Source organism: Solirubrobacter phytolaccae (genome assembly GCF_027587195.1).
In the GTDB taxonomy this organism is placed as follows: Bacteria; Actinomycetota; Thermoleophilia; order Solirubrobacterales; family Solirubrobacteraceae; genus Solirubrobacter; species Solirubrobacter phytolaccae.
This window is the reverse complement of record NZ_JAPDDP010000020.1, coordinates 57,672-110,021: the sequence shown is the minus strand read 5'-3', so window position 1 is coordinate 110,021 and position 52,350 is coordinate 57,672. Positions and strand designations below refer to the sequence as shown.

General features: G+C 70.2%; 52 protein-coding genes and 1 tRNA gene (1 of these 53 cut by a window edge). 25 read left to right on the top strand and 28 right to left on the bottom strand.

Annotated features, from left to right (window positions below; genetic code table 11):
• Positions 1 to 468 (top strand): DNA glycosylase AlkZ-like family protein (locus OJ997_RS13545; protein ID WP_270025644.1); only part of this gene is annotated, 468 nt, incomplete at its 5' end.
• 13 nt (positions 469 to 481) lie between these two features.
• Here OJ997_RS13545 and OJ997_RS13540 read toward each other — a convergent pair.
• A complete protein-coding gene (locus tag OJ997_RS13540) occupies positions 482 to 1,309 on the bottom strand; it encodes a lysophospholipid acyltransferase family protein (RefSeq protein ID WP_270025643.1) in 828 nt (275 codons plus the stop codon).
• A 20-nt stretch (positions 1,310 to 1,329) separates the two neighbouring features.
• On the opposite strand from OJ997_RS13540, the gene OJ997_RS13535 reads away from it, so the two are divergent.
• Together OJ997_RS13535 and OJ997_RS37540 are read left to right on the top strand one after the other, a co-directional pair.
• On the top strand, positions 1,330 to 2,394 hold the full coding sequence (locus OJ997_RS13535; RefSeq protein WP_270025642.1) for an enoyl-CoA hydratase/isomerase family protein: 1,065 nt from the start codon (positions 1,330 to 1,332) through the stop codon (positions 2,392 to 2,394).
• A complete protein-coding gene (locus OJ997_RS37540) occupies positions 2,372 to 3,580 on the top strand; it encodes a phenylacetate--CoA ligase family protein (protein WP_270025641.1) in 1,209 nt (402 codons plus the stop codon). The genes OJ997_RS13535 and OJ997_RS37540 overlap by 23 nt, the downstream gene beginning before the upstream one ends.
• Here OJ997_RS37540 and OJ997_RS13525 read toward each other — a convergent pair.
• Positions 3,567 to 4,328: an SGNH/GDSL hydrolase family protein gene (locus tag OJ997_RS13525; RefSeq protein ID WP_270025640.1), complete on the bottom strand. Its 762-nt coding sequence runs from the start codon at positions 4,326 to 4,328 to the stop codon at positions 3,567 to 3,569. The two genes, OJ997_RS37540 and OJ997_RS13525, sit on opposite strands and share 14 nt — an antisense overlap.
• Before the next feature lie 41 nt (positions 4,329 to 4,369).
• Here OJ997_RS13525 and OJ997_RS13520 point away from each other — a divergent pair, with 41 nt between their 5' ends.
• Positions 4,370 to 5,740 carry an FAD-binding oxidoreductase gene (locus OJ997_RS13520; protein ID WP_270025639.1) on the top strand — a complete coding sequence of 457 codons (1,371 nt, stop codon included), beginning with the start codon at positions 4,370 to 4,372 and terminating at the stop codon, positions 5,738 to 5,740.
• On the opposite strand, the gene OJ997_RS13515 is transcribed toward OJ997_RS13520, so the two are convergent.
• A complete protein-coding gene (locus OJ997_RS13515; protein WP_270025638.1) occupies positions 5,737 to 6,450 on the bottom strand; it encodes a L,D-transpeptidase family protein in 714 nt (237 codons plus the stop codon). The genes OJ997_RS13520 and OJ997_RS13515 overlap by 4 nt on opposite strands.
• 10 nt (positions 6,451 to 6,460) lie before the next feature.
• The gene (locus OJ997_RS13510) at positions 6,461 to 7,537 is read right to left on the bottom strand and encodes a hypothetical protein (RefSeq protein ID WP_270025637.1); all 1,077 of its coding nucleotides are present in this window, start codon (positions 7,535 to 7,537) and stop codon (positions 6,461 to 6,463) included.
• Positions 7,538 to 7,891: 354 nt separating this feature from the next.
• Here OJ997_RS13510 and OJ997_RS13505 point away from each other — a divergent pair, with 354 nt between their 5' ends.
• Genes OJ997_RS13505 through OJ997_RS13490 form a run of 4 tightly spaced genes read left to right on the top strand, consistent with a single transcriptional unit; the run spans position 7,892 to position 11,370 of the window.
• Positions 7,892 to 9,178: an O-acetylhomoserine aminocarboxypropyltransferase/cysteine synthase family protein gene (locus OJ997_RS13505; RefSeq protein ID WP_270025636.1), complete on the top strand. Its 1,287-nt coding sequence runs from the start codon at positions 7,892 to 7,894 to the stop codon at positions 9,176 to 9,178.
• Positions 9,175 to 9,660, top strand: coding sequence for a CoA-binding protein (locus tag OJ997_RS13500; protein ID WP_270025635.1), 486 nt, complete (start codon positions 9,175 to 9,177; stop codon positions 9,658 to 9,660). The genes OJ997_RS13505 and OJ997_RS13500 overlap by 4 nt, the downstream gene beginning before the upstream one ends.
• The gene (gene metX, locus OJ997_RS13495) at positions 9,653 to 10,651 is read left to right on the top strand and encodes a homoserine O-acetyltransferase MetX (protein ID WP_270025634.1); all 999 of its coding nucleotides are present in this window, start codon (positions 9,653 to 9,655) and stop codon (positions 10,649 to 10,651) included. The genes OJ997_RS13500 and metX overlap by 8 nt, the downstream gene beginning before the upstream one ends.
• Positions 10,652 to 10,656: 5 nt before the next feature.
• Positions 10,657 to 11,370, top strand: coding sequence for an alpha/beta fold hydrolase (locus OJ997_RS13490; protein ID WP_270025633.1), 714 nt, complete (start codon positions 10,657 to 10,659; stop codon positions 11,368 to 11,370).
• Here the strand turns inward: OJ997_RS13490 and OJ997_RS13485 are convergent.
• The gene (locus OJ997_RS13485; protein ID WP_270025632.1) at positions 11,355 to 13,850 is read right to left on the bottom strand and encodes an ATP-binding protein; all 2,496 of its coding nucleotides are present in this window, start codon (positions 13,848 to 13,850) and stop codon (positions 11,355 to 11,357) included. The genes OJ997_RS13490 and OJ997_RS13485 overlap by 16 nt on opposite strands.
• On the bottom strand, positions 13,847 to 14,581 hold the full coding sequence (locus OJ997_RS13480) for a response regulator transcription factor (RefSeq protein WP_270025631.1): 735 nt from the start codon (positions 14,579 to 14,581) through the stop codon (positions 13,847 to 13,849). Before OJ997_RS13480 ends, OJ997_RS13485 begins: the two co-directional genes overlap by 4 nt.
• Positions 14,582 to 14,638: 57 nt before the next feature.
• On the opposite strand from OJ997_RS13480, the gene OJ997_RS13475 reads away from it, so the two are divergent.
• Together OJ997_RS13475 and OJ997_RS13470 are read left to right on the top strand one after the other, a co-directional pair.
• On the top strand, positions 14,639 to 16,021 hold the full coding sequence (locus tag OJ997_RS13475; RefSeq protein ID WP_270025630.1) for an acyl-CoA synthetase: 1,383 nt from the start codon (positions 14,639 to 14,641) through the stop codon (positions 16,019 to 16,021).
• Between the two features lie 63 nt (positions 16,022 to 16,084).
• The gene (locus OJ997_RS13470; RefSeq protein WP_270025629.1) at positions 16,085 to 17,881 is read left to right on the top strand and encodes a putative bifunctional diguanylate cyclase/phosphodiesterase; all 1,797 of its coding nucleotides are present in this window, start codon (positions 16,085 to 16,087) and stop codon (positions 17,879 to 17,881) included.
• On the opposite strand, the gene OJ997_RS13465 is transcribed toward OJ997_RS13470, so the two are convergent.
• The 4 genes from OJ997_RS13465 to OJ997_RS13450 all read right to left on the bottom strand — a co-directional run bounded on the left by OJ997_RS13465 (position 17,878) and on the right by OJ997_RS13450 (position 23,734).
• A complete protein-coding gene (locus OJ997_RS13465; RefSeq protein ID WP_270025628.1) occupies positions 17,878 to 19,464 on the bottom strand; it encodes a hypothetical protein in 1,587 nt (528 codons plus the stop codon). The genes OJ997_RS13470 and OJ997_RS13465 overlap by 4 nt on opposite strands.
• Positions 19,461 to 20,645, bottom strand: a complete 1,185-nt coding sequence (locus tag OJ997_RS13460; RefSeq protein WP_270025627.1) for a S8/S53 family peptidase — start codon at positions 20,643 to 20,645, stop codon at positions 19,461 to 19,463. The genes OJ997_RS13465 and OJ997_RS13460 overlap by 4 nt, the downstream gene beginning before the upstream one ends.
• Positions 20,646 to 20,710: 65 nt before the next feature.
• Positions 20,711 to 22,444, bottom strand: a complete 1,734-nt coding sequence (locus tag OJ997_RS13455; RefSeq protein ID WP_270025626.1) for a hypothetical protein — start codon at positions 22,442 to 22,444, stop codon at positions 20,711 to 20,713.
• A gap of 36 nt (positions 22,445 to 22,480) precedes the next feature.
• Positions 22,481 to 23,734 carry a sensor domain-containing phosphodiesterase gene (locus OJ997_RS13450; protein WP_270025625.1) on the bottom strand — a complete coding sequence of 418 codons (1,254 nt, stop codon included), beginning with the start codon at positions 23,732 to 23,734 and terminating at the stop codon, positions 22,481 to 22,483.
• A 31-nt stretch (positions 23,735 to 23,765) separates the two neighbouring features.
• Between OJ997_RS13450 and OJ997_RS13445 the strand changes: the two genes are divergently transcribed.
• Together OJ997_RS13445 and OJ997_RS13440 are read left to right on the top strand one after the other, a co-directional pair.
• Positions 23,766 to 24,557 (top strand): polysaccharide deacetylase family protein, encoded by a 792-nt coding sequence (locus OJ997_RS13445; RefSeq protein ID WP_270025624.1) that lies wholly within the window; start codon positions 23,766 to 23,768, stop codon positions 24,555 to 24,557.
• A complete protein-coding gene (locus OJ997_RS13440) occupies positions 24,554 to 25,543 on the top strand; it encodes a C45 family autoproteolytic acyltransferase/hydrolase (protein WP_270025623.1) in 990 nt (329 codons plus the stop codon). Before OJ997_RS13445 ends, OJ997_RS13440 begins: the two co-directional genes overlap by 4 nt.
• Here the strand turns inward: OJ997_RS13440 and OJ997_RS13435 are convergent.
• From OJ997_RS13435 to OJ997_RS13395, 9 genes are all read right to left on the bottom strand, one after another.
• Positions 25,488 to 26,450 (bottom strand): TerC family protein, encoded by a 963-nt coding sequence (locus OJ997_RS13435; RefSeq protein WP_270025622.1) that lies wholly within the window; start codon positions 26,448 to 26,450, stop codon positions 25,488 to 25,490. The genes OJ997_RS13440 and OJ997_RS13435 overlap by 56 nt on opposite strands.
• A 69-nt stretch (positions 26,451 to 26,519) precedes the next feature.
• Positions 26,520 to 27,644, bottom strand: a complete 1,125-nt coding sequence (locus OJ997_RS13430; RefSeq protein WP_270025621.1) for an aminotransferase class I/II-fold pyridoxal phosphate-dependent enzyme — start codon at positions 27,642 to 27,644, stop codon at positions 26,520 to 26,522.
• Positions 27,623 to 27,787 (bottom strand): biotin synthase auxiliary protein BsaP, encoded by a 165-nt coding sequence (bsaP, locus tag OJ997_RS13425; RefSeq protein ID WP_270025620.1) that lies wholly within the window; start codon positions 27,785 to 27,787, stop codon positions 27,623 to 27,625. Before bsaP ends, OJ997_RS13430 begins: the two co-directional genes overlap by 22 nt.
• Positions 27,784 to 28,773 (bottom strand): biotin synthase BioB, encoded by a 990-nt coding sequence (bioB, locus tag OJ997_RS13420; protein WP_270025618.1) that lies wholly within the window; start codon positions 28,771 to 28,773, stop codon positions 27,784 to 27,786. Before bioB ends, bsaP begins: the two co-directional genes overlap by 4 nt.
• Positions 28,770 to 29,357, bottom strand: a complete 588-nt coding sequence (gene bioD / locus OJ997_RS13415) for a dethiobiotin synthase (protein ID WP_270025617.1) — start codon at positions 29,355 to 29,357, stop codon at positions 28,770 to 28,772. Before bioD ends, bioB begins: the two co-directional genes overlap by 4 nt.
• On the bottom strand, positions 29,354 to 30,565 hold the full coding sequence (locus tag OJ997_RS13410) for an adenosylmethionine--8-amino-7-oxononanoate transaminase (RefSeq protein ID WP_270025616.1): 1,212 nt from the start codon (positions 30,563 to 30,565) through the stop codon (positions 29,354 to 29,356). The genes bioD and OJ997_RS13410 overlap by 4 nt, the downstream gene beginning before the upstream one ends.
• Positions 30,566 to 30,577: 12 nt before the next feature.
• Complete coding sequence (locus OJ997_RS13405) at positions 30,578 to 32,080, bottom strand: metallophosphoesterase family protein (RefSeq protein WP_270025615.1); 1,503 nt, start codon at positions 32,078 to 32,080, stop codon at positions 30,578 to 30,580.
• A 22-nt stretch (positions 32,081 to 32,102) separates the two neighbouring features.
• Positions 32,103 to 32,858 carry a GNAT family N-acetyltransferase gene (locus tag OJ997_RS13400; RefSeq protein WP_270025614.1) on the bottom strand — a complete coding sequence of 252 codons (756 nt, stop codon included), beginning with the start codon at positions 32,856 to 32,858 and terminating at the stop codon, positions 32,103 to 32,105.
• A 13-nt stretch (positions 32,859 to 32,871) separates the two neighbouring features.
• Positions 32,872 to 33,567, bottom strand: a complete 696-nt coding sequence (locus OJ997_RS13395; protein WP_270025613.1) for a ribonuclease activity regulator RraA — start codon at positions 33,565 to 33,567, stop codon at positions 32,872 to 32,874.
• 14 nt (positions 33,568 to 33,581) lie between these two features.
• Between OJ997_RS13395 and araD the strand changes: the two genes are divergently transcribed.
• From araD to OJ997_RS13355, 8 genes are all read left to right on the top strand, one after another.
• Positions 33,582 to 35,255 carry an L-arabinonate dehydratase gene (araD, locus tag OJ997_RS13390; protein WP_270025612.1) on the top strand — a complete coding sequence of 558 codons (1,674 nt, stop codon included), beginning with the start codon at positions 33,582 to 33,584 and terminating at the stop codon, positions 35,253 to 35,255.
• Positions 35,252 to 36,451: an L-2-hydroxyglutarate dehydrogenase gene (gene lhgD, locus OJ997_RS13385; protein ID WP_270025611.1), complete on the top strand. Its 1,200-nt coding sequence runs from the start codon at positions 35,252 to 35,254 to the stop codon at positions 36,449 to 36,451. Before araD ends, lhgD begins: the two co-directional genes overlap by 4 nt.
• A 22-nt stretch (positions 36,452 to 36,473) precedes the next feature.
• Positions 36,474 to 36,546, top strand: a tRNA-Thr gene (locus tag OJ997_RS13380).
• A gap of 135 nt (positions 36,547 to 36,681) precedes the next feature.
• Positions 36,682 to 37,965, top strand: coding sequence for an ATP-binding protein (locus tag OJ997_RS13375; protein ID WP_270025610.1), 1,284 nt, complete (start codon positions 36,682 to 36,684; stop codon positions 37,963 to 37,965).
• Between the two features lie 66 nt (positions 37,966 to 38,031).
• A complete protein-coding gene (locus OJ997_RS13370) occupies positions 38,032 to 38,976 on the top strand; it encodes an HNH endonuclease (RefSeq protein ID WP_270025609.1) in 945 nt (314 codons plus the stop codon).
• A gap of 76 nt (positions 38,977 to 39,052) precedes the next feature.
• Positions 39,053 to 39,718, top strand: a complete 666-nt coding sequence (locus OJ997_RS13365; RefSeq protein ID WP_270025608.1) for a FadR/GntR family transcriptional regulator — start codon at positions 39,053 to 39,055, stop codon at positions 39,716 to 39,718.
• Entirely contained in the window at positions 39,711 to 40,607 is an 897-nt protein-coding gene (locus OJ997_RS13360; RefSeq protein WP_270025607.1) for a sterol desaturase family protein, read from the top strand. The genes OJ997_RS13365 and OJ997_RS13360 overlap by 8 nt, the downstream gene beginning before the upstream one ends.
• Positions 40,552 to 40,815 (top strand): hypothetical protein, encoded by a 264-nt coding sequence (locus tag OJ997_RS13355; RefSeq protein WP_270025606.1) that lies wholly within the window; start codon positions 40,552 to 40,554, stop codon positions 40,813 to 40,815. Before OJ997_RS13360 ends, OJ997_RS13355 begins: the two co-directional genes overlap by 56 nt.
• 12 nt (positions 40,816 to 40,827) lie before the next feature.
• On the opposite strand, the gene OJ997_RS13350 is transcribed toward OJ997_RS13355, so the two are convergent.
• A complete protein-coding gene (locus tag OJ997_RS13350) occupies positions 40,828 to 42,105 on the bottom strand; it encodes a Fic family protein (protein WP_270025605.1) in 1,278 nt (425 codons plus the stop codon).
• A gap of 51 nt (positions 42,106 to 42,156) precedes the next feature.
• Positions 42,157 to 42,846, bottom strand: coding sequence for a DUF2461 domain-containing protein (locus OJ997_RS13345; protein ID WP_270025604.1), 690 nt, complete (start codon positions 42,844 to 42,846; stop codon positions 42,157 to 42,159).
• A gap of 200 nt (positions 42,847 to 43,046) precedes the next feature.
• Here OJ997_RS13345 and OJ997_RS13340 point away from each other — a divergent pair, with 200 nt between their 5' ends.
• Positions 43,047 to 44,414 (top strand): alpha/beta hydrolase-fold protein, encoded by a 1,368-nt coding sequence (locus tag OJ997_RS13340; RefSeq protein WP_270025603.1) that lies wholly within the window; start codon positions 43,047 to 43,049, stop codon positions 44,412 to 44,414.
• A 161-nt stretch (positions 44,415 to 44,575) separates the two neighbouring features.
• The gene (locus OJ997_RS13335) at positions 44,576 to 45,523 is read left to right on the top strand and encodes a hypothetical protein (RefSeq protein ID WP_270025602.1); all 948 of its coding nucleotides are present in this window, start codon (positions 44,576 to 44,578) and stop codon (positions 45,521 to 45,523) included.
• Between the two features lie 41 nt (positions 45,524 to 45,564).
• Here the strand turns inward: OJ997_RS13335 and OJ997_RS13330 are convergent, their stop codons facing one another.
• The 3 genes from OJ997_RS13330 to OJ997_RS13320 all read right to left on the bottom strand — a co-directional run bounded on the left by OJ997_RS13330 (position 45,565) and on the right by OJ997_RS13320 (position 48,497).
• On the bottom strand, positions 45,565 to 45,777 hold the full coding sequence (locus OJ997_RS13330; RefSeq protein WP_270025601.1) for a hypervirulence associated TUDOR domain-containing protein: 213 nt from the start codon (positions 45,775 to 45,777) through the stop codon (positions 45,565 to 45,567).
• Positions 45,778 to 45,823: 46 nt separating this feature from the next.
• The gene (locus OJ997_RS13325; protein WP_270025600.1) at positions 45,824 to 47,980 is read right to left on the bottom strand and encodes an MMPL family transporter; all 2,157 of its coding nucleotides are present in this window, start codon (positions 47,978 to 47,980) and stop codon (positions 45,824 to 45,826) included.
• A gap of 112 nt (positions 47,981 to 48,092) precedes the next feature.
• A complete protein-coding gene (locus OJ997_RS13320; protein WP_270025599.1) occupies positions 48,093 to 48,497 on the bottom strand; it encodes a hypothetical protein in 405 nt (134 codons plus the stop codon).
• A gap of 25 nt (positions 48,498 to 48,522) precedes the next feature.
• On the opposite strand from OJ997_RS13320, the gene OJ997_RS13315 reads away from it, so the two are divergent.
• Complete coding sequence (locus OJ997_RS13315; RefSeq protein ID WP_270025598.1) at positions 48,523 to 48,783, top strand: hypothetical protein; 261 nt, start codon at positions 48,523 to 48,525, stop codon at positions 48,781 to 48,783.
• Here the strand turns inward: OJ997_RS13315 and OJ997_RS13310 are convergent.
• Complete coding sequence (locus OJ997_RS13310) at positions 48,780 to 49,106, bottom strand: hypothetical protein (protein WP_270025597.1); 327 nt, start codon at positions 49,104 to 49,106, stop codon at positions 48,780 to 48,782. The genes OJ997_RS13315 and OJ997_RS13310 overlap by 4 nt on opposite strands.
• 112 nt (positions 49,107 to 49,218) lie before the next feature.
• Between OJ997_RS13310 and OJ997_RS13305 the strand changes: the two genes are divergently transcribed.
• Positions 49,219 to 49,719 carry a hypothetical protein gene (locus OJ997_RS13305; protein WP_270025595.1) on the top strand — a complete coding sequence of 167 codons (501 nt, stop codon included), beginning with the start codon at positions 49,219 to 49,221 and terminating at the stop codon, positions 49,717 to 49,719.
• On the opposite strand, the gene OJ997_RS13300 is transcribed toward OJ997_RS13305, so the two are convergent.
• The gene (locus OJ997_RS13300) at positions 49,716 to 50,174 is read right to left on the bottom strand and encodes an Lrp/AsnC family transcriptional regulator (protein ID WP_270025594.1); all 459 of its coding nucleotides are present in this window, start codon (positions 50,172 to 50,174) and stop codon (positions 49,716 to 49,718) included. The genes OJ997_RS13305 and OJ997_RS13300 overlap by 4 nt on opposite strands.
• 106 nt (positions 50,175 to 50,280) lie before the next feature.
• Here OJ997_RS13300 and OJ997_RS13295 point away from each other — a divergent pair, with 106 nt between their 5' ends.
• A complete protein-coding gene (locus OJ997_RS13295) occupies positions 50,281 to 51,471 on the top strand; it encodes an amino acid permease (protein ID WP_270025593.1) in 1,191 nt (396 codons plus the stop codon).
• Here OJ997_RS13295 and OJ997_RS13290 read toward each other — a convergent pair.
• Positions 51,451 to 52,071, bottom strand: a complete 621-nt coding sequence (locus OJ997_RS13290; RefSeq protein ID WP_270025592.1) for an HD domain-containing protein — start codon at positions 52,069 to 52,071, stop codon at positions 51,451 to 51,453. The genes OJ997_RS13295 and OJ997_RS13290 overlap by 21 nt on opposite strands.
• A gap of 8 nt (positions 52,072 to 52,079) precedes the next feature.
• Positions 52,080 to 52,350 carry the 3' portion of a hypothetical protein gene (locus OJ997_RS13285; protein ID WP_270025591.1) on the bottom strand. It continues 95 nt past the right edge of the window, so 271 of the gene's 366 nt are visible here — the last part of the coding sequence; its start codon lies off the right edge, out of view; the stop codon is at positions 52,080 to 52,082.

The window sequence follows — 52,350 nt, the reverse complement described above, 5'->3', positions numbered from 1 at the left end:
CCCGCTGGCTCGCCGCGCGCCGCTGCGCCCGACTCGCCGTCCGCGCCCGCTGGCTCGCCGCGCGCCGCTGCGCCCGGCTCGCGGTCCGCCCCCACCGCCGCGCGCGTCGTCGTCCCCCTCGACCTTCCGCGTGCGCCCGATCGCGACGCGTCCCTCGACGAGCTCGCGCGGCGCTACTACGCGTGCCACGCCGGCGCCGACCGGCGCGACCTCGCGTACTGGTCCGGCCTCCCACTGCGCGACTGCCGCCCGCCCGCGTCCATCGAGGTCGAGGACGGCCCGGTCCCCGACGTGCTCATCCCCGCGTTCGACGAGCTGCTGCTCGGCTGGCGCGACCGCACCCCCACGGTCCCGGCCGAGCACACCAAGACCGTCCATCCGGGCGGCGGCATCATCCGCGCCGTGGCGCTCGAGGACGGCGTCGCGGTCGGCACCTGGACCCGCCGCGGCGGGGTAAAGCGTTTCTAAAGGCCCAGGGCCTTTATCTTCCGAACGGGCCCTTCTTCTTCTTGCGCCGCGGCACCGCGCGCTTGGCCTTGGTCGCGAGCTGCTTGCGCTTGGGCTGCTTCTTGTGCGACTGCTGGTAGGCGACGCCACCACCCGCGGCGGAGAGCGCGGCGACGACGGCGGCGATCAGGCCCGGGTTCGCACGCAGGCGCTTGAACTCGCGCTCGACCTCGGGCCAGACCTGGTTCTCGATCAGCTCCTGCGCGGCCTCGGGCGTCGCCTCGAGCTCGGCGGGCGTGATCGCCGGCGCGAAGGAGACCTGGACCTTGACCGGCTTGGGGAACCAGCCCCAGGCGAACAGCTTGTCGGTGCCGGTGATCGCGCACGGGACGATCGGCGCCTGCGCCTCGATCGCCAGCCGGCCGACGCCGCGGCGGGGCTCGCGCAGCGTCGCGGGGTCGCGGTGGCGGGTGCCCTCGGGGAACATCGCCAGCACGCGGCCCTTCTCCAGGTGCACCTGGGCGGTCATCAGCGCGTCGGGGTCGGCGGTGCCGCGGCGGACGGGGAACGCGCCGAGGCCACTCAGCAGGCGCGCGGTCTTCTTGCCCTCGAACAGCTCGGTCTTGGCCATGAAGTGCAGGTGGCGCTTCGTGGCGAGCCCGATGAAGAACGAGTCGTAGAACGACTTGTGGTTCGGGGCGATGATCGCCGGCCCTTCGGCCGGCACGAACCCGGCACCGGTGACCCTGAGGCGGTACCACACGGCGGCGATCGGGGTGAGGACGATGCGGGCGAGCTCGTACACCCATGAAGTGCCGCGCTTGCGCGACAGGGCGTTCGCCTCTTCGTTGGTCAGGGCCATAAGCGCGTAGATTCTTGCTCATGGAGGCTCGGCGGATCTACCACGAGCTCACGGAAGGGCTGACGCGACCCCTCCGGGCCGAGGAGCTCGTGTACGCCGCACCCGGTTTGCCGACCCGCGAAGACGTCGGCGCGGAGGCCGAGAAGGCGCAGAAAGACAAGGCCGGGCTCGAGATCGCGCAGGGCGCGTTCCTCGCTGACGTGCTCGCGGATCCCGCCTGCGGGCGGCACCTGATCGAGTCGATGTTGGCGCCCACGCCGCCGGCGCTCGCCCACGCCGCGGCGTTCGCGCGCGACGGCGAGGTCGACCTCGGCCGCGCGCACGTCCAGCGCCACGGCAACGTCGGCGTCGTCGAGCTGCGCAACCCGCGCCACCTCAACGCCGAGGACGACACCACGCTCGCGCCGCTCGAAGCCGGCATCGACCTCCTGCTGGGGGACAAGGCCACCGAGATCTGCGTCCTGCGCGGCGGCGTCGTCGACCACCCGCGCTACGCCGGCCGGCGCATCTTCGGCGCGGGCCTGAACCTCACGCACCTCTACCGCGGGCAGATCTCGTACCTGTTCTTCCCCGTCCGAGACCTCGGGCTCGTGCACAAGGTCTTCCGCGCCGACAAGCTGTGGATCGCCGCCGCGGAGACGTTCGCGATCGGCGGCGGCTGCCAGCTGCTGCTCACCGTCGACCACATCCTCTGCGAGCGCGGCACGCGGCTCACGCTCCCCGCCCGCAACGAGGGCATCATCCCCGGCGCCGCGAACCTGCGGCTCCCGCGCTTCGTCGGCGACCGCCGCGCGCGCCAGGCGATCCTCTCCGGCAGCGAGCTGCAGCCGGAGGAGCTCGCGGACGAGCTCGTGGAGCCGGGGGAGATGGACGCCGCGATCCTCGCCCGCGCGCAGGCGCTGTCGACCGCGGGCGCGGTCTCCGGCGGCGCCAACAAACGAGCGTTCCGCGTCGGCCAGGAGCCGCTCGACGTCTTTCGCGAATACATGTCCGTCTACTGCCGCGATCAGGCGGTCTGCTACTTCAGCCCCGCGCTGATCCGCAACCTGGAGGAGAACTGGCGTGCGCACGACCGAACACCTTGAGGCGGTGGTCGAGCGGGTACGCCGGACGCCGCTGGGCGAGCGCATCCCGGCCGACTGGGCGGCGCTGACCGACCTCCCGTTCACGGCGAAGGAAGACCTGCGCGAGCACTACCCGCTCGGGCTGCTGGCGGTGCCGCGCGAGGCGCTGCGCCGCATCCACGCCTCGTCCGGGAGCCGCGGCAAGCCGACCATCGCCGCCTACACGCAGCACGACCTCGACGTGTGGTCGGAGGTCATGGCCGAGTGCATGACGATGGCGGGCGTGAAGCCGGGCATGGTCGTCCACAACGCCTACGGCTACGGGCTCTTCACCGGCGGGCTCGGGTTCCACCAGGGCGCGGAGCGGATCGGCGCGCTGACGATCCCGGTCAGCGGCGGCGTCACGGCGCGCCAGGCGCTGCTCCTGCGCGACCTGCAGGGCCAGGTGCTGTGCTCGACGCCCTCGTATGCGCTGCACATCGCCGAAGGCCTGCGCGAGGCCGGCATCGGGCCCGACGATCTTGCGCTCGAGATCGGCATGTTCGGCGCCGAGCCCTGGACGGACGCGATGCGGACCGAGGTCGAAGCGGCGCTCGGGCTCATGGCGCTGAACGTCTACGGGCTCTCGGAGATCATCGGGCCGGGCGTCGCCGCCGAGTGCGCGGAGGCTCGCGACGGCCTGCACGTGATGGAAGACCACTTCCTCGTCGAGATCATCGACGTCGACTCACGCGCGCCGGTGCGCGACGGCGAGGACGGCGAGCTGGTGATCACGACGCTGACCAAGGAAGCGATGCCGCTGCTCCGCTACCGCACCGGCGACATCACGTCGCTCACGCGCGAGCCCTGCGCGTGCGGGCGCACCTCGCCGCGCATCAGCGCCATCCGCGGCCGCGTCGACGACATGCTGATCATCCGCGGCGTGAACCTGTACCCGTCGCAGATCGAGGAGGCGCTGCTGCACGTGGAGGGCGTCGCGCCGCACTACCAGCTGATCGTCGATCGCCCGAAGCAGCTGGACGAGCTCACGATCCTCTGTGAAGGCCGGGGCGCGAACCTCGCCTCCCGCGTGAAAGAGGCGATCCGCGAGCAGGTCGGCGTGACCGCGAAGGTGCTCGTCCGTCCGATGGGCGAGATCCCCCGCAGCGAGGGCAAGGCCGTCCGCGTGATCGACCGCCGGAACCTAAAGCAACCTAAAGGGGTCTGACCCCTTTAAGTTCCGGGCGCTTCGCGGTGATGCCGTCGCCGGAGGAGACGCCGCGCAGTCGGCGCATCACCCAGGGCGCGAGGTACTTGCCGGCCCACACCGCATGGGAGACGGTCGAGCGCGGCCCCAGCGGGTCGGTGAACGGCTGCGTCCACGACGAGTCCGCGCCTTCGAGGCCCATCGCCTCGGCCGCCGCGGCAGCGATCCGCGCGTGGCCGTACGGGTTCGCGTGCAGACGGTCGACGTGCCACAGCCGCCGGTCGGACGCGACCGGCTGCGCCTCCAGATCGACGAGGTACGCGCCGTGCTTGGCCGTGAGGTCGCGGATCGCGAGGTTGAGGTTCCGGAGGCGCAGCGCGGCACCCTTGGCGATCGGGTTGATCGGCACCGGGTCGGGCAGCGTGAACGCGATCACGTCCGCGCCGGCGCCGCGCAGGGAGCCGATCAGCTGGTCGATCCGCTCGATCACCGAGAGCACGCTGCAGTCGCGCCGCAACATGTCGTTGAGCCCGGAGAGCACGCTCGCGAGGTCCGGCTCGAGCGCGAGGGCGGGCTCGAGCTGCTCGTCCACCACCTGCCGCGCGAGCTTCCCGCGCACGGCGAGGTTCGCGTACTGCAGGTCCGGCTCGTCCTGCGCGAGCCGCTCGGCCAGCCGGTCCGCCCAACCGCGGAACGATCCGTCGGGGTTGATGTCCCAGAGTCCCTCGGTCGTGCTGTCGCCGAGCGCCACGAAACGCCGATACGCCATGGCGAAAACATAAAGGGGTCTGACCCCTTTAGGTTGTGGTCGTGATCACTCGGCGTGATCTGATCGCTCGGGGCGCGGTGGGGGCGCTCGCGCTCACGTGGCCCGAGGTGGCCGACGCCAAGCGGCTCACACGCACGCAGGAGCGGGCGTTGCGCAGCGCCGTGCGCGGGCGGGTGCTGACGCCCGGCGACAACGGCTACAGCGGCGCGCGGGTCGTGTTCAACACGCGCTGGGACGGGGTGAAGCCGCCGGCCGTGGTGCAGGCGCGCGACACCGCCGACGTGCGCGCGGTGGTCAGCTGGGCCGACCGGTTCGACGTGCCGCTCGTCGCGCGTTCCGGCGGGCACGGGTACAGCGGCAACAGCACGAGCAGCACCGCGGTGGTGGTCGACCTCGACCGGCTCGACACGATCCGCTTCGGCGACGGGATCGCGACGCTCGGCCCGGGCGCGCGCCTCGGCGACGTCTACACGCGGCTCGCCGCGAAGGGCGTGACCATCCCCGCGGGCAGCTGTCCCACCGTCGCCGTCGGCGGGCTCGTGCTCGGCGGCGGGATGGGGCTCGCGGGCCGCGCGTTCGGCCTCACGTGCGATCGCGTGACCAGCTTCGACGTCGTCGACGCCGACGGCAAGCGCAGACGCGTGGACGACGGAGAGCTGTTCTGGGCGCTCCGTGGAGGCGGCGGAAGCTTCGCCATCGTCACCGCCGTGCGGCTCAGGACCCGCCGCGTGACCAGCGCCGCCTACTTCTCCATCACCTACTCCCGCGCACAACGGGCGGAGGCGCTCGCCCGCTGGGACGCGTTCGCGCCGCGCGCCCCCTCGGACCTGACCGCGATCCTCACGCTCACGAGCGACGGCGCGACCGCCTTCGGCCAGTACCTGGGCAGCGCGAGCGCGCTCCGCCGACTGGTCCGCCCGCTCGGCGGCACGCCGACCGTCGGCAGCGCCGACTACCTGACCGTGCAGCGCCGCTGGGCCGGCAACCAGAACCCGCCGCGCTCCGCCTTCGCCGCGAGCTCGATCTACGTCACCAAGCGCCTGACCGCCAAGGGGCGCGGCGCGTTCGTCGCCGCCACGGACACCGGCGCCACGCTCATCCTCGACGCCTACGGCGGCGCGATCAACCGCCCCGACCGCGACGCCACCGCGTTCCCGCACCGCGACGCGCGCTTCAGCGTCCAGGTCATCAGCTACGCACCGATCGCGACCGCGCGCGCCCAGGTCAGGCAAGCCCGGAAGGCGATCGCTCCCTACGGCAGCGGCGCGTACTTCAACTACGCCGATCCCGACCTCACCAACGCCACCCGCAACTACTGGGGCGCGAACCTCGAGCGGCTCCGCCGGGTCAAGCGCGAGGTCGACCCGGGGAACCGCTTCCGCCCGACCCAAGGGGTCAGGCCGGCCGGCTAGGTGATGGTGATCGGGGTCCCCACCGGCATCAGCTTCTCGAGCTTGAGGATGTCGGCGTTCTTGAGGCGCACGCAGCCGTGCGAGACCCGGCCGGGGAGGATGCCCGGCTGGTTGGTGCCGTGCACGCCGACGAGGCCGCCGCCCGGCCAGTCGGTCAGCGTGTCCGACGTGGCGCTCGTGATGTAGGCGAGCGGCCCGTAGACCGAGCCCGCGCCGCCGTAGCCCTTGAGCTTGGCGCGGATGTAGAACTGGCCCTTGGGCGTCGGCCACTGCGACTGCCCGACGCCGATCGGCGCGCTGAAGACCTTCTTGCCGTTCTTGATCAGCGTGATCTTGAACGTCTTGGTCGAGATCTTCAGCCACGTGTCGACCGGCTGCAGCTCGCTGAGCGCGGTCGCGGGCACCCAGCCCGTGGTGTTGTTCGGCCGCACGGGCAGCCGCACCTTCAGCCACTCCTCGCCGTCGACCTCCGTGCGCTCGAGCACGAACACCAGGTCGTCGGTCTTCTCAGGCGTCTTGAGCGTGAGCTTGGCGACCTTCTTGGCCTTCGGGCTCGGCTCGGCGCGCGCGACTTCCGCGCGGTTCACGTAGGCGAAGAAGGACTCCTTGCCGAGCGTGCTGACGCGCTCCGCGGAGGCCACGGCGGGGAACACGGCCGCGGCCGCGACAAGTGTCGCGGCCGCAAGCCCTACAAACTTCTTGAGGATCATTGACCTCTATCTAACCGGTCACACGCGGCACGCGCTTCGCCTGCGTCTTGCGCGCGGCGCGAACCGTGAGTCGCTGCACCTCAGAGCACTCAGCGACGGTGATCCGCGCGGTGCCCGTCTTCGTCGGCTTGACCTTCAGCAGCGCGACGCCCTTGGAGTTCGTCTTCGCGCTCACGGTCTTGCCGCCTGGGAGCGTGATCTTGACCGAGGTGCCCGCGTCGACCTGACGCACGGTCGCCTTGATCGTGGTGACCTCGCCCGCGCGGACCGTCAGGCCCTTCGGCGTCGACAGCGTGCACGGCGCCTGCGTGGCGTTGGCCGGCTTGACGGCCGTCTCGGCGGGCGGGCCGGCCGGCGGCGGCGAGGCCGGCGGGTTGCCGGGCGGCGGCGTCAGGACGACCGTCCACGTGTCGGGCGGCGAGCAGACCTCACGGTCGTCGAAGACGCTCAAGGCACACGCGTATGCGGTGTTGGTGTAGGTGCCGGGCGCCTGGTGGAGCGTCGTGCAGGTGAAGCGGAAGACCTCGCCCTGCTCGAGCTGGCCGTCGCCGTCGTCCCCGCTCGCGTAGGTCGGGCTGGAGCACAGGTCGTCCTTGACGCCGACGTTCTTGAGCGGGATCGGAATCGACGCCGTGGTGGTCACGTCGTAGGTGTACGTGACGTTCTGCGGCGCCACGCCGCTCTCGATCGAGCCCTTCTTGTCGATCGTGATCGTGGGCGCCGCGACGTTGGTGCTCACGAACCGCTGGTCGGTGATCGGGTCGAAGGCGCCGGCGAGGTCCTGCAGCCAGCCATGGGTGATGTTCACCCGGGCCTGCGTGCGCGTGACCCCCGGGTTGAGCGCCAGCTTGTGCCGCAGGGTCGCGACGAGGGTCCGGGGGGTTCCGGACACGTACGTGGCGCCGGTGACGATCGGAATCGTCGTCGAGGGGTCGGGGGTGCCGTCCGGGCCGGGGAAGGTGAACGTGAGGTTCACGTCACGAACCTCGCACGCGAACGGGCCGACGTTGGTGATGTTGACCGTGTAGGTCACGATCTCGCCATTGGCGTAGATGCCATCCCCGCGGTCGCGACCAGGTGAAGGCAACAGATCGTTGTCCCTGCACCCCGCCGGGGTGTGGGTCTGAGCGGAGGCAGGCACTGATGCCATCAAGCTCGCTACCAACACCGCACCGAATAGAACTGCTCGCCGCATCTTGCTCCCCGCCGTTATTCCAAAGACGGCGTGACGCTATACGGACGAGGGGGCCTGCGTAGGCGCATGTTTCCGGCTCTTTATGCGCCAGAAAATGGTTCAAAGCCTTCGACGCCAATGCACCGGAAAGCTCTGTATGCAGAATTGCAAGAGTTCTGCCCACCGTGTTTGTTGTCACGCTGACGTCGACACTGCTGACACGCCGTCGATGAGAGCCCGCGAGGCCACGTCGGTACCGTCATGAGCATGAGCGACGCCGCTGACCGGGACTGGGGGATGCGCACCCGCGCCATCCACGCCGGCGCCCGCCCGGACCCGACGACGGGGGCGCGTGCCGTCCCGATCTACCAGACCACGTCCTTCGTCTTCGAGGACACGCAGGACGCGGCCGACCTGTTCGCGCTGCAGAAGTACGGGAACATCTACTCGCGGCTCGGCAACCCGACCGTCGCGGCGTTCGAGGAGCGCGTCGCGAGCCTCGAGGGCGGCATCGGCGCGGTCGCGACGGGCAGCGGCCAGGCGGCGGAGACGCTCCTGCTCACGCAACTGTGCGAATCCGGCGACCACGTGGTCGCGAGCAGCGCCCTGTACGGCGGCACGTTCACGCTGCTGAACGTGACGCTGCGCCGGCTCGGGATCGAGACGACGTTCGTCGCGCCCGACGATCCGCAGGCCTTCGCCGACGCAATCATCCCGGGCCGCACGAAGCTCCTCTACACGGAGATCATCGCCAACCCGGCGGGCACGGTCGCGGACCTGGAGGCGCTCGGCGAGGTCGCGCACGCGGCGGGGCTCCCGCTCGTCGTCGACTCCACGCTCGCCAGCCCGTACCTGTGCCGCCCGCTCGACCACGGCGCGGACATCGTCATCCACTCGGCGACGAAGTATCTCGGCGGGCACGGCACGTCGATCGCCGGCGTGATCGTGGACTCCGGCCGCTTCCCCTGGGACAACGGCAACTTCCCGGTCATGACCGAGCCGGTCGCCACCTACGGCAACCTGCGCTTCTGGGACAACTTCGGCGAGTACGGCTTCGCCACCAAGCTGCGCGTCGAGGGCCTGCGCAACCTCGGCGGCGTGCTGTCGCCGTTCAACGCGTTCCTGATCCTGCAGGGCATGGAGACGCTGCCGCTGCGGATGGACGCGCACGTGGCCAACGCGCAGAAGGTCGCGGAGTGGCTCGACCAGGACCCGCGCGTGAGCTGGGTCCGCTACGGCGGGCTGCCGGACGACCCGAACCACACGCTCTCCAAGCAGTACCTGCCGAAGGGACCCGGTGCGGTGTTCGCCTTCGGCTGCGAAGGCGGGCGCGAGGCGGGCGAGGCGTTCATCGGCCGCGTCGAGCTGTGCTCGCACCTGGCGAACGTCGGCGATACGCGCACGCTCGTCATCCACCCCGGTTCCACGACCCACCGCCAGCTGTCGACGGAGGCGCTGGACGCCGCGGGTGTCAAGCCCGAGCTCGTCCGCATCAGCGTCGGCATCGAGGACCCGGACGACATCATCTTCGACCTCGATCGGGCACTCGGATGAGCACCACCTGGACCCCGCCCACCGCCGGCCAGCGCCTGGCGATCCTGCGCCGCGCGAAGACGATCGCGGTCGTCGGCGCGTCCGCGAAGCCCGCGCGCGCGAGCAACTTCGTGCTCACCTACCTGCTGTCCTCGAGCACCGACTTCGAGGTCTGGCCGGTCACGCCGAACGAGACCGAGATCCTCGGCGCCAAGTGCTACCCGTCGCTGCAGGATCTGCCCGGCGCGCCCGACGTCGTCGACGTCTTCCGCCGCGCCGACCAGCTCCCGGGCGTCGCGCGCGAGGCGGTCGAGGTGGGCGCGAAGGCGTTCTGGATGCAGCTCGGCCTGCACTCGGACGAGGCGGCCGAGATCGCGCATGAGGCCGGCCTCGACGTCGTCTCCAACCGCTGCATCAAGATCGAGCACGCCCGCTTCAACGGCGGCCTGCACCTCGCGGGCTTCGACACCGGCGTCATCTCCTCCAAGCGCACCCGTGGTTGAGACCCTCGTCCTGCCGGAAGGCCTGAAGCTCGAGTCCGGCGCGCACCTCGCGCCGCTCGAGATCGCCTACGCCCGCTACGGCGACCCGGCCAACCCCGTCGTCTACATCTGCCACGCCCTCACCGGCGACGCGGAGGTCGTGACGTGGTGGGACACGCTGATCGGGCCGGGCAAGACGATCGACACCGACCGCTTCCACGTCATCTGCTCGAACATCCTCGGCGGCTGCAAGGGCACGACCGGCCCGGCCTCCACCAACCCGGCGACGGGTGAGCGCTACGGGCTGGACTTCCCGCTGTTCACCGTCCGCGACATGGCCGAGACGCACCGCGCGCTGCTGCGCGGCCTCGGTATCGAGAAGGTCTACGCGGCCGTCGGCGGATCGCTCGGCGGGATGCAGATCCTGCAGTGGTCGCTCGACCATCCCGACGAGATCGAGCGCGCGGTCCTCGTCTGCGCGACCGCACGCCTCAGCGCCCAGAACATCGCGTTCAGCAAGGTCGCCCGCCACGCGATCCACAACCACGACGCGATGGACGTCGCCCGGATGATGGCCCACATCACCTACCTCTCCGAGGAAGGGATGGAGCTGAAGTTCTCGCGCGCCCGCCGCGTGCCCGGCGCGGAGATGACGATCCAGTCCGACTTCGAGGTCGAGCACTACCTGGACCACCAGGCGAAGATCTTCCTCGCCCGCTTCGACCCGCACACGTACCTGTACCTGTCGCGCGTGATGGACTACTACGAGCCGTTCGCGGACGGGCCCGCCGCACCGCCGACGAAGTACCTGCTCGTGAGCTTCTCCAGCGACTGGCGGTTCGGCACCGAGCACTCGGTCTACATGGAGGAGCAGCTGCGCGCGCTGGGCGCGGACGTGCGCCACCACGAGGTGGAGTCGCCGTGGGGGCACGACTCGTTCCTGATGGACGTGCCCGAATATCACCGGCACGTGCGCGACTTCGTGTATCAGGAGGCCGCGGCCACGCTCTAATGGGTGTGACCGAGCTCTGCGTCATCCACCCCGGCGAACTCTCTCCGCTCTGCTGGCCCCGCCTCGGCCGGCACCTCCCCGCGGGCACCCGGCTGCGCGTCCTCGAGCTTGAAGCGCTCAACGGCTACTGGGAGCACGACCCCAACACGACGGTCGACTCGATGGCCGACCGGCTGCGGCTCACGCTCGACCCGCGCCAGCCGCGCGTGCTGGTCGGCTGGGGCGTCGGCGGCGTCGTCGCCGAGGCCCTCGCGGCCCGCCTGACGCGGCCGCCGCGGCACACGATCCTGCTCGACTCGATCGCGCCGGGCATGAGCGGCAAGCCGACCGACGCGGAGCTGGTGCGCTCGTACGCGCAGCTCGTCAGCGCGCGCCGGGGCCGCGACCTCGAGCTCGAGGAGACGGAGCTGGACCCGCTCGTCGAGCGCCTCTCACAGCACGGGTTCGGCGCCCCCGAGGCGCTGCGCAAGGGCTTCTTCCAGCATCAGCGCGCGCGGGCCTACGGCTACCGCCTGATCAGCCGGCACGAACCGGCGGGCGTGCCCGTCACGGTCGTCCAGCCGGTCGACAGCCTGTACGAGGACCTCGGCTGGGACGCGCGGATCGAGCTGCTCGCGGCGGGCGGCGACCACTACACGATGCTGACCGACCCGGCCAACATGGTGAACCTGGCGCTGCTGCTGACGCGCTGGCTGAGCCCGGCCTACGCGGCGGCGTGAAGCCGTGAGTTGAGCGCGCGGTCGGCCTGGCCGGCCGCGTCGAGGATGCAGTCCAGCGGCGCGACGATGCCCTTGCGCGCCGCCGCCTCCACCCGGCGCAGACGGGACGCGAGGCGGGCGATGCCGAAGCCGGCGCTCGGCGAGCGCAGCGCGTGCGCGGCCTCCCGCAGCTCCTCGGCCGTGGTCGCGGCGCGCAGGCGCTCGAGCCGGCCCGGCAGCTCACCGTGGTAGACGGCCAGCATCTGGTCCACGAGCGCGCGCCCGCCGAGGTTGTCGGCGAGCTCGTCGAGCAGCGTGTCGTCCAGGACCGGCGTGATCCGGCGGTCGAGCTCGGAGCGCAGCGCGGGCAGCGAGATCGGCTTGGCCAGGTGGCCGTCCATGCCGGCGGCGCGGCAGTGCGCGACGTCCTCGGCGGCGGTGTCCGCGGTGAGGGCGAGCATCGGCACCTCGTCGTCGAGCGCGCGGATCGCGCGCGCGGCGTCGAGCCCACCCATCACCGGCATGCGCAGGTCGAGCAGGACGGCGTCGAAGGTCTCGCGGCCCACGGCGTCGACCGCGGCCTGGCCGTGCTCGACCAGCACGGTGGTCACGCCCAGGCGCCCGAGCTGCATGCCGATCAGGCGGCGCAGCGCGGCGTCGTCCTCGGCGACGAGCACCTTGCTCGCGACGAGCGCGGGCGCGGCGGCGAAGCCCATCTCCGCCGTGGCCTCGCCCGCTTGAAGCGGCAGCGCGAGCGTGAACGCCGAGCCCTCGCCGGGGGTGCTGACGACGGTCACGTCGCCGTCCATGGCGCGCGCCAGGCGGCGCGCGATGCTGAGGCCCAGGCCGGTGCCCGCCCACGCGCGGGTGTGCGTGCGCGTCCACGGCTCGAACAGCCGCGGCAGGTCGTCCTCGGCGATGCCGCGGCCGGTGTCGGAGACGACGATCTTGAGCTTGTCGCCGTCCACGAGCGCGTCGATGCGCGCGATGCCCTCCTCGGTGTACTTGACGGCGTTGGAGGCGAGGTTGAGCACGATCTGGCGCACGCGTGCGGGGTCGCCGCGCAGGGCGTCCGGCACGTGCGGATCGACGCTCACGTCCAGCTCGACGTTGCGGCCGCGCAGGCTCGGGCGCAGCACGCCGGCGACCGAGGTCAGCAGGCGGCGCGGGTCGTAGTCGGACGCCTCGTGCTCCTCGCGCCCGGCCTCGGCGCGGGACACGTCGAGCACGTCGCGCAGCAGCCCGGTGAGCGACTGCGCGGCGTCGGAGATCACCTCGGCGAGCTCCTGCTCGTACTTGGGCAGGCCGGCGTCGATCAGCAGCTCGGCCGCGCCCGCGATGCCCGACAGCGGGGTCTTGAGCTCGTGGCTCATCGTCGCGAGGAAGCCGCGCTGCTCCTCCTCGACGAGCTTGAAGTGGGTGGCGTCGCGGAACGTCCACAGGCGGCCGCCGTCGTCGAGCGGGACGAAGTCGAAGCCGACGCGCCGGCCGTCCGCGCACTCGAAGTGGATGAACCGCACGGGCTCTTTCGCCTCCGCGACTTCACGCAGGCGTGAGATCGCGGACTCGGGGTCGGCGATCAGCTTGCGGATCGCGCTGCCGATGAGGCGCGCGTCCTGCCCGATCAGCTCGCTCGGGGTGACGGCGAGCTCCATCAGCGAGCAAGCCTGCTCGTTGATGACGACGATCTTGCCCTCGGCGTCGGCCATGATGATCCCGTCCGGCGCGCTGGCGACGAGCGCCTCCAGCTGCGTGGAGAGCTTGTCGCCGCGGACCTCGGCGGCCCGCGTGCGGGTGATGTCGCGGCCGGTGATCTCGACCGCGATCGCCCTGCCGGCGTGGAAGCGCAGGGTCGCCTGGCCCTGGATCGTGCGGTAGGCGTTCTCGCGCGTGCGCAGGCGCAGCTCGAGCATCTTCGTGCGCGGCTCGTCCGGGCCCGCGTCGGCGAGCGCGGCGCGCAGCACGGGGACGTCCTCGGGGTGGGTGAGCGCGCGCCACAGGCGGCCGAGCACCTCGTCCTGGCGCAGGCCGAGCGCGTCCGCGACGGACGGGCTCGCGTACTCGATGATCCCGGAGGCGTCGAACATCCACACGAGGTCGGGTGACTCGTCGACGAGCGTGGTGATGCGCGCGGCGGCGCGGGCCTTGGCCTCGGCCTCGGTGATCGGGGTGAAGACGGAGGCGATCAGGCCGTCGGGCGCGGGGGCGGAGCGGACCGCGACCCAGAGGACGTCGCCGTCGCCGAGGTCGATGCCGTACTCCTGGTCGACGCGGCCGTTGGTCCGTTCCACGCGCCGGGCGGGCAGCTGCTCGGCGGGCAGCGAGCCGCCGCCCGGGGCGACGAGGTTCGACGGGTCCGACGGGGCGCCGATGATCAGGTCACGCGGGGCGCCCAGCATCCGCTCCATGGCGGGGTTGATGTCAACGACGGAGCCGTTCGGCTCCCAGACCAGGACGCCGTCCTCCAGCGCCGCCGGGAGTTCGACGCCGAGTGCTGTCACCGGCCCGCGCCCATCCGGTAACCAACGCCGCGGACCGTGCAGACGAAGTCCGGAGAGCGGGGGTCATCGGCGAGCTTACGGCGAAGATTGGAGACGTGGACGTCGACGAGGTGGTCGTCGCCGAACCAGTTGGGGCCCCACACGCGCTCGAGCAGCTGGGCGCGGCTGAACGCGACGCGCGGCTCGGCGGTGAACGTGTCGAGCAGGTCGAACTCGATGCGGGTGAGGTCGAGGGTCTTGCCCTCGAGCGTGACCTCGCGGGCGAGCGGGTCGATCGTGAGCGTGCCGAACGCGCGGGTCGTGTCGGGCGTGGTCGTCGCGGCGAAGGTCGCGGCGGGGGCCGTGGCGGTGCGGCTCGCGCGGCGGAGCACGGCCTTCACGCGGCCGACGAGCTCGGCGACGCTGAACGGCTTGGTCACGTAGTCGTCGGCGCCGGCCTCGAAGCCCACGACCTTGTCGAGCTCCGTGTCCTGGGCCGTCAGCATCAGGACGTGCGCGTCGCTGAACGAGCGCACGCGACGGCAGACCTCGACGCCGTCGATGTCGGGCAGGCCGATGTCGAGGACGATCAGGTCGGGGCTGAGCTTCTCGGCGGCGACGACGGCCGCTTCGCCGTCAGCGGCCTGGTCCACCTGGAACCCCTGCTGGATGAGCAGGGCGCTCACCAGCATCCGGTTCTCGGCTGCGTCGTCGACGACGAGGGCTCGGGGTGTGGCGGTGGTGCCGGGCATGGTCTAGTCCTGTCATCGGCACGACTCGGTGACTCTGCAAGGGGTAGAACTTCGAATGTGCTTTTGACAGGTTTGCGTGACCCGGGTGAAACCGAGGCGATCCGGGTGGGAGATGACACCCTGACCTACGCGCAGCTGGCGTCCGCCGCGGGTGCGGTGTGCGCGCGCGTGAGCGGGGCGGCGCGCGTGGCGGTGGTGGCGGAAACCCGCCTGGAGACGGTGGTTGCGGTGGTCGGCGCGCTGGCCGCCGGGGTGCCGATCGTGCCGATCAACCCGAAGTCGGGCGAACGGGAGCTCGAGCACATCCTCTCGGACTCCTCGCCGGACCTCATCCTCGACGATGTGGACCTCACCCATGCGGGGGAGTGGCCGGCCGAGGAGCCCGACGACGAAGCCCCGGCGATCGTCGTCTACACGTCGGGGACGACCGGGCCGCCGAAGGGGGTCGTGCTGCCGCGGCGGGCGCTGGCCCGCAACCTCGATGCGCTGGCGGACGCATGGGGCTGGACGGGTTCCGATGTGGTCGCTCACGGGTTGCCGCTGTTCCACGTGCACGGGCTGATCCTCGGGACGCTGGGGCCGCTGCGGCTCGGCGGCGGATCGTGGCACCTGGGCAAGTTCTCCTCAGGCGCCGCCGCGGACGCCTTACGGGGGCGCGCCACGATGCTGTTCGGGGTGCCGACGATGTACCACCGGCTTGCGGCGGACCTGGAAGCGGATTCGTCGTTGGCTTCCGCGTTCGCGGGCGCGCGCTTGCTGGTGAGCGGGAGCGCCGCGTTGCCGGCGGCGGACCACGCGCGGATCAAGGCGGCGTGTGGGCAGGAGGTGGTCGAGCGCTACGGGATGAGCGAGACGCTGATGAACACGGCGATCCGGGCGGACGGCGACCGGCGGCCGGGCACGGTCGGGGTGCCGCTGGACGGTGTCGACGTGCGGCTCGTCGACGACGCCGGCGACGAGCTCGACGTCTGGGACGACGAGACGGTCGGCGAGATCCAGGTGCGCGGGAACAACCTGTTCCTCGAGTACCTGAACCGGCCGGACGCGACGACGGAGGCGTTCCGTGACGGGTGGTTCGCGACGGGGGACGTCGCGACGCGTGCGGAGGACGGCTACATCCGCATCGTCGGCCGGCGCGCGACGGACCTGATCAAGAGCGGCGGCTACAAGATCGGCGCCGGCGAGATCGAGAACGCGCTGAACGAGCACGAGGCGGTCGCGGAGTCGGCGGTGACGGGTGAGCCGGACGACGACCTCGGCGAGCGCATCATCGCGTGGGTCGTGGTCGAGGAGGGCTTCGAGAAGCCGTCGGCGGAGGAGCTCGCCAATCACGTGGCCCGGCTCCTCACACCGCACAAGCGTCCCCGCGACGTCCGGTACCTGGAAACGTTGCCTCGCAACGCGATGGGGAAGGTCACCAAGAAGGCGTTGGGGTCGTGAACCGGTAAAGCTCGGTCCGTTCGCGCCGACCACCCAGGGGAGATGCTGGGCAGGCGCACCTTCATGATCGCGGCCGTGGTCGCGCTCGTCGCTCTCGCGGCGGGCGCCGGCATCGCCCTGCTCCATCTGCGGTCCGGCGAGCAGCGGGATCGTTACGAGGTGCTGATCGAGCTCGAGTCCAGCGCGAACCGGATCGACGCGCTCGAGTCCGAGACCAACGAGCAAGGCCGCGTGCCGCTCACCGTCCAGTCCGAGCTGACGGTCCTGCTCGACGGGATGACGCGTGAGCTCGACGTGCTGGTGGGCGAGGGCGTCCCGGGCGTCGCGCCGATCGCCGAGCGCTTCAAGCCCTACAAGCCGCTGATCGAGGAGGAGTTCGCGATGATGCGGGCTCGCGACTTCGAGGCGGCCGAGCGGCTCGACGCCGCCGTGGACTTCGACACGATCCGGACTGCGTTGCGCGTCGCCGCCGTGCGCGCCGATGCGGTCTCCGAGCGCAGCGAACGCCTGGCCTGGGCCGGCACGCTCGGGATGATGGTCGTCGGCGTGATCGCTCTGACGGCGCTGCTCGCCCTGCTCGACCGCGCCGGCCGCCGCCGCGTGCGCGACGAGGAGCTGCAGCGCCTCGCGTTCGCCGACCCGCTGACCGGACTCCCCAACCGCGCCCTGTTCGAGGAGCGCATCGCGCAGGTGCTCGAGCGCCGCGAGCCCGCCGTCGTCGCCTTCCTCGACCTCGACGACTTCAAGCGCGTCAACGACTCGTTGGGCCACGCCGCCGGCGACCGGCTGCTGGAGATCTGCGGCGAGCGCCTCCGGCACGCCCTGCGCGCCACGGACACCGTCGCGCGGCTGGGCGGCGACGAGTTCGCCGTGCTCGCGCTGGACGTCGTCGACCCGCAGTCATTGGTCGACCGGCTCTTCGCCGCGCTGGCCGCTCCCGTGATGCTGGAGGGCAAGCGCCTGCACCTGCGCGCCTCGATCGGCATCGCGGCGACGGACTCCGGCGACGAGCTGCTGCGCAACGCCGACCTCGCGATGTACGCGGCGAAGGGCGCCGGCACGAACCGCTTCGCCGTGTACACGGCCGACATGCACGTCCACGCCCTTGCCCGGCTCGACGGCCGCGAGCAGCTCGAGCGCGCGATCGAGAAGGAAGAACTCGTGTTGCATTACCAGCCGATCGTCGACCTGGACCTGGGGCGCGTCGCCGGCTTCGAGGCCCTGGTCCGCTGGCAGCACCCGACGCGCGGGCTGCTCGGCCCGGGCGAGTTCATCCCGCTGGCCGAGGAGACCGGCCTGATCGTGCCGTTGGGCCGCTGGGTCCTGCGCGAGGCGTGTCGCACCGCCACGGCCTGGGCGGGCGCGCCCTACCTGAGCGTGAACGTCGCGAGCGCCCAGCTCGAGCAGGAGGGCTTCGTCGAGGAGGTCGCCTGCGCGCTGCGCGACGCGTCGCTGGTGTCGTCGCGGCTCGTCTTGGAGGTCACCGAGTCGTCCCTGGTCGGCGAGGACTCCGCCGAGCGGTTGCAGGCGCTGCGCAAGCTCGGCATCCGCCTGGCGATCGACGACTTCGGCACGGGCTACTCCTCTTTGAGCTACCTCCGCCGCTTCCCGATGGACGTCCTGAAGATCGACCGCTCCTTCACCCAGGAGGCCTGCGAGGACGGCGCGCTGCTGCAGGCCATCGTGGCCATGGGCGAATCCCTCGGTCTGGTGCTCGTGCCCGAGGGCATCGAGTCCGAGGAGCAGGCGGACGAGCTGCGCGCCCTCGGCTGTCGCCTCGGCCAGGGCTTCCTGTTCGGGCGCCCCGTCCCGGCGTCGGAGCTGACGGGAGTGGCGACCCGCTCAGCCGTCTCGCTCTAGCGACCCGTCTCGACGCTGAACTCGTTGGCGGTGCTGCTTCCGCCCGACGTGCTGCGCCGCGACAGCTTCCGCTTGATCGTCGTCTTGCGGAAGTTGTCCTGCCCGGCGAACGTGAGCGTCAGGTAGATCGCGCCCGCGCGGCGGAGCGTCGACGACAGCTTGACCTTGATCGTCCACTTCCCGGTTCGCGGACTCGTGCGCCCGGACGCGATTGCCTTGCCGCTCTTGCTGCGTGCGAGCTGCGCGCTGATCCGAGCCGACGCGCCCCGCGCGATCGTCCCGGAGAGCGTGAGCGTCGAACCCGACCGCCGCGCCTTCCCGATCTTCAACTTCGACGCCGGCGTCGGCCCGCTCGGCAGCAGGATCGGCGGGTTCGTATCCAGCACCCGTGGGTTCGTCCGCAGCCCCGGGTCCACGGGCGCGACACTCGAGTTCCCCGGATCGACGTTCCCGGCCTCATCCTCGAGCCACAGCCGGAACGTTCCTTTCCCGGTAACCGTCACTCCGCTGAGCTTCGCGATCCCGGGCCCCGCCACACGCTGCGCGGGTTGGCACGTCAACCCCGGCGCGGGGTCGCAGATCGCGTACCGCGCGGCCACGATCGGCGAGGCCGTCCCTTGATCCGGATTGACCCACTTAACGTCGTACGACCCGTCGTCAGCCGCGGTGACGCTGAGGTCCTTCGGTGCGAGCGGCGCGTTCCGATCGACTCGCAACGTCCCGGTTACGACGGCCGTCTGGTCGCTCGCATCCGCGGCGATCGCCTGCAGCTCATGCGTGCCGTCCACGACCCGCGATGTGTCGAAGCTGAACGTCCCGTCGAGCGCTGACGGACATGGCTGCATCCGCGTGTAGTCGCACGCCCCGTCCTTGCGCCCGAGCTCAATCCCGCGCACAACGATGCGCAACTGCTTGACGCCGCTGGCGTCCGTGGCAGACACGCCGACGGTGTCCGAGCCCTTGTGCCACCCAGCGTCCCCAAACGTCCCGCTGAACGCCCCGATCACAGGCAGCGCAGGGTCCTCGACACGCGCAGTACCGCCGTACACGGCGACCCACCCACGAGGGTCGTCGGAACCATTGATGCACGAGCTGCCGGCGACGCACTTCAGGCGAAATGTGATGCCCGACGTCGCCAGACTGCCGAATGTCACCGAGTTCGCTCCGCCCGCCGCGGCTCCGCGACTGCACACGAATCCACTGACGATCGGGCACGTCTCCAGGGCGGTCCCTTCGGCCGTGACGATGGCCGCTTCCCACCCAGAGCGGTTCCCCAAGAACCGCTGGAGCGACAGCGCACGGATGGTCGCGCCTGCAGGCGGACGCAGGGACCACGTCGCCTCGCCACCGGCAGCGGTCGTTGGCACACCAGATCGGTCACGTACCGCGAAGCCGCTGATTTGAGCGTTCGCTTGAGCCTGACACTGTCTCGTCGCCGAGAGCGACGAGGCGGTGGACTGGGAGACCCAGGCCGGATCTGCTGCTCCCGAGGCGCACAGACGCACGTCATAGACACCGGCGTGCGCGACAGTCGCACACGCCGCGAGGGCAGCGACCATGAGGCCGATCGCGAATGACTTCATCGCCTGACCACGGTCGTCGTGGAACTCGCCAGTCGCGCGCCCGTCGGGTCTGAGAACTGGACCTCCACACGCGACCACCGCTGGACCCGGACTCGAACCGACGACGCTTGCACGGTCTTGCGGGCGATGCGGCGAGTTCGCTTCTTGCTGTCTCGCGCGTACACGGTCACGCGCATCCGTGCTTTCGCTGGGCGGTTGATGCTGCGGACCGTGAGCACGCGTCCGCGGAGCCGAGCGGTTGCACGCGGTTTCACCAGCTTTGGCTTCTTCGGGCCAGGGGTTGCCGTCGGAACCGGCGAAGGCGCGACGGTTGGTGTGGGGACCGGCGGTTGGGCGACTCCCCCAAGTCCTGCCGCGGTGAACGTGGCAGCGGCGTCGAGACGTCGCCCCGACGCGACGGGCACCGCCGCGTTGACGATCAACTCCTCGGCAGCGGCAACCGTCAGGTCAGGGCGCCAGGTCCGGAGGGCGGCAAGGCCGACGGCGACGAACACGGCTGCCGCGCTCGTGCCTTGTTGGCTCGTGGTCGGCGCTCCTGAGTTCGGAAGGGCCCCGTCGATCGAGCATCCCGGGGCGAGCAGCGTCGTCCCGGTCGCGCTCGTCGCGCACAGGCTTCCGGTCGTCGCGTCGAGCGCACCGACCGAGATGGCGCCAGGCGCATCCGCCGGGGCGCCGATGGGCCGCCCGTTGAGGTTGCCTCCAGCGATGACGACGTTGACGCCGAGCTCCCGTGCGCGCTTGACCGCGTCGTTGAGGAACGCGCGCTCGGGGCTGGTGAGCGGCACCTCGGTCGCGAATGTGACGACGATCACGCGCACCTGATCCGTCATCGACCGGGTTGCGCACTCGTCGATCCCGGTCGAGTAGGCATCCGGGATCGCCGCGTCTTGTCCCGGATCGTTCGCCTGGACGCTGACGATCCGAGCGGCCGGCCAGAGACCCACCATGCCGAAGCCGTTCGACGGAGCGCCCATCAGCATCGCCATCTGCGTGCCGTGGAGGGAGGGACTCGCGTCCGTGCCATCAAGGCCGTAGAGCGACAGCCGCGAGAAGACGTTCGCCGTGTCCGGGTTCGCGTTCACGCCCGTGTCGACGAGGCAGATGGCCGCCGGTGTCGTGGGCGGCGTTGCGCGTAGGAGGAACTCGGCGTTCGCGGCCTTCGTCTGCGCGGTGATCTCCACCGGCTCAGCTGAGGCGCGAGCAGCGAGGGCGAGAGCGAGGACGACGGTGAGGACGAAGATGCGGTTCATGGCCTCACGCGCACGGTGATCGTTCGGCTGACGCCGCGAGTGTAGGGGAAGGCCGAGTCTTCGGCCGCGACGACGCGGAAGCGGTACGTCGCGGGCTCGAACGTGCGGCGGAACCGGTAGGCGAGCTTGAACCGTCCAGCCGCGGTGGTCCTCACCCACCGACGGGTCGTGGCAACGGGAATCCAGCGGCCTGGCTCTCGAACCTCGAGCGCGACCAGGACTCCGCCGGACGGAATCGGGCCTGCGACAAGACCGGTAAGCACTGCGGAGCGACCGTTGCGAATGCGGGTAGAGGCCGCCTTGGCGGTGAGTTGTGCAGGGACCGTAACATCGACCTGCGCCGCGACGCCGATGAGACCGTCTGCCTCGTCGCGCGTGATCTGAACCGTTCGGGACTCGCCCCTGGGAATGCGGGCATCGAACTTCCCATCCGGTCCAGTGATGACGTTTCCGACGGTGGCCCAGGACCCAGTGGAGACCCCCGGCTTCGGGAGGAACGGGCGTGTGCGAAGCGTCAGCGACACGCCGGCCAGTGGTCGATGGTCGGGTTCGGTGAGCGTGCCTCGTACCCGGAAGGCCTCGGCCGACGACAGTGCACGACGCGAGCCGTCGGCGATCCGGAGAACGACGGGGCGAGGCGTGATGGCTCGAGCCAACGGCGCCGCGAGCGCTGGTGAAGCGGAACCGGCAGGCGCAGCGACTGCGAACTTGCGCGGTGTGATCACAGAAGTCCGGTTGCCAGTTGCGTCTTCGACGGCGACTGTCAACTCATGCTCGGCCGGCGGAAGTAGGCCAGCGTCGAAGTCGAGCTTCGCTCCTGACACAGCAAGCGGGCAAGGTTGCGGATCGTCGAACTCGTACCTGTGCGCAGTCATGTCGGCCTCGATGCAGCTGGCGCGGCTGCTGCCGATAGGGGTAGCGGCGAGCTCGATCCACTTGCCTTGACCGAGAATGCGTGCTTCAACGATCGCGCGGTAGACGCCGACTCCGGCATCGGACGCGTCGAACTCGACGCTCTCGACGCCAGCATGCGAGACGTTCGTGACGAGCGGTCCGCGGACGGCACTGACAATCGGAGCGGCATCGTCGCGGATGTCAGCGCGGAAACTGCTGACTTCGATGCTTCCCCGAAGGAAGTCGAAGTCGCATAGGCCGCAGGTCGCGACGAAGAACAGCTGCGAAGTTGCTAGTCCCTGACGCTGGACGACGTTCCTGGACTCGGTCCAGTACGGGGGTTGTCCGTGGCAGCCGATATCCGAGTTGATCCCCAGGGATTCCGGGAGCCGCACAGGGCTGGTGTTGAGCTTGGGCACGGGGCGGTCCCAATTGATCCAGACCCACGTGCCGTCGATCTTGCCGCACGCCGATACGGAGAAGCCGCTTATGGCGGTATCGCGAGCCGCCGTGAACGCCCACCAGATGTGCTTCGCGCCAGCGAAGGGCTGAGCTCCGACCGCCTGGGCGAACAGCGTTCCGTGCGGTCCTGAGACGCAGTCGTTCGATACCTCCGAACGCGAAGCGCCCGGCATGGGAGCCCAGCCGCTCGTACCGACTGGCAATCCGGAAGGGCCGTGGCACGAGTAGACGTACATCGTCCCGGCTCGCGCTTCGCCGCACCACAGGAGCGCGAGCATCAGCGCGATCAGTGCGGCCTGAGTGGTAGCGAAGCGTCTGATGGGCGGCAAGCTTCCAAATCGCCGCCCGATTTGCAACCCAATGGAGTAGCTCACTGCCCCCTATAGGCGGGGGCAGTGAATGTTCTCCCCCTACCGCGGGGCGATTCGGGCGAGCAGCCCGCGCGCGGCCTCGATCGAGAGGTCGCGGTCGTAGGTCAGACAGAAGTCGAAGCGCCGTTCCATGTCGGGGCAGTCGGTGTCGCCGAGGTCGCGGGCGACGAAGGCCGCGGCGAAGTGGGGGGCGATGACCGTCACGTTCCACTCGCCGGCGAGGGCGTCGGAAGCGTCCAGGGACGCTCCGCGCACGCCGGGGACCGGTTCGGCCGACAGGCCCACGCCCAGCGCGCCGACCAGGGCCGCCGAGGAGGCCAGGGCCTCGTAGCGGGCGGCTGACCGCGGGGTGAAGTGGCGGGCTTCCTGGAAGGCGGCGAAGACGACGGCGGACTCGCCCTGGGCGGCGACTTGGGCTTCGAGGTGCTTGGAGATCGCGAGCAGCAGGCCCTTGGTGCCGCGGCGGGGGCGGACGCGGGCCGCGACGGCGCGGTACGGGCTCGGCGGCACGGGCGAGGAGACGCGGCGCGGGGCGAGCGGGGTCGGGAGCGGCTGGGTGCCGGTGGGCAGCTCGGCGGGATAGCCGAAGAGCCAGCCCTGGCCGTAGCGGGCGCCGAGGGCGCGGGCGACTTCGAGCTGCGCTTCCGTCTCGATGCCTTCGGCCAGCAGGACGGCGCCGGAGCGCTCGGCCTCGGCGTTGACCGCGTGCACGATGGCGGCGATCGCGGGCGAGGGGTTCTCCTGCACCAGGCGCAGGTCGAGCTTGATGACCTCCGGGTTCACGAAGGGCATCAGGGCGAGGGAGCGGTGGTCGGCGCCGACGTCGTCCAGGGCGATCATCAGACCGCCCGCGCGCATCGCCTGGACGCGGGCGAGCACCTCGGCGGGCTTGTCGGTCAGGGCGCGCTCGGTGAGCTCGATCATGACGTCGAGCTCACGCGTGGCGCGGGCGATCAGCTCGCTGAGCGAATCCGGGACGGGCGTGTCGAGCAGCGACGGCTCGACGTTGACGAAGAGCGTCTTGCGCAGACGGGCGTCCAGCGCGCCGCTCAGGGCGGCGGCGCGGCACGCCCACTCGAGCTCCGCCAGCAACCCCGACGACCGGGCGGCGGCGAACAGCAGGTCAGGGCGTTCCAGAGCGGACCCGACCGGGCCACGCGCCAGAGCTTCGTAGCCGACGACCTCACGGGTGTCGAGGTCGACGATCGGCTGGTACAGGGAGCGGATGAGGCCGGCGTCGAGAATCTCGCGCAGCTCAGCGGCGCGGGCGGCCTCCTGGAGGATGGCGGTCATCTCCCCTTGTCTTCGGCCACAATCTGCAGAAGTGCGAGCGGATTGGCCGAATAACGCCCGAACGGCTATTTCTCTGACGTTCGACGTCGACGCCGAATCGGGCTGGCTCGGCGAGGACCCGGCCTACAAGGACCGCCTCTCCACGCTGAGCGAGGCGCGGTACGGGATCACGCGCGGACTGCCGCGCATCCTCAGCACACTCGCGAAGCACGACATCAAGGCCACGTTCTACGTCCCCGGCTACACGGCCGAGCTGCACCGGGACGCGATCAAGCGCATCGCCGCCGAAGGTCACGAGATCGGCCACCACGGCTACCTGCACCTGCGCAGCGACGGCGCCACCGAAGCGCAACAGCGCGAGGAGATCGAACGAGGCACAGCGGCGCTCGTGCAGACCATCGGCCAAACCCCGATCGGCTACCGCAGCCCCAGCTGGGAGCTCACGCCGATCACGCTGCAGCTCCTCAGAGAGCACGGCTTCACGTACGACTCCAGCCTGATGGGCGACGACCGCCCGTACCTGCTCGGCAACGACCTGATCGAGCTCCCGGTCCACTGGAGCCTCGACGACTGGCCGCACCTGCACTGGAAGCCCGGCCGCGGCGACGCGTTCACCGCGCCCGAGGCCTTCCTCGACACGTGGCTCAAGGAGTTCGAGTCGGCGCACCAGGAACGCCGCCACCTCACCTACACGATGCACCCCGAGGTGATCGGCCGCGGCCACCGGATCGCGCTCATCGACCGCCTGATCGACGAGATCAAGCAACGCGCCGACGTGTGGTTCGCGACGCACGCCGATGTGGCAGCCTTCGTGACCTCATGACGTTCCCCGTCCACCGCTCGGACGAGGCCACGCCCGCAGCCCGCGGCGAGGCGTTCGGACGCGCCATGGCGACGCAGGTGCAGCACACGGTCGCGGTCTATGAGCGCATGTTCGCCGAGCGCGGCGTCACGCCGCCGGGCACGCTCCCGCCCCATGAGGAGATCGACGCCATCGCGCGCGGCGCGCAGGTCGACCCCGCCTTCCTCCGCGCCGTCAACGCGAGAACCGAGATTCTCAACGGCGCCGACGAGTGCTCCGTCCAGGGCGCCGGCGGCCTGCTCGCCCAGAACTGGGACTGGCACCCGGACCTCTCAGCGTCGACCGTGATCTGGATCGTGGAAACGCCATCCACCTGGTTCGCGACCGTGACGGAAGCCGGCATCCTCGCCAAGATCGGCCTCAACGACGCGGGCCTCGGCGTCTGCCTGAACATCCTGCGCACGACCGCCGACGGCGGCACGGACGGCACCCCGATCCACATCCTGCTCCGCGAGGTCCTGACAAGCACGAAGACCGTCGACGACGCGATCGCGCTCCTCACGAACGCGCGCGTCACGGCCTCGAGCGCTATCACCGTCGCGACCCCCGGCGACGTCGCCCACGTGGAGCTCAGCCCCGGCGGCGCGAACGTCATCCGCGGTGCCGTCGGCGCCCACACGAACCACTTCATCGAGCCACCCAAAGCGGGCACCGACGTCATGGCACTCGAGTCCCCGACCACGCACCAGCGGCTGGAAATCGTGAAGTCCGAGCCGCTGCTCGACGCGCTCCGCTCCCACGCCGGCCACCCGCGGGGCGTCTGCCGCCACGTCGATCCCCAGGACCCGTGGGTCGATCGGACCGTCACGGTCGCCTCGGTCGTCATGAACCTCGAGAAGCGCCGACTGCACGTGGCCGCAGGTCCGCCCTGCAGCCACGAGCACGTCGAGATCAAGCTGCCGACGCCGTCTTCTTCCGATCGGCTCGCATCGACAGCAGCGCGGTGAGCGCGAGCGTCACGACGATCACGCCGAGCGACAGCCAGATCGGCACGTGCCAGATGTCCACCAGGAGCATCTTCACGCCGATGAACGCAAGGATGAACGACAGGCCCTGGGTGAGGTAGACGAACTTGTCCATCAGCCCGACGAGCAGGAAGTAGAGCGCGCGCAGGCCGATCAGCGCGAAGGCGTTGGCGGCGAAGACGATGAACGACTCCTGCGTGACCGCGAAGATCGCCGGGATCGAGTCGACGGCGAAGATGATGTCGGTCGTCGCGATCACGATGAACACGGCGAGCAGCGGCGTCGCGATGCGCTTGCCGTCGACCTTCGTGAAGACCTTCTCGCCGTCGTACTCCTCGGACATCGTCACGTGCTTGCGGATGAACTTGAGCGCCGGGTTGTGCTCGGGCTCGATCTCCGCGTCGTCGTGGCGGGCGAGCTTCCAGGCCGTGTAGAGCAGGATCAGGCCGAAGAAGTAGAAGGTGATGTGGAACGCGTCCAGCAGCGCCGCGCCGAGCATGATGAACACGAGGCGCAGCAGCAGCGCGAGGATGATCCCCCACGCGAGCACCTTGGCCTGCGCGTGCTGGCCGGGCACCGCGAAGTAGCTCAGGATCACCGCGAAGACGAAGATGTTGTCCAGCGACAGCGAGCGCTCGAGCAGATAACCGGCGTAGAACTGCGAGCCGGCCTCACCGCCCTGCCACCACCAGAACACGGCGCCGAAGATCAGCGCGACGGCGATCCACGCGATCGACCAGATCGTGTTCTCGCGCACGCTCGGGACGTGCCCGCGGGCATAGATCACGAGGTCGAAGATCGCCATGACGACGATCACGCCCGCGAGGATGCCCCAGGTCGCGAGGTTGATGTCCAGGTTCAGCTCATTTGCAGAACTAGCGGCAAACACAGGTTGTCCTTCTCCAGGCAGGTAAGGGAGAAGGTTTCGTCCGCCGCAATCCGGCCGGTGGCGCCGGGCCTATCGGCCGTGCTGACGAACGCCACCCGTCGGGACTACTTCCCTTCCGGAGAGACGATAGCTCATCGCCTTCTCATGCAATGTTGCCCCGGCGTGACGGAGTTCAACCACGTCGTGAGCGGCGGTTGCGACCGCCCGTAGACGGGACGTCCCGTCCGGCACGGTGGGGGGACGGATGGCCTGGACGAACACGCCCTCCTCGAGCGCGTCGGCGCACGCGGCCATCGCGTCGTCGGGCTCGCCGATCACCAGCGGGACGATCGGCATGTCGCTCACCTCGACGCCGAGCGCGGCCCGCAGCTCGCGCGCGTTCGCGTGCAGCCGCGCCATCAACTCCGCATCCATCAGGTCCAACGCGCGGAGCGCCGCCCCGATCGACGGCGGCGGCAGCGCGGTCGAGTAGATCAGCGTGCGCGCCCGGTTGACCAGGTAGTCGGCGACCTCGCGCGAGCAGCACACGAACGCGCCGTAGGAGCCGAGCGCCTTCCCCAAGGTGCCGATCGTGATGACGTGGTCCTGCAGCCCCAGCTCGTGCACGAGACCCCGGCCTTCGCGCCCCACGACCCCCGTCGCGTGCGCCTCGTCGACGATCACGCGCGCGCCCGTCTCGACCAAGCCCTCCAGGTCCGCCACGTCACCGTCCATGGAGAACACGGCGTCGGTGACGATCACGTCCGCGCCCTCCGGCACCGCGCCGTGCTCGTACACGACCGTGCGCGCCCGCGCGAGCCGGCAGCCGTCGATGATCGAGGCGTGGTTCAACGCGTCCGACGCGACCACGCCGTCGGTGGCCAGCGCCGCGACCACGCCCGTGTTGGCGAGGTAGCCGGAGCCGAACAGCAGGCACGCCTCGGTGCCTTTGAGGTCGGCCAGCCGCTCCTCGAGCTCGCGGTGGATGCTCATATGCCCGCTCACCAGCTGGGAGGAGCCGGCGCCCGCGCCCCATCGCCGCGCCGCCTCGCCCGCCGCCTCGGCCACGCGCGGATCGCCCGCCAGCCCGAGGTAGTCGTTCGAGCAGAGCAGGAGCACGTCGCGGCCGTCGAGCGTCACGCGCGGACCCTGCGCGGATTGAACCTCCCGGAGGAAGCGCCGCAGCTCGGGCGCTACGTCGGGCAGCTCACGCATGCGGCCTTGAAGCCCGTCGGGAGCACCTGGACCTTGAGCTTGCGCCCGCAGTGCACGCACCAGCGCGGCGGGTCGAGTGCCCGCACGCACGTCTCGTGCCCGGCCTCCTCGACCGTCTTCCCACACCCCGGGCAGTAGCTCACAGCGTCTTCGAAAGCTCCTTGACGGGCATCGAGAGCTCCGCCAGCAGGTCGAGGTCCTCCTGCGGCGAGCGGCCCAGCGTCGTCAGGTAGTTGCCGACGATGACGGCGTTGATGCCGCCGACCATGCCCTGGCGCGCGCCGAGGTCGCCCAGCGTCAACTCCCGTCCGCCCGCGAAGCGCAGGATCGTGCGCGGGAGCGCGAGCCGGAACGCGGCGATCGTCCGCAGCGCGTCCATCGCCGGCACCGGCTCGTAGCCCGCGAACGGCGTGCCGGGGCGCGGGTCGAGGAAGTTCAGCGGCACCTCGTGCGGGTCGATCTCGGCGAACTGCGCGGCCAGCTCGGCGCGCTGCTCGAGCGACTCGCCCATGCCGATGATCCCGCCGCAGCAGAGCTCCATGCCCATCTCGCGGACGAGCGCCAGCGTCTCGCGGCGCTCCTCCCACGTGTGCGTGGTGACGACGTTGGAGAAGTGCGAGCGCGCCGTCTCGAGGTTGTGGTTGTAGCGGTGCACGCCGAGGTCGCGCAGCTCCTCGGCCTGCTCGCGGGTGAGGATGCCGAGCGAGCACGCGACGTTGATCTCGACGCTCTCCGTGATGGCAATGACGCCCTCGCGGACCTGCTCCATCAGCCGCTTGTCGGGGCCGCGGACGGCGGCGACGATGCAGAACTCGGTCGCGCCGGTCGCGGCGGTCTCGCGCGCGGCCTCCACCAGCGACGGGATGTCCAGCCGCACGGCGCGTACGGGCGTCTCGAAGCGCCCCGACTGCGAGCAGAAGTGGCAGTCCTCCGGGCAGCCGCCGGTCTTGATCGAGACGATGCCCTCGATCTCCACCTCGGGCCCGCAGTGGCGCATGCGGACGTCGTGGGCGAGCTCCAGCAGGTCGTCGACCCGCTCGTCGGGCAGGCGCAGGACTTCGAGCGTCTGCGCCTCGTCGAGGCCGATCCCCCGCTCGAGGACCTGCTCACGGGCGATGTCGAGGATCATGCGGGCAGCTCCATGGTCGTGAATTCTCCCTCCCGGATCCTCCCGAGGACGGGAGCGATCTGAGTGAGGTCTTCCAAGTTGCACTCGGCGGCGAGGTCCGGATCGCGTGGCCAGGAGCCGATCATGATCCCCAGGCAGGTCACGCCGCGGCGCTTGATCGCCTCGACCGTCAAGGCGGTGTGGTTGAGCGTGCCGAGACCGGCGCGCGCGACGACGATCATCGGCGCCTTCAGCAGCGCGGCGACGTCGAGGATCGTGCCGCCCGCCTCGTCGAAGCGCACGAGCAGCCCGCCGGCACCTTCGATGATCACGAGGTCGTTCTGCAGCGTGCGGACGAACTCGGCGACCTGGAGCGGGGTGACGGGCGGGAGGCCGGCGCGGCGTGCGGCGGTGGCGGGCGCGAGCGGTTCGGGGTAGCGGGCGAGCGTGTGGACCTCGGCGCCGGACAGCTTCGCGACGGTCGCCGCGTCGTCGTCATCGCCGGTCTGCGCGGGCTTGACGTACGCGGCGCCCGGGCGCGCGAGGGCGGCAGAGACGATCGTCTTGCCGACGCCGGTGTCGGTTCCGGTCACGACGAGCCTCATCCGGCTGCCGCTCCCGCGATGGCGGCGCGGCAGATGCGCGCGATGTCTTCGTCGTCGGTCACGTAGGGAGGCATCGTGTACACGAGGTCGCGGAACGGCCGGAGCCAGACGCCGTGCTCCACCGCTGCCCGGGTGGCTGCGACCCCGTCAATCGGGTGGTCGAGCTGGATCACGCCGATCGCGCCCTTCACGCGCACGTCCTTCACTCCGGGCAGGTCCTGGGCGTCGTGGAGCTGGGCCAGGCCGCGTTCGATCCGCGCCACGTCTTCGCTCCACGTGCCGTCCTCGAGCAGCCCGGTGGAGGCGAGCGCCGCGGAGATCGCGAGCGGGTTGGCCATGAAGGTCGGGCCGTGCATCAGGGGGCCGTCGATCTTCGCCGCGAGCTCCGCGCGGCACAGCGTCGCCGCAAGCGTCATGTAGCCGCCGGTGAGCGCCTTGCCGAGGCACAGCACGTCGGCCAGCTCGGCCGCCGCGAACAACGTGCCCGTGCGCCCGAACCCGGTCGCGATCTCGTCCAGCACGAGCGGGACGCCGTGCTCGTCGCACAGGTCGCGCAGCAGCTGCACGCACTCGCGCGGGTGGAAGCGCATCCCGCCCGCGCCCTGCACGATCGGCTCGACGATCACGCCGGCGAAGTCGTGCTCATCGAAGAGGCGCCGCACCTCCAGCTCCCACTCCGGCGTCCACTCCGGCAGCGGCGCGAAGACGTGCTCGGCCAGCGAGCCCTTCCACATCGAGTGCATCCCGCCGTCGGGGTCGCAGACGGCCATCGCGCCGAACGTGTCGCCGTGGTAGCCGCCGCGCCACGTCAGCAGCTGACGGCGCTCACCGTGCCAGGACTGCAGCACGAGCTTGATCGCGACCTCGACCGAGACGCTCCCGCTGTCCGCGAAGAAGACGTGATCGAGCCCGGTCCAGTCGGTCAGCCGCTCCGCCAGGCGGATCGCCGGCTCGTGCGTGAGCCCGCCGAACATCACGTGGGACATGCGGCCGAGCTGGTCCTGGACGGCCGCGTCGATCACCGGATGGCGGTACCCGTGGATCGCGCACCACCACGAGGCCATGCCGTCCACGAGCTCACGGCCGTCGGCGAGCGTCAGCCGCACACCCTCCGCGGAGACCACGGGGAGCGGCGCGCTGGCCGCGGGCATCGGGCCGTACGGATGCCAGATGCGGGTGCGGTCGAGCTCGAGCAGGTCGGCGTTCACAGACGCCCGACCCTATCGAGTCGATTCCGGCTCCAAGATCACGCGCCGCGCGGAGGAGTTGCCGGTGCCCGGGTCGATCGACACCAGGTCGGCCGCGAGCGGCTGGAACGAGGGCCGCACGGTGAACACGAAGCGGGCGAGGCTGAGCGCGGTGCTCTCGCCCAGGTTGCCGGTCCCGCCGGCGCCGATGCTGCCGCCGTTGATGACGGTCACGCCGGGGTGCTGCTCGAGCGCGGTCTGGTGCGTGTGGCCGATCAGGAACACGATCGGGCGCTCCGGCGGGTCGTCCTTGAGCACCTGCAGCGCCGTGCCCAGCAGCGCGCCCTCGTGGACCATCACCACGTCCACCTTGCCGAGCAGCGGCCGCAGCCACTCCAGGAACGCCTCCTGCATGCCCGGTTGCGGGTTGTTGTCGAAGCGGTCGCGGAACGAGTCGGCGCTGCGTCGCTCGAACGGGTCGTCGTAGCCCGCGACCTTCAGGCCGGCGATCTCGTTGATGACCGGCCCGAACGTGCCGTCCCGCTTGAGCCGGCCGTTCTGGGTGAGCACGACCGCGCCCTCGTCCGCCAGCTCGTGCTTGAGGTAGTCCGAGTCGTGGTTGCCGGAGACGAACACGAACGGGTCGCCGATGTGGGCGATCCGGCGCACGAGGGTCGTCTCCAGCGGCGAGCCGCGGTCGGTCAGGTCGCCGACGAAGAACAGCGGGCCGTCGCCGGTGGCCCGCTCGAGCACGCCCAGCGCGACCGTGTTGTTGTGCAGGTCGGACGCCACCGTGATGGTCGGCTGGCCGGTCAGGCTCTGACGCCTTCCCGGTTCGATCACGAGCCGGGCGAGGCCGACGAGCTGCGCGTCGAGCTCCTGGTTGAGCGCCCCGGGCGTGCGCTGCGCGGCCGCGACCGCCTCGAGCGCGCGCGGGATGTCGGGGCCGTGCGCGTAGTACTGCGGGTCGGCGATCTCCCCGCGCGGCGGGATCGTGAAGATCATCGCGACGCCGATCCCGATCGCCACGAGGATCGCGGTCGGCGCCGTCCAGCGCAGGCGCGGAACCCGGCTGCGGATGGCGAAGGCGACGAGCAGGCCGAGCGCGGACGCCGCGGCGATCGTCAGCCCGATCAGGCGCATCAGGTACGTGCGCAGCGCGCCCTCGGCGTCCTTGCGGACCTGCTCGACGTCGAGCGGCTTGCCCTCGGCGAGGGAGGTCGCGACACGCCGGTTGACGGTCTGCAGGTCGACCCGGAGCCGGACCGGCGCGTCGATCGCCTCGAAGCGCGCGCCCCAGTCCACGAGCGGGACGTAGACGTCGAGCGCCCCGCGATGGCCGGGGGAGACCGACATCCGGATCTCGCCGACGGAGAGCTCGGCGGTCTGCTGGTAGCCGACGAGGGCGAGGTACCCACCGGCGCACGTCGCGACGACGACGAGCATCAGCGAGAGCGCGCGCCGCGCGTAGGTGATCAGGCGGCTCTTCAGGTCACGCCGGGCCCATGTGGGAACTCGTCCCTCTGCAACTGCCATACAGCACTACCAACGTACGAGGTCATCGCCGCCGTTCCCACAACTCCATCGGTGAGAGGCGTCTGAGACCTAGCTGCTGGTACAGACGTTCCCCTAGCTCGGTCGCCTGAAGCGTGATAGTCGTCAGCTGCTGGCGCTGGGCGTCGGCGAGCGCGCTGCGCATGACCTGCGTGGCGAGGCCGTGCCGGCGCGCCTGCGGGACGGTCGCGACGAACGAGACCCCGCAGTCCTGCCCGTGGTGCAGGGCGAGCGCGACGGACGCCGGAGCGCCGTTGAGGTCGGCCTTGTACCCGCGCAGCGTGCCCTCTTCGAGCGTGTTCAGCGTGCGCTCGAGCCGGCTGTCGACGTTCCCGTACGCGAGGTCGTTGACGCGCCCGACCACCTGCAGGTTCGCGTTCGGTCGCGGGTTCGCGGTGCTCAGGTCGATCTTGAGGTCGCTCAGGACGGCGCCCATGCCCGGCGAGGCGGACGCGATCGCCATGTTGGCGTGGCGTAGCTCGCTCGTCACCTCGCGCGCGGCGCCGTCGACCCAGACGGCCCAGCGGCGGACACCTGCGTCGCCGTACCGGACCTCCAGCTCCTCGAGGTAGCGCGGGGCGGCGCTCGGATCCAGTGCGACCGCCGCGTTGAGCGCGGGCGAGTCGGGCGCGCTCGGGACGATCGACGCGAGCAGTCCCTCGCGCCGGATCACGAAGCCGTTCTTCGCGCTGGAGCCGAGCAGGGTCTGCAGGCCGGCGAAGCCTTCCCACAGGCGGCGTTTGAGCTCCGCGTCGTCCATGATCGCGGGGAGGCTACTGGGAGCGCCGGTGCTGGTGGTATCGCGCCAGAGTGGCTTCGTCGGGCGGATACGTGCCTCTGAGGGGCTTGCCGCCGGCGATCTCGGTTTGGATGAACGCCTCCAGCTGGTCTTGCTCGAACGCCGCTTCGGCAACTTCTTGTGCCAGGTGCTGGGGCACGCAGACGACGCCCTCCGCGTCGCCGACCATGATGTCGCCCGGGTAGACCGCGACTTCCGCGCAGCCGATCGGCACGTTCAGGTCGACCGCGTGGTGCTGGGCGAGGTTGGTCAGCGGGCTGGCGCCCTGCGCGTACACGGGAAGGTCGAGCTTCGCGATCTCGGGCGTGTCGCGGAGCGTCCCATCGGTGACCAGCCCCGCGACACCGCGAGCCTGCAATCGGGTCGCCAGGATCGCCCCCGCGCTTGCGGCCCGGCCCTGCCCGCGGCAATCCATCACGAGCACGTGGTCCGGCGGGACCGTCTCCACCGCCTTGCGCTGCGGGTGGTCGTAGTCCTGGTAGACGGCGAGCACGTCGATGTCCTCGCGCGCCGGGATGTACCGCAGCGTGAACGCCGGTCCCGCCATCCGGTGCGCCGTGACCGGCCTGATCCCGTGCAGGAACGTGTTCCTCAGGCCTCGTGACAGGAGCTGTGTCGAGACCGTGGCGGTGCTGACCTGCTTGAGCAGCTCGATCGTGCGCGCGTCCATGGCACGATGTTGACGTGCGCAGCCACCGATGGTTCGGCGTCGACGACCTGCGGTCGTTCGGGCACCGTTCGCGAACCCTGCAGATGGGCTTCGACCGGGAGGACTTCGCGGGCAAGCCCGTGATCGCCGTGGTGAACACGTGGTCGGAGATCAACCCGTGTCATACGCATCTGCGCTCGCGGGCGGAAGATGTGAAGCGGGGCGTTTGGCAGGCCGGCGGATTTCCGCTGGAAGTGCCGGCGCTGTCGCTGAGTGAGCCGTTCATGAAGCCGACGACGATGCTCTACCGCAACCTCCTGGCGATGGAGACGGAGGAGCTCCTGCGCTCGTATCCGTTCGACGGCGCCGTGCTGATGGGCGGGTGCGACAAGACCACGCCCGCGCTGGTCATGGGAGCTGTGAGCGCCGGGTTGCCGTTCATCTTTGTGCCGGCCGGGCCGATGCTGAACGCGTCCTGGCGCGGGACGACGTTGGGGTCGGGCTCGGACGTCTGGAAGTACTGGGACGAGCTGCGGGCCGGCGAGATCACCGAGGCCGACTGGCACTCGGCCGAGGAGCGCATCGCCTCGTCGCCCGGGCACTGCATGACGATGGGGACGGCGTCGACCATGACCTCGGCGGTCGAGGCCCTGGGGCTGTCTCTGCCGGGCGCGGCGTCGATCCCGGCTGCGGACAGCGACCACCCGCGCATGGCGGTCGCGTCCGGTCGGCGGATCGTGTCGCTGCCTTCGTCGCCCTTGTCGGTGGAGTCGTTCGAGAACGCGATCAAGGTCGTGCTGGCGCTGGGCGGTTCCACCAACGCCGTCATCCATCTGGTCGCGATGGCGGGGCGCGCGGGCATCGAGGTCACGGTCGACGACTTCGACCGTCTGTCGCGCGAGGTCCCGGTACTGGCGAACCTGCGGCCGAGCGGGAAGTACCTGATGCAGGACTTCTTCGAGGCGGGCGGCCTGCGCGGCCTGATGTCGCGCCTGTCGTTGCACGACGTCCCGACCGTGAGTGGCTACTCGCTTCACGAGACCTTGCAGGGCGCTGCCGTGTGGGACGACGATGTCATCCGGCCGCTGGACAACCCGTTGAAGCAGGAAGGCGGCCTGGCGATCCTCCGCGGGTCCTTGGCGCCCGACGGTGCGGTCATCAAACACTCGGCGGCGTCGCCTGAGTTGTTGATGCACACCGGCCCGGCGGTCGTGTTCGAGAACTACGACGACATGGCCGCACGCATCGACGATCCCGATCTGGACGTCACCGCCGACTCCGTCCTGGTGTTGCGCAGCGCGGGGCCGTTGGGTGGGCCCGGCATGCCGGAGTGGGGGATGCTGCCGATCCCCAAGAAGTTGTTGGAGCAGGGTGTGCGCGACATGGTCCGGATCAGCGACGCAAGGATGTCCGGCACCGCCTACGGCACGTGTGTCCTGCACGTCTCACCGGAGTCGTTCGTGGGCGGGCCCTTGGCTTTGGTCCGCACCGGCGACTCGATCACGCTCGACGTCCCGGGACGCCGTCTGGATTTGAACGTCTCCGACGACGGCCTCGCCTCCCGCCGAGCCGCCTGGAGGCCCCGCGAGTTCCCCGCCACCCGCGGCTACGCGCAGCTCTTCGCGAAGCACGTCACCCAGGCCCACGAGGGCTGCGACTTCGACTTCCTCCACGGCGCCGGCGGCGTGGACGAACCCGCGATCCATTGACCCAGCCCTGGGAAGTAGTCGTCGTCGGGGCGGGCATCCTCGGCCTGGCCACCGCGCGCGAGCTGCTGCTCCGGTCGCCGGACGCGCGCGTGCTCGTGCTCGAGCGAGAGACCGAGGTCGCGCAGCACCAGACGGGCCACAACTCCGGCGTCATCCACGCGGGCATCTACTACAAGCCTGGCTCCTTGAAGGCCCAGCTGTGCACGGCGGGCCGAGCCGAGCTGTACGCGTATTGCGACGAGCACGGGATCGAGTACGAGAAGTGCGGCAAGTTGATCATCGCTCGTGACGCGTCGGAGCTCGCGGCTTTGGACGAGCTGGAGCGCCGCGGGATCGCGAACGCGGTCCCGGGTCTGCGCCGCGTCGCGGGCTCTGAGATCCCCGAGTTCGAACCGCACGCGGTGGGCGCCGCCGCTCTTCACTCCCCCGAGACGGGCATCGTCGACTTCGCCGCCGTCGCCCGAGTCATGGCGTCCGAGCTGCGCGCCCTCGGCGCCTCGATCCACACCGGCGTCGCCGTCCGCTCCATCACCCGCCACGGCTCGACGACGGTCGTCTCCACGAGCGAGGGCGACATCCCCACACGCCGCGCCGTCGCCTGCGCCGGCCTCTGGTCCGACCGCCTCGCGGCAGCGTCGAGCGGCTCCGACGACCCGCGCATCATCCCGTTCCGCGGCGGCTACGCGAAGCTCAAGCCCGAGGCGCGCCACCTGGTCCGCTCCCTGATCTACCCCGTCCCGGACCCGTCCTTGCCCTTCCTCGGCGTGCATCTGACCAAGACCGTGAGCGGCGACATCTGGCTCGGCCCGACCGCCCTGCTCGCGCCATCAAGGACCGCGTACTCGCTATCGACGGTCAACCGCTTCGACCTCGGCTCGACACTCCGGTGGCCCGGCACCTGGCGGATGGCTCGCCGCTTCTGGCGCACGGGCCTGACCGAGATGCACTTCGCCGCCCGCCGCGCCTCCTTCGTGCGCGCGTGCGCCGACTACGTCCCGGCGTTGCGTCCCTCCGACGTCGAGCCGGGTCCGGCCGGCATCCGCGCCCAAGCGGTCGATCGCTCGGGCGCCCTCCTCGACGACTTCGCCTTTGGCTCCACGCCGGGCATCCTGCACGTCCGCAACGCCCCATCCCCGGCCGCAACCTCGTCCTTGGCCATCGCGAAGCTGATCGCAGATCGACTCGACGCCGCGTAGTCGCTACCCTGCTTCTCCGCACGCCCTCTTAGCTCAGTTGGTAGAGCACTTCCATGGTAAGGAAGGGGTCGCCGGTTCGAGTCCGGCAGAGGGCTCCTAAGAAACCCCCGCACAGTCGGGGGTTTCGTCGTTCTAGGGCGAGCGCGTCGCTGTATCCAGTGCCGAAACTGTAAGGTCGCGCTTGCCGAAACTGTTCGTTTGGACGAGCCGTTCTAGTACGCTGGTTCCGGTTGTCTCCCTCGAACCCGTACTCACGCCGGGTCCTCGACGACGAGCTCGACGAGATCATCGCCAGCCTGCCTGCGATCGCTCTGGAAGGCCCGAAAGGCGTCGGCAAGACGCGCACAGCGCTGGAGCGGGCGCGAACGGTTCACCGGCTCGACGATCCGGCCGAGCGTGCCGTCGCTCAAGCGGATCCTCGTCGGCTGCTGGAAGGCGATGCGCCCGTGCTGATCGACGAATGGCAGCGCCTCCCGGAAGTGTGGGACCTCGTGCGACGAGCAGTCGACGACGGCGCGCCTGCGGGGCGCTTTCTGTTGACGGGATCGGCGGTCCCGGACCCGCCGCCGACGCACTCCGGTGCCGGCCGGATCGTAAGCGTCCGGATGCGTCCGCTGGCGTTCAGCGAGCGTCGAGGGACCGCGACGGTCAGCCTCGCTGATCTGCTCGCCGGGGTGAGCACTCCGGTGGCTGGCACGACGGAAGTCGGGCTGGAGGACTACGTTGAGGAGCTGCTCGCCTCTGGGTTCCCAGGACTGCGATCGGCTTCTGGCCGTGCGCGGAGGCTGCAGCTCGAGGGCTATCTCCAGCGCGTCGTCGACCGCGATATTCCCGACGACGCCGGCGTGACCATCCGGAACTCAGCGGCGTTGCGGCGCTGGATGAACGCGTACGCGGCGGCAGCGTCGACGACTGCCTCATTCGAGACTATTCGGGACGCGGCTAGCGCGGGCGACGAGAGCAAGCCGACAAGGGTCACGACGCAGGCGTATCGGGACGCCCTCACTCGCGTGTGGGTGCTCGACGAGGTACCAGCGTGGATCCCAAGCAACAACCGTCTCAACGAGCTCGGCCAGGCGCCGAAGCACCAGCTCGTCGATCCGGCGCTGGCGGCGCAACTGCTGGGCGTTCAGGCGTCTACGCTGCTCGCCGGTCAGGCCGCCGGCCCGGCTGTGCCCCGCGACGGCACCCTTCTCGGCGCGCTGTTCGAAAGCCTCGTGACGCTTTCGCTGCGGGTGTACGCGGCGCACAACGAGGCGCAGGTGAAGCACCTCCGCACGGCGCGCGGTCGGCAGGAAGTCGACCTCATCGTCGAGCGTGCCGACGGCAGCGTCGTCGCCCTGGAAGTCAAACTGACGCGAACCGTGTCGGACGGCGATGTGAGACACCTTCGGTGGCTCGGAGACAAGCTCGGCGATCGCGTCCTGGACAGAGTCATCGTCACAACCGGGCCGCAGGCCTACCGCCGCGAAGACGGAGTCGCGGTGATTCCGCTGGCGTTGCTCGGCCCGTAAGCGTCAGGGTTCGGCAGCAGCCCTGAGGTGCTGGACGACTCCTCCTGGGTCGGTGATACTCGAGCGGTGGACGATGAGCACGATCGACTGCTTCGCGCGGCTGCGTTCGATCGCGTTCGGGCGCTGAGCCGGCGGTATGACGACCTCGTACCGCTCTCGGCCATCAAGGACGGGTTCGTCTTCAACGGCGCCCGCGTGAGTTTCGGCTCCTTCTTCAACGGGATCTACCGCGCGAAGGAGCTCCACGGGCCCTCCGCTCTGGCGATCGTCACAACGCCGCCGAAGTCGAGCAGACCGGCGCCGTACGAGGACACGTTCGACGAAGTCGCGGCAAGGTTCACGTATCGCTTCCGCGAGGCGAGCAGTGATTCCTTACGTGCGAGAGCGCAGGCCGAATCGGACAATCGGACGTTGATCGCGGCGCACCAGCACGGCGTTCCGCTCATCTACTTTCGCGGGATCGCCGCTGGGCAGTACATCCCCCTAGCGCCCGTGTTCGTCACCGGGGTGGATCTCGAGAAGCGATTGGCCAATCTCGAGGTGGGCCTGCCGATCGCCGACACCACCGGCGACGGCATGGTGAGCGATATCGACTCGCGTCGTTACGCGACGCGAGATGCCGCTTATCGTTTGCATCAGCACCGGTTTCGCCACGCCGTGCTTCGTGCGTACCGCACCCGTTGCACCATCTGCTCGCTCAAGGAAGCGTCGCTGCTGCAGGCCGCGCACATCATGGGAGACCGCCACGAGCTGGGCGACGCCGTCGTCGTCAACGGCCTCGCCCTGTGCGCGATTCATCACCTCGCCTACGACCGCAACCTCGTCGGCATCGATCCGGACGGCGTGATCCACATCCAGAGTCGACTGCTCGAGCAGGTCGACGGTCCGATGCTGAAGAACGGGCTCCAGCACTTCCACGGTGCGCAGATCCTGCAGCCGTCGCGCGCCGATGAACGTCCAGACCCAGAGCGACTAGCGCAACGCTTCGAGGCGTTCCAAGCCGCCGCCTGAGACCTGCGTCGCGGCGACCAACTCGCTTCACTCGTCTACCACTGGTATAACCAGTCTCGTGACTGGTCCAACCAGTGTGACTGCCTCCAGCCGCATCCACGCACGGCTGCGCGGCGACATCCTCGGCGGTCGGTACGAGGTCGGCGATGCGCTGCCGTCCGAGCGGCGGCTGAGCGAGGAGCTCGAGACGAGCCGGCACGGCGTCCGTGAGGCGCTGAAGCGGCTCCAGCAGGCCGGGCTCGTCTCCATCAGTCAGGGCGGCGCGACGCGCGTGCGCGACTGGCGTCGCCACGGCGGACTCGAGCTACTGCTCGATCTCGCCGCGGAAGGCGACGCGCCCGAAGCGCTTCACGTGCCACGTGCAGCGATGGAGATGCGCGCCAGCATCGGTGCCGACGCCGCGCGTCGCTGCGCCGAGCGCGCAGACGCGGCGACCAAGGCGCAGATCGTGGCCCGCGCGGAGCAGCTCGCCGCCGTTGAGGACCTCGCCGCCCGCAACGCGCACTACGAGGTGCTGTGGGAGCTGATCGTCGACGGCGCCGACAACATCGCCTACCGCCTCGCGCTCACGTCGTTGATCGCATCGAGTCAGCGGATCGCGTCCGTCGACGCGCACGCCGTGTCCGCAGAGCTCGACGACACCGAGGCGATCCGCGCCCTCGCGCACGCGATCAACCAGAGCAGCGAGAACGTCCACACCCTCGCCGCCGACCTCTTGGAGCGCTCGATCCCCCGTGGCTGAGGTCCTCTACTACGCGATCCCGTTCTTCGTGCTCCTGTTGATCGCGGAGTATGCGTCGTTCCGGCACCTCGACCACGACCACGACGACATGGTCGGCTACGACCTCAAGGACACCGGAACGTCGCTCGCGATGGGGATCGGGAACGTCGTCATCAACGTCGGCTGGAAGCTCGTCGTGGTCGCGGTCTACGCGGCGCTGTACGAGCTGACACCCCTCAGACTCGAGCCCCACAACCCGCTGACCTGGGTGCTGCTCTTCTTCGCCGACGACCTCGCCTACTACTGGTTCCATCGCGTCTCGCACGAGAGCCGCGTGTTCTGGGCCAGCCACGTCGTCCATCACAGCTCGCAGCACTTCAATCTGAGCACTGCGCTGCGCCAGACGTGGGTGCCGATGACGTACTTCCCGTTCTGGCTGCCGCTGCCGCTGCTCGGCTTCCCGGTCTGGATGGTGCTCCTCGCGCAGGCGTGGTCGCTGATCTACCAGTTCTGGATCCACACGGAGCGGGTCAAGCGACTCCCGAAGCCGCTCGAAGCCGTCCTCAACACGCCCTCGCACCATCGCGTCCATCACGGGATGAACGACCAGTACCTGGACAAGAACTACGCCGGCATCCTGATCATCTGGGACCGCATGTTCGGCACCTACGAACCCGAGGGCGAGCGGGTCAAGTACGGCCTGACGACGCAGCTCACCACCTTCCACCCGGTTCGGGTCGCGTTCCACGAGTACATCGCGCTCGCCCACGACGTCCGCGCCGCTCGCGGCCTGCGTACGAAGGTCGCGGTGCTGCTGCACGGGCCTGGCTGGGAGCCCGAGTACCCTCGACCGCATGGCCGAGTCCCCGAAACGCCGACTGCCGCAGGTCCGGAACGTCCCGTGGGGTGAGTTCCGCAAGCACGCGACGACGGCGTTCCTGATGCTTCAGGCCGGCTGGGCCTCCCTCTCGGAGGAAGAGCGCAAAGAGGCGCGCAAGCTTGTCACGAAGTCGCGCGGGAACCCGAAGAACCTCTCGAAGCTCGAGGCACGCAAGCTCGGAAAGCTGGCGGCCAAGGCTGCGCGCGCGGCCTCGTCTGCCCGCCGCCTCAAGCGTTAGCGGCGCGCCGCGCTAGTTGGCTGGACGAGCGGGCACTCGCCGTGCGGGCGGCGATGTCAGCGTGTCCGCTCCGGGGCTGGCCAACTGGCGTTCCAGCGCGGTGAAGCTGTCGATGAGCTCGGCCGCTTCGAAAGCGCGGTTGCGTTGGCCGATCGTCGTCTGCGTCAGCACTCCGGCATCGACGAGCCGCGGGATCGCTTCGTTGACAGCTTGAAAGCTGCGACCGGTAAGGGCCGCGGCGCTCTGAACCGTGACCATCGGTGCTCCTGGGAGCGCCTGGATGAGCAACTCGGCGGCCGAGTCCTTGCGAACCCGGCCGAGGCGTTTCCGCCATTCGGCCTGCAGCGTGCGCACGCGTTCCTCGTAGGCGCCCGCGTCCTGCACAGCGCGCCGGCATGCGCCGGCGAACAGCGAGATCCATGCGTTGACTCCGTCGATTGCGGCCGCGTCGTCCGGCGGTCCGACGAAACGCGTTCGCGTGAGCCCGTCGATGTAGTCCTTCGACCATGTCGCGAGGACCAGCGAGATTGGAGGAACGAACCTCGGTGCTAGCCCGCGCCGGCGCAGGATGACGTGAATCAGTGCGCGACCGGTTCGGCCATTGCCGTCGGCGAAGGGGTGGATCGTCTCGAACTGGGCGTGTGCCAGTGCAGCTTGCGCGACCGCGGGCATTCGGTCCTGGTTGCAGAGGGAGCACAGGTCTTCCATGAGTTCTCGAACCCGCTCAGGCGGTGGTGGCACGAACGCCGCAGAACACGGGTTGAAGCTGCTTCCGCCAATCCAGTTCTGCTCGTCGCGGAGCTTGCCGCCGTAGTTCTGCATGTCTGTGCCGGCGAGCAGACGCTCATTGACCGCCAGGAGGTCATCGACCCGCAAAGCCGGGGTGCCGCTGAGCGTCTCGACCGCCCAGTGCATGGCCTCGACGTTGTTCAGCACCTCAGTAGCCGTGATGTCTGGTCGAGCGTCGTCCAGGTCACGCGCCAGGTCGGCTCTGAGCAGCCGTCGTCCTCCGACTTCAAGTCCTTCGATCTTCGAAGATGCGACCGCTTCGGCTCGCAAGAGAAGACGTGCCATCGCTTCCGAGTCGGCGAGCGCGGTGGTCTCCTGGTTGAGGTGGCGGATGGCGGCCTCAGCATCGCTGACGTCGGCGGCGGTATCGCCGTTGAGCGACAGATGCGCCTCCGCCAACCTGTCCGGCACGTACGCCTCGAACTCGCAGCCTTGCCGCTCGCGGCGTGACAGCCCCGATCGTGTATCGGTCGGCCACTGAAGCTTGACTAGCGTCGCCACTTATTCAAGCTTATCTCGTAACCTTGAATAAGGCTGGCAGTTGTTCAAGGTTCAGTACGCGACGCGCGAGCTCTCGCACAAGAAGCGCATGAAGTCGCCGGCGGCTGCGGCGCGCTCCAGGTACAGGTCGAGGAACCCCGGCGCGATCACGTCCTCCTCGGTCAAAGGCGAGTAGGCGATGAAGTCCTTGCGCTTGAGCTCCTCGATCAGCGGGTGCTCCTTGTCGAAGCCCGCCGGCGGGCGCTTCAAAGACTCGCCGCCCAGCGAGTACAAGGGCGCGAGCCCTTCGACCAGGCCGGTCCACCGAGCAGGCTTGCCCGCGATCGCCGTCCGGATCAGGTGCAGCACTTCGCGCTCCGGGTGCCAGGTGCCGCACGCCATGAAGACGTTGCCCGGCTCCAGATGCAAATAGAAGCCCGGCGCGTGGACGTCGCGCGTGCGCGCGTGACGGAACTGGATGCCGGTGTGGGTCTTGTAGGGCGTCTTGTCCTTGGCGAAGCGGGTGTCACGGTAGATGCGGAAGACGGAGCCGCCGGTCGTGCGGGCGTCGGCGACGAAGTGCGGGCTGATCTCCTCGGGCAGGCGCATGCCGACGTCCTCGACGAAAGCGAGCGCGGGCTCCTGCACCTCGGCGACGTAGCGCGCCTTGTTCGCGGCGAACCACTCGCGGTCGTTGTTGGCGGCGAGATCGCGCAGGAACGCGAAGAGCTGGGGCGAGAAGGAGGGCTCGACGTCGGTCACCGGAACATCATGGCCAACGCAATGAGTGACACGTGTAAGTCCGCACTCGGACGCAGCCTTTGACACGCGCGCGGTGACCCGCGACCCTCCGCGCAGCTGCTCGGGAGGCCGCGGGAGGAGAACCGCATGACGGCCGCCGGGCAGGACATGGCGCGGAGCGCAGGGGGCGATCCGCGTCGCCTATCCAGGGAGGCACTCCCGTGCGCTTCATCGTGCTCGCGCTCTTCGCGCTGGCCGGACTCGTGTCGGCGTCGTCCGCATCCGCGGCACCGGCACCCGCACCACCGAACACCGTCGTCCGAACGGACGTCATCACCGACACGCACCCGCTGGGGTGGAAGGTCTCGGCCGTCGCGATCGAGTACCGCAGCACCATCAACCTGGGAACGGCTGTCGTGCCGAACGCAGCGTTCACCGTCAACGCGACCGCCAACGGCGTGACCGCGCCGCGCACGGTCGTCGCCGTCTACACGAGCAATGTCGCCGAGGTCGACACCCGCGGGCCGAAGGGCACGCCGGGCAAGTACCTGATCATCGAGCTGAGCCCCGACGACCGGAACTCCGGCGCGCTCGTCTACGCGCAGGGCCGCAACGAGCCGATCCCGCTCACCGGCGCGTACTCGATCCGGCAAACCCAGGACGTCGTCGACAGCAACGGCAAGGTCCGCCTGAAGGCCGCGCCGTACGCGATCACGAGCCAGGGCCAGATCAACCCGATCGTCGACGACTTCATCAGCGGCACTTACACCGACACCACCGGCTACGCGATCAACTTCCGGCTCTACACGCCGCAGGCCCGCCCGGAGTACCGCAAGGACGGGTTCCCGCTCGTGCTGTTCCTGCACGGCGGCGGTGAACGCGGCGCGAACAACATCTCGCAGATCACCGCCAACCAGGGCGCGGCGGCGTTCGCGACCCAGGATCGCCAGGCGAGCGACCCGAGCTACGTGCTCGCCGCGCAGGTGCCGGTCGGCTCCAGCTGGACGACGGCCGCGCAGCAGAACGCGCTGATGGAGCTGCTCGACACGATCGTCGCCGGCAACCCGATCGACAAGGACCGCCTCTACGTCACGGGCATGTCGATGGGCGGGATCGGCACGTTCGACCTGCTGCCGAAGTACCCGACCAAGTTCGCGGGCGCGTTGCCGATCGCCGCGGCCGGCGACGTCACGAAGATGCCGCTGATCAAGAACGTGCCGATCTGGGCCACCCACTCGATCGACGATCCGACCGTCAACTACACGACCGGCACGCTCGCGCTGATGAACGCGCTGGACGCCGCCGGCGCGCTCGTCACGCGCGGCCAGTGGGCGGGCAACCTGCCCGAGCTGCAGGCCGAGGCCGAGGCACTGCGCCTGTACGCGCAGGCCGAGACCAACAACAGCCACACGCTGCTCACCGCGTTCACGCCGGGCACGACGCCGGTGAACGCACACTGGTCGTGGGTCCCGACCTACCTGAACGACGTGATGCTCGACTGGCTCTTCGATCAAGACCTGCAGGACCGCCCGGCGCCGACCACCACCTCGGTGACCGCGACGACGCAGGTCGTCGGCATCGCGGGCTAGAGCCGAATTCGCCGATGCGCCCGATCTGGGCGCATCGGCTCATCGTCCAGTCCCGTCACGGGCATGACAGCCGCTACTCGTAGCTTGAGCATTAGTCACGTACGTTGCGGTCGACGAATGGCGGACATGGGGGTCCGCCAGGTCAAATCAGGGAGGGTTCAATGCGTAAGCATCTTTCGCCGGGTGTTGTCCTTGGCAGCATCGCGGTGGTTCTCGCGTGCACGGGCAGCGCTACGGCCGGCGTGCTGATCACGTCGGGCACGATCAAGGACGGGACGATCCAGGCCCGTGACATCAAGAAGGGCACGATCTCGACCGATCGGCTCGCGGCCAGCGTTCGGACGCAGCTCGCGAAGGCCGGCACGCCGGGTCCCGCGGGTCCCGCCGGTCCGGCCGGCACGCCCGCCACGACGGTCCTCGGCTCCGCCCCGCAGGGTGCCGCCAAGGGCGAGGCCGGCGCGGCCGGCAAGGACGGCGTCAACGGCAAGGACGGGCTGAGCGGCTCGAATCCGGCCACGCTCGTCGCCAAGAGCGGCGACGCCAGCTGGGGCGCGGTCGGCGGCGGTGGCACCACGCCGTACCCCGCCGCGAGCCTGAGCGGCGGCGAGCTCCGTCTGCAGGGCGGCTTCGACGGCTCGACGCCGAGCGGCGCGATCGGCTTCGCCCGCGCGTACGACAACGTCGCGCTGAGCTCGCTCAAGACGCTGAGCTACGACTTCCGCATCATCAAGCGCAACGCCGGCAACGTGGTCGCGCCGACGATCCACATCACGCTGCTCAAGGCCAACACCGGCACCACGAGCGGCTTCACGAACCTCGTGTTCGAGCCCTACATGCAGGGCGACTTCGGCCTCAACCAGCGCTACAGCCTCGACGCGATGTCGGGCAAGTGGTGGGCGACCCGCGCCGCGGGCGGCATCAACCAGGGCAACCCGGCCACGTGGGCCGACGTGATCGCCAAGAACCCGGACGCGACGATCAGCGCCATCAGCTTCGACAACGGCGGCTCCTCGGGCAACACGACCCCGGCGGATCAGTTCCAGGCCGGCGTCGACAACGTGCTCGTGGGCTTCGGCTCCGAGTTCACGCGCTTCGACTTCGGCGGCTAGACCCGCACGAGAGCCCCGGGCCGCGGCCCGGGGCTCGACCGTCATCGGCGTTTCAGCGCGTCCGGCTTGTGGACGGCCTCGCCGCCGCCCTTCTCGCTGCGGACGAGGTACTGCGGCTCCTCCTGCGAGGCGCGCACCGTGCGCCCGGCGAGCTCGGTGTCGGACGTGAGCTTGCGCTCGACCACGCCCGGCGTGTCGTCCTTGCCGTGCGAGCTCCACACGACTTTGTCGCCCTGCTTGAAGTCATCGGCCATGGGCGAGAGCTACCCGCCCATGGCCGTGTCCGCGTGCCAGGTTCCGCTACCGGTAGGCGACCTCGCGCTCGGGCTCGTCCACGGCGGGACGCTCCTCGGGCGGCTCGATGTTCAGGTGCGGCAGGCGCTTGTCCAGCCACGCGGGCATCCACCACATCGCGGGCCCGGCGAGGTGCATCACGGCGGGCAGCAGGAGCAGCCGGATGATGAACGCGTCGATGAAGATCGCCGACGCGAAGCCGACGCCCATCATGGCCAGCGCGCGTTCGTTGCCGATCGCGAAGGCGCCGAAGACCGCGATCATGATGATCGCCGCGGCCGTCACGACGCGACCGGTCATCGCCAGGCCGTGCTGGACGGCGTACTTCGCGTCCTTCGTGTGCGTCCACTCCTCGTGCATGCGGGAGACGAGGAAGACCTCGTAGTCCATCGAGAGCCCGAACACGACGGCGAAGACCATGATCGGCAGGAAGGACTCGATCGGCCCGGTCGCGTCGCCGAACAGGCTCGCGAAGTTGCCGTCCTGGAAGATCAGGGTCACGACGCCGAACGCGCCGGCGATCGAGAGCAGGTTGAAGATGCCGGCCTTGACCGGGATCAGCAGCGAGCGGAAAACGATCGCGAGCAGCAGCAGCGAGAGGCCGACGACGACGCCGATGAACAGCGGGAGCTTGTCCCGGATGGTCTGGGAGAAGTCGAGGTTGCTCGCGGTGGTGCCGCCGATCGAGATGCGGGCGCCGGTCGCGTCGGCCACGGGCGGGAGTGTCGTGTCGCGCGCCGTCCGGACGGTCTCGTCGGTCTTCTCGTCCTGCGGCGTCGTGGTCGGGTAGGCGATCATCGTCGCCGTGTCGCCGGCCTCGTTGAGCTGCGGCGGGAGCACCTGGGCGATGCCGTCCTGCTTGCCGAGCGCGTCGGTGATCTGGCCCAAGGCGGCGTCGTCGCCCGGAGCCGGCAGCTCGACCGCCAGCAGCAGCGGCGCGTTGAAGCCGGCGCCGAAGCCCTCCTTGAGCAGGTCGTACGCCACACGCGCGGTGTCGTCCTTCTTGTACGTGCTCGCGTCACTGGTCGCGAGCCGCATGTGCAGCGCGGGAGCGGCGAGCGCGAGCAGCACGGCCAGCGCGACGATCGCCACCGGGGCGGGACGGCGCGCGACGAACCGGCTCCAGCGCGCGGAGAAGCCGGTCTCGGTGTCGGCGCCCTGGGTCGCGGGCTTCACGCGCCCGCCGATCTTGCTCAGCAGCGCCGGGATCAGCGTCAGCGCGCCGGCCATGGTCGCCAGCACGGACAGCGCAGCGGCGATCGCCGGGCCGTAGAGGAACGAGATGCCGAGCAGCATCATGCCGAGCATCGCGATCACGACGACGACGCCCGCGAACAGCACGGCGCGGCCGGAGGTGTCGATCGCGACCAGCGTCGCTTCGCGCACGTCCCGCCCGCCGCCGCGCTCGAGGCGGAAGCGGTTGAGGATCAGCAGCGCGTAGTCGATGCCGACGCCGATCCCGATCATCGCCGCGAGCTGCGGCGCCCAGTCGACGACGTCGATCACGCGCGTGGCGACGACCGCCGTCAGCGACAGGCTCACGATCATCGCGAACAGCGCGTTCAGCAGCGGCAGCCCCATGGCGACGATGCCGAGCGTCAGGAAGAGCACGATCGCCGCGACGAGGATGCCGATGATCTCGCCGGCGCCGCCGGTCTCGGCGGTCGACCAGTGGATGATGTCGCCGCCGAGCGCGACCTGCACGCCGTCCTGGCCGTCGAGCTTGAGGACGTTCTCGGCCATGGTCTTGACCGGCACGGGATCGACGTCGCCGGGTGCCGCCTTGAACTGGATCTGCGCGAAGGTGATCTTCCCGTCCTGGGAGACCGGCGCGCCGTCGGCGAACGGATCGGCGACCGCGAGCACCTCGGGCGACTTCTTGATCTCCGCGACGACGCGTTCGATCGTCGGCCGGTTGGCGTCGTCGAGCACGCCGCCGTCCTTGACGGCGAACACGACGTTCGCGGTGTCACCCGACTGCTGCGGGAACTTCTCCTGCAGCAGGTCGTAGGTGCGCTGGGACTCCGTGCCCGGCAGGTTGAAGTTGTTGACGAACTCCCCGGCGGCGGTCACCCAGAGCCCGATGGCGACGACGAACGCGGCGAGCCAGACACCGAGGACGGTGCGGCGACGGTCGTGGGACCAGGCGGCAAGCTTGCGCATGCACGCAACCTAAAGCGGCGCTCAAGAGATCTCGCCGGGGGTACCCGTATGCCGGGGTAGGGGTGGCACCCGTACCGGACCTGATGTGAACCCCCGACTCCTCAGCCAAGCTTCAGCGACGGCGCGCCCAGGCGGTGATCGCCATGCCGGTGAAGCCGATGCTCGTCGCGACGAACGACGCCGCGGCGGCCGCGCGGTACTCCGGCCGTTGATCGGCATCGGGCTTGAACGCGAGCGGGAGGAACAGCAGCGCGTTGGTCCACGCCCCGACGCCGAGCGCCGCGGCGACCGGGCGGGGCGCGTCGGGCACGGCGGTCGCGCACGCCACCGTCGCGGTGCCGAGGATCGCCATGTCCAGGTGCCATTGGCGCACCCGCGCGGCGCTCTGGATCCCGACCGCCTTCGCCTTCTCCGGCTGCTGGCGCGTGAACGTGTACACCCAGCCGGAGAGCGCGCCGGCGGCGAGCTCGGTCAGGCCGGAGGCGAGCAGCAGCGACGGGCGGGCGGGCGAAGGCATGCGCGCAGACTGGCATGCTGCATCCATGAAGGGCGACGTACAGCTGTTGCTCGTCCGGGTCACGCTGCCGGTGACGGTGTTCGTGGTGGGGGTGATCCTCGTGATCCTGGGCGGGGAGGTCGCGCAGGGCGCGGGCATCTTCCTGATCGGCTCGTCGGTCCTCGGCGCGCTCGCGAACGCGTACATGCGCCTCGGCTTGCAGAGCAACGAGGACCGCGAGCGCGAGGAGGCGCGGCGGCAGTTCCTGGAAAAGCACGGGCGCTGGCCGGGGCGCGACGAGCTCTAGCCATGTGAGGAGCGGACGGTGCGGTGGCCGCGCCGTCGCTCGCCCGCGAGCTCGGCGGCCCGGTGCAGGTCGTCGAGGATCACGGTGATCGTCTGCTCGACGAGCTCGCTCGCGCGGACGAAGTCCGCGGGCGGGATCGAAGCGAGCCGGACGCCGACGGTGCCGGCGACCATCGCCAGCACGTCGTGGCGGGTGACTTCGAGGGGCTCGCCGGTCGTGTCCGTGAGGGCCTCGGCCAGGCTCTCGACGACGCCGACGACGCTGTTGCCCACGTTGATCAGCTGCACGACGAACTCCGCGACGTGCTCGGGAAGGGTGTCCATGCCTCTTGTAGGGCCGAGCGCCTGCGGTTCTCTGCAACGAAACTGCACCAACTCTGTGAATTCTCTCGCGCTCGCGGTGGGGATCGCGGGCGGCGGTGGGACGGTGCCGGGCATGAGCCACGAATCCGGGATCCTCAGCGCGCAGGACAGCGTCGCGCTGCTCAAGGAGGGCATCGCCGTGCTCTCGGTGCAGGACCACGAGGGCCGCGTCCAGGTGGGCGTGGTCGGGCGCGACGAGGAGTACGTGCGCCGGCGGGTGACCGAGCGGCTGGGGGACGTCGACGTGTGGGTGGTCGGCGACGTGGCACGCCAGCTGCGGCCCCGGGCCGCCTCCGCCTACATGGAGCGCGCGCCCGGCCTGCTGCAGCTGCGGTATCTCATCCAGGGCGACCAGCACGTGGACGAGATCGTCACCGCCGAGGACGACGAGACGGTGGTCGTCTGCGGGTGCGTCTGCATGTCGGTCATCGGCGACCACGGCGAGCCGATCGACTTCCCCGCGCACGCGGCCCTGGAGCGGCCGCTCGGCGATCGGGTGGTGATCGACGGCGTGAGCGGTGAGCCGCTGCCGTTCCGCAACGTGTACGAGGGGATCGGTGAGCCGTTGGGTTAGAGCGGAAGCGGGCTTGCCGACTTGACGGTGCGCAGGGCGAAGTCCGACCGGACGTCGGTGACGTGCGGGAGCTTGAGCAGCGTGTCGAACAGCAGCCGCTCGTAGTCGACGAGGTCGCGGACGACGACCTCGAGCCGGAAGTCGGCCACGCCGGACACGATGTGCGCGGAGATGACCTCGGGCGCGGCTGAGAGCGCGCGTGAGATCTCCGCCGCGGACTGCTCGGAGTGGCGCTCCACCTTGAGGTCGACGAAGACGGTCAGGCCGAGCCCGAGGCGCGGACGGTCGAGCACGGCCGTGTAGCCGGAGATGACGCCGGAGGTCTCCAGCGTGCGCAGCCGGCGCAGGCACGGCGACGGCGACAGGTGCAGGCGCTCGGCCAGCGCCGCGTTCGAGATGCGGCCTTCGCTCTGCAGGATGGCCAACATCTGGCGGTCAACGCGGTCCAGGGGCATGATCGTCCTCTCGTCGTCGCTTCTGGAGCAGATCATTGCGCAATGGTGTGGCCAGCACCGCACAAATGAGCACCACATGCCCCGGGATCGGCGGGAACCTATCTGCATGCTCACGACGCGGACGGCCATCGCTCTCTACGTCGGCGCCGTGCTCGGCCCTGGCGTCCTGTTCATCCCGGCGGTCGCCGCGCGGGAAGCGGGGCCGGCGTCGATCCTCGCCTGGGCCGGTCTGCTCGCGCTGTCGATCCCGCTCGCCGCGACGTTCGCCGCGCTCGGCGCGCGTCAGCCCGAGGCAGGCGGCACCGCGGCGTACGTGCGCAGGGCGTTCGGTCGTCGCGCGGGTGCGACCACGGGCTGGTGGTTCCTCGCCGGCGTCGTGATCGGCGCGCCGGCGGTGGCGCTCGTCGGTGGGTTCTATGTGGCGGAGCTGCTGGACGCGGGGCGCGGCGCCGCGGTCGCGGCGGCCGCGGGCATGATCGGCATCGTCCTGGTCACCAACGCCGCGAGCCTGCACACCACGGCGCGGCTGCAACTCGGGCTCGCGGCGGTGCTCGGCGCGCTGCTGCTCGTCGCGGTCGTCACGGCGTTGCCGCACAGCCAGGCGGAGAACTGGACGCCGTTCGCGCCCAACGGCTGGCTCGCGATCGGCGGCGCGGCGAGCGTGCTGATGTTCTCGTTCGTCGGCTGGGAGGCCGGCTCGCACCTCGCGGGTGAGCTGCAGGACCCGCGCCGCCAGTTGCCGCGGGCGATCGGCACGGCGCTCGCCATCGTGGTCGTGCTCTATCTCGGCCTGGCCGCGGCGACGATCGGCGTCGGCACGCAGTCCGACGTCCCGCTCGCCGACCTGATGGGCGCCGGGCTCGGCGACGCGGGCCGGCGGATCACGGCGCTGCTCGCGGTCCTGCTGACGATGGGGACGATGAACACGTACGTCGCGGCCGCGACGCGGCTGGCCGGAGCACTCGCGGAGGAGGGCAACGCGCCGCGCTTCCTGACGGCGCCGAAGCGGGCGCTGGCCACGATGGCGGGGATCTCCGGTGCGCTGCTGCTCGTGCTGGCGCTCGAGGTCGTCGACGTCGACGCGCTGATGCGGGCCACGAGCGCGCTGTTCGTGGCCGTCTACGTCACCGCGACCGCGGCGGGCCACAAGCTGCTCGAGGGCACCGGTCGCGCCGCGGCGGGGATCGCGTTCGTCGCCGTGCTCGTCGTCTTCGGGTTCTCCGGCGCGTACATCCTCGTGCCGCTCGCGGTGATCGCGCTCACGAAGGTGTCGAGCTCAAGGCGCGCCATCGCTTAGGCGGTCGAGCTCGTCGATCGTGCGACCGAGCTCCTCGAGCGCGGGGATCGCGCGCTCGCCGAGCGCGTCGCGGCGGGCATCGAAGGCGTCGTAGAGGCCGCGGTAGTACATGCGGATGTAGGTGCCCTCGCGCGAGGTGAAGCGGCTCCAGAGCGCCTCGCCGTGCGTGCGGTAGTCGAGCAGGAGCGCGCGGGCGTTGTGAAGCTTGTCGGCGAGCGAGACGCGCAGCTCGTCCGGCTGCTTGTGGGCGATCGACGCGATGTACGCCCGTTTGCGCTCACCCCACGGCGGCTTGGGCTCGGCGTCACTGTCGGAGTTGGCGAGCACGATCCGCGCGGCGTCGGGGCCGAACTCGCGCTCGATGCGCTCGAGCATCGGTTGGCCGCCGCCGTCCTCGACCGCGTCGTGCAGGAGCGCGGCGATCGCCTCCGTCTCGCTGCCGCCCAGCTCCAGGGTCAGCCCGGCCACGCTGAGCAGGTGGCTGACGTACGGGATCTCCGTACCCTTGCGCAGCTGGCGGCGGTGGTGATCGGTCGCGAGCAGGAGCGCGCGGTCGAACGCGTCGGTCAGCAGGGGTGTGTCCGTGTAGGTCTCGGCCACGCGTCGCTTCAGTATCGCGTGCCGCGCCGGCGCGGGATCTTCGGGTACCGGCGTCGGCGGTGGGCGCTGCGCGGGTCGCGCTTGGGGACCTCGGTCTCGACCTCACATGCCGAGAAGTTGAAGCTGCCGATCGTCAGGCCTGCGGCGACCTCGAGCGCGGCGGTGGCCGCGCGCAGGTCGCGCGGGCCGAGCAGCATCGCGGTGGGAGCCAGGAGGTCGTACAGCGCGTACCGATAGAAGTCGAGGGCGGCTGCGCGGTCGGCGACGTCGGTCGCGCGG

Excerpts from the sequence above, each read along its gene's own strand:
- OJ997_RS13335 (WP_270025602.1), top strand. The coding sequence starts at position 44,576 with ATGCGTAAGCATCTTTCGCCGGGTGTTGTCCTTGGCAGCATCGCGGTG.
- OJ997_RS13505 (WP_270025636.1), top strand. The coding sequence starts at position 7,892 with ATGAGCGACGCCGCTGACCGGGACTGGGGGATGCGCACCCGCGCCATC.
- OJ997_RS13470 (WP_270025629.1), top strand. The coding sequence starts at position 16,085 with ATGATCGCGGCCGTGGTCGCGCTCGTCGCTCTCGCGGCGGGCGCCGGC.
- OJ997_RS13330 (WP_270025601.1), bottom strand. The coding sequence starts at position 45,777 with ATGGCCGATGACTTCAAGCAGGGCGACAAAGTCGTGTGGAGCTCGCAC.
- bioB (WP_270025618.1), bottom strand. The coding sequence starts at position 28,773 with ATGATCCTCGACATCGCCCGTGAGCAGGTCCTCGAGCGGGGGATCGGC.
- OJ997_RS13325 (WP_270025600.1), bottom strand. The coding sequence starts at position 47,980 with ATGCGCAAGCTTGCCGCCTGGTCCCACGACCGTCGCCGCACCGTCCTC.
- OJ997_RS13355 (WP_270025606.1), top strand. The coding sequence starts at position 40,552 with ATGGCCGAGTCCCCGAAACGCCGACTGCCGCAGGTCCGGAACGTCCCG.
- OJ997_RS13465 (WP_270025628.1), bottom strand. The coding sequence starts at position 19,464 with ATGAAGTCATTCGCGATCGGCCTCATGGTCGCTGCCCTCGCGGCGTGT.
- OJ997_RS13515 (WP_270025638.1), bottom strand. The coding sequence starts at position 6,450 with ATGATCCTCAAGAAGTTTGTAGGGCTTGCGGCCGCGACACTTGTCGCG.
- OJ997_RS13315 (WP_270025598.1), top strand. The coding sequence starts at position 48,523 with ATGAAGGGCGACGTACAGCTGTTGCTCGTCCGGGTCACGCTGCCGGTG.
- OJ997_RS13480 (WP_270025631.1), bottom strand. The coding sequence starts at position 14,581 with ATGCCCGGCACCACCGCCACACCCCGAGCCCTCGTCGTCGACGACGCA.
- OJ997_RS13405 (WP_270025615.1), bottom strand. The coding sequence starts at position 32,080 with ATGGCAGTTGCAGAGGGACGAGTTCCCACATGGGCCCGGCGTGACCTG.
- OJ997_RS13500 (WP_270025635.1), top strand. The coding sequence starts at position 9,175 with ATGAGCACCACCTGGACCCCGCCCACCGCCGGCCAGCGCCTGGCGATC.
- OJ997_RS13450 (WP_270025625.1), bottom strand. The coding sequence starts at position 23,734 with ATGACCGCCATCCTCCAGGAGGCCGCCCGCGCCGCTGAGCTGCGCGAG.
- OJ997_RS13295 (WP_270025593.1), top strand. The coding sequence starts at position 50,281 with ATGCTCACGACGCGGACGGCCATCGCTCTCTACGTCGGCGCCGTGCTC.
- OJ997_RS13430 (WP_270025621.1), bottom strand. The coding sequence starts at position 27,644 with ATGCGTGAGCTGCCCGACGTAGCGCCCGAGCTGCGGCGCTTCCTCCGG.
- OJ997_RS13440 (WP_270025623.1), top strand. The coding sequence starts at position 24,554 with ATGACGTTCCCCGTCCACCGCTCGGACGAGGCCACGCCCGCAGCCCGC.
- OJ997_RS13535 (WP_270025642.1), top strand. The coding sequence starts at position 1,330 with ATGGAGGCTCGGCGGATCTACCACGAGCTCACGGAAGGGCTGACGCGA.
- bioD (WP_270025617.1), bottom strand. The coding sequence starts at position 29,357 with ATGAGGCTCGTCGTGACCGGAACCGACACCGGCGTCGGCAAGACGATC.
- OJ997_RS13305 (WP_270025595.1), top strand. The coding sequence starts at position 49,219 with ATGAGCCACGAATCCGGGATCCTCAGCGCGCAGGACAGCGTCGCGCTG.
- OJ997_RS13395 (WP_270025613.1), bottom strand. The coding sequence starts at position 33,567 with ATGGACGCGCGCACGATCGAGCTGCTCAAGCAGGTCAGCACCGCCACG.
- OJ997_RS13525 (WP_270025640.1), bottom strand. The coding sequence starts at position 4,328 with ATGGCGTATCGGCGTTTCGTGGCGCTCGGCGACAGCACGACCGAGGGA.
- OJ997_RS13320 (WP_270025599.1), bottom strand. The coding sequence starts at position 48,497 with ATGCCTTCGCCCGCCCGCCCGTCGCTGCTGCTCGCCTCCGGCCTGACC.
- OJ997_RS13300 (WP_270025594.1), bottom strand. The coding sequence starts at position 50,174 with ATGCCCCTGGACCGCGTTGACCGCCAGATGTTGGCCATCCTGCAGAGC.
- OJ997_RS13400 (WP_270025614.1), bottom strand. The coding sequence starts at position 32,858 with ATGGACGACGCGGAGCTCAAACGCCGCCTGTGGGAAGGCTTCGCCGGC.
- OJ997_RS13310 (WP_270025597.1), bottom strand. The coding sequence starts at position 49,106 with ATGGACACCCTTCCCGAGCACGTCGCGGAGTTCGTCGTGCAGCTGATC.
- OJ997_RS13540 (WP_270025643.1), bottom strand. The coding sequence starts at position 1,309 with ATGGCCCTGACCAACGAAGAGGCGAACGCCCTGTCGCGCAAGCGCGGC.